Source organism: Kineosporia sp. NBRC 101731 (assembly GCF_030269305.1).
Classification (GTDB): domain Bacteria; phylum Actinomycetota; class Actinomycetes; order Actinomycetales; family Kineosporiaceae; genus Kineosporia.
The window spans coordinates 1-57,671 of record NZ_BSTC01000009.1 but is presented as its reverse complement, the minus strand read 5'-3'; the positions used below and the strand labels follow the sequence as shown (position 1 = coordinate 57,671).

The window sequence follows — 57,671 nt, the reverse complement described above, 5'->3', positions numbered from 1 at the left end:
GGGCCGTCGGCTGGACCAGTTGCATCGACTCCCGCAGACGCTCACGCGCCCGCTCGTCCACCGCCTCGTCCGGGGTCGCGGACGCGGGCAGCTCACGCAGCAGCACCCGCAGCTGGTCGCCGTCCTCGGGCTGCTCCACGTCGAGCACCACGAACTGGGTGCCGGGTGCGAAGAGCACCCGGGTGCCGCCGTCACCGCCCGGTCCGGTCACCCGGTCGGTGCGCCGCGCCGTACTCGACCAGATCGCGTACTCCACCGTGCTCTCGCCGGCGGACGAGGGAACCAGCCGGGCCTCGGTGAACGCCGGTTCCACCAGCCGCAGGCCGGACCGGTACCGCTTCAGCTGGGTGGTGTCCGGGTTGCCCGCCCGGAACACCGGTCCCACCACTGCCGGCAGCCGGCTCAGCCCGGAACGCGCACACCGCGCGAGCAAGGCCGCCCCGGCCGGGTCGATCTCCGCGAAACCGCCACCGGGCCGGATCTCCTCGCCGCGCAGTACGGCATCCACCACCGCGCTGGCCCCGGCCAGGTGGGCCCGGACCGCGACCAGACCGATCATCAGGTCTCCCCGGCCGGCGGACGCGCGCAGGCCCGGCTGCAGCGCCAGGACACCGGTGATCGCCCGCGAGTGCGCCTCGTAACGCCAGCCGAGCAGGGATCGCACCTGCTCCCGGTCGTCGCGTTGGGCGTCACCGCCGATCGGCATCCAGGAGGCGCGTTCCTCGATCGGGGAGGGTTCCTTCTCCGCAGGCTCCTGCGATTCCGCACCGGCGGCCTCGCTCTCCTCGTCCACCAGGAGTGCGGTGAGCTCTTCGGGCTCCTCGGTCGGGATCGCCGTGGCCTCGACGACCGGCGGGAACTCCAGCTCGGTCAGGATCTCCAGCACCGCGCCGACCGGCTCCACCGCTTCGGGGAGATGCTGGGGGACGTCTTCGGCGGCCGGGGTGCCCCGGGTCACCTGAGCCGCCTCGGGCTCCTGAGTCTTTACGGACGACCCGGTCGTCTCAGGTGCCGAGGTCGCCTCAGACTCCTGAGCCGACGCGGACGTCGTGGTCGCCCCGGACGACCGTTGCGCCCCGGACGGTTTCGTGGGCCGGTCGGTGCCGACGGGGTCCGGGTCCATCGGGACCGATCCGGGAACCTCCACGCCCGGAAGGGCTCCCCCGGGCAGGCCGGAGGTCCCGATCCCGAACGAGTCCAGGTCGATCTTCGAGGTCAGACTCGCCTGCGCGATCGCCTCGGCCTCTTCGACCACCTCGGCGTCGTCGCGTTCCTGGGCGATGCCCTCGCTCCGGGCGGAAATCTCTTCTTGCGAGGATGTTTCGGCCGTTGAAGGAGTTTCTGCGGCTGGGTTCGCCACCCGGTCCGGGACCGCCGGGCCGGAGACAGCTGGGCCAGCGCCGGCTGGGCCGGAAGCAATCGGGACGGCGGGATCCGGAGCAGCCGCCGGGCCGGAGGCAACCGGAGTAGCAGCCGGGTCGGCCCCACCCTGAGCAACCGTGCCCTGAGCCACCGTGCCCCGACCGACCATGTCGTGACCGACGACGTCCTGGGGGACAGCGTCCTGGGAGACTGCCCCACCCGCAGTCTTTTCCGCAGGACCACCCGCGGCGCCGGTCGGGGTCGCCACCTCGGAATGACCGGCCCTGAAAGCGGGGGCCGGGGCATCAGGGGGGACGGACCGGTCCGGAGTGTCAGCCGGGTCTACCGCACCGGCCGGATCGATCACCCCGGAACCGCCTGCTGGACGCCCTGCCTCGATCCGGGCCAAGGCCTCGGCGAGGCCGGAGAGCTCCAGGTCGTCCAAGTTCAGGATCCCGCTGCGACCGAAACGCGCACGATCGTCGGCAGACTCTTCGCCGGTCGTCGGTCGCCCGGCCGGAACTTCCGTCGGATTCGCGACCGGGCCCGGGTTCCCGGCCAGATTCGGGTTCACGATCTGCTGGGTGGCGAACGCGTCTGTTCCGAACGCCCCAGCCTCAGACGTTCTGGCTTCGAAAACAGCCGAATCGACGGGCTCGGCAGGCGCAGTCGACCCGGCAGGCGCGGTCGACGCGGTCGACTCGACGGCGCCCGGCCCCTGCTGCGCCTCGACCAGCCGCAGCATGTCCTCGAACGAGTCGGCCGCCCCGGCCACCATCCGGGCCGGCGTACTTCGATCGAGATCGGCCTTGCCCCAGACCGGATTCACCGGATCCGCAGCAACGCTTCCTGCGTCGGCCGCGACCGGGGACGTGCCCCAGAGCGGGGCATCCGGATCGGCTGCGGGAGTGGGGTCCTCCCCCGGAGCCCGGTCGGCGGGCTCGGCGCCGAACTTGGGCGACTCCGGCAGGGTTCCCCAGAGCGGAGTGGTCTCCTCGACCGGATCGCCGACCACGGCGTCCCTGCGTCCGGATTCTTCCTCGACGACCGCCGGAGGAGGCACCAACTGGGTGAGACCGGACAGGTCCGGCAGCGCGAGGTCGGGCGGCGGGAGCTCGAAGAGGTCGGCGGAAACGGCCTTGACCAGGGGCGGCTCGACGGCCCGGGGACGGTCGACGGCCCGGGGGGCCGGGGGTTCCACGGACCTGGCGATCACCGGGGGCGGGGGCGATCCGGCCGACGCACCGGCCGTGGGCAGGATCAGCGACGCCCGGGACGCGGGCGGCACCGGCGCGGCCCGGTTGACGTCCCGGATCGGGATGCGGGGGCGGCGCATGGCCGGCAGTACGCGGCCCAGCTGGGTCTGCTTCGTGCTGCCGGGGGCACGCGAGACGAAACCCTCCTCGGCCAGCATGATCCGGGGCCCCATCAGAATCGGCCCGGGGCTGCTGATGACCACCACCCCGAGGGTGGAGGAGAGGCTGGACATGACCGGGCCGAGGACGGCGGCGGTGACCCGCCCACCGGCCGCCAGGACGACCGGGCGACGGCCCCAGTCCGGGCTGCAACGGATGGCCTGGGCCAGCATGCGCACCGATACCGGCCGCCCGGAGACCCGGAACCCGCTGCGACCGAACGGGATGTGGACGACGAAGTGTGAGTCGGGAGCGGTCGGCAACTCTTCCAGCGAGACCGGCAGGGAGGAGAAGAACCAGCCGGCCCGGGTGGCGGTACCGGCGGCCAGGACCCGCTCGGTCGCGGCGTCCGGCGGGGTCTCCGGAACCTCCGCGCGCACCCGGCCGCGGGTGGAGGGCCGGCTGGAGGGCGCGATCTCCCATCCCTCGCCGGAGGGCAGCACGGACGGCACCCCGGACCGGTCGAAGCGCAGCTCCCCGCCACCGCGCAGCAGGGCCCAGCCGGGCCGGTTCAGCATCCAGGGACGGGTCCGGCGGCGCACCCTACGCATCGGGCCGTCCGCCGGGGACCGTGACTGCATCAGGCGCTCACCTGTGGCACGGTCCAGACCGGCTCACCCTCGTCGGGACGTTGCAGGAAGCTCAGCACCCGGTGCAGCGCGACATCGGACACCTCGGGACCGGCATCCTGCGCGAGGCGCAGGTAGGAGAGCAGTTCGGGCTCCGGCGCGAGACCGTAGCGCTCGAGGTAGTAGCTGATCGTGTCGGTCCAGACCCAGTGACCGTCGGTCCGGAACGTGAGCGGCACCACGTCGGGCTGGTCCGGGTCGAGGATGTCGCCCATCGTCGCCGAGGTGGTCAGCACCGGCAGGCCGTTACCGAGGTACTGCAACAGCCGGGTGAGCTCGTCGAGGTCCTCGATCAGTGGGTGGTCCTCGGCGAACATCGGGCCGTACTGCGGGTCGACCACGTCGAACACCCGGGCCATGCGCACCGGCACGGCCGGTTCGTCGGCCCAGACCAGGGCCGCGTGCGCGCAGGCACTGCTCTGGTAGCCGGGTACCGGCGTCCCCGGACCACAGATCTCGACCTGGGGATTCTTCTCCCCGGCCCCGGCCAGGGCGTCCTGCATGCGCCCGGTGATGGCGATCATGTACTCACCGGACACCTCCGTCCCCGCCTGCACGACGAACACGCGGCGCGGCGCGGGCCAGGGCGACCCGTCCGCCGGGGTGCGCCAGGCGCGCCAGACCGCGACCAGACCGTGCTCCTGACCGGCGGCCAGACGCATGGCGTGATCCACGTCGTCCAGCATCGGGCCGACGTCACCGCTGGTCAGATCGATCGGGCCGGGATGCGAACCCTGCTCCTGGCGGCGCGGGTCGGTCGGGGCGAACACCCAGGGCACGGGCAGGATGACGGACTCGTCGACCTGGTCCAGGGTCTCGACCAGCTCCGCGTCCTCCCCCGCCGACCGCAGCTCGGCCGCCATCAGCAGCGCGTCCTGCGCGAGCACGGGCACCCGCCCGGTCGCGGCGGCGAAGCCGACGGCCTGGGCGACGTCCACCGTCCCGCCCTCGGCCAGCCAGGCCCGGGCCTCGCTGATCAGATCGTCCGGCAGCGAACCGGCCAGGCGCAGCAGCATCGTGTGCCACGCCTCCGGACCGGTCGGCACCGGGATCGGATTGGTGGCGTCCTCGTCCATGACGGCATCACCGAAGGAAGGCGGCCCCCATGCCGCTGCGTCCATCTCCCGCCGGGACATCTCCGACTCGGGCACTGCCACCTCCGGTCACGCACCTGTTACCGGTGGCATCACGCACACCAGTACCTACACCCATGCACGGACGGACAGCCGGAAGGGTTCAGGTGAGGTTCAGGACGGCCGGTCGGATTCTTACGGGCGCCGCGCCGCCGCGACCAGCCCGCCGTACCGCTCGGACAGACGCTGGGCCCGCTCGGCCGAGTCGAAGGCCCTCTTGACCACCGCGAGCAGCACCTCCATCCCGCTGTCGGTCTGACTGAGCGTGCGCTGGTTGACGAGATGCGAACGGCCGTTCCGGCCGCGGATCGAGACCGGGAAGTGCCTCCACTCGAACACCAGCAGCTTCGGGCCGTCGGGCCAGCTCGGGGTCACGCCCACCGTGGTCATCTCCCCGAACGCGCCCTTCTGCGACACGGCCCGCTCCGGGTCGCGGGCCAGCGCGGCCTCCAGGTACTGGCGCAGCGTGACCTGGGAAGCGGCCAGGAGCCTCAGCGAGTCCTCGCGCCGCCCCTCCGCCCGCGCCCTCATCGCCTCATCGCTCTTCTCGGAGTCCTCCATCGTCTGGTCGATCCAGTTGCCGTCCTCGCTGTGACCGAGCGTCCGGGCCAGTCTCGGCTGACGGCGGACGAGGTGATCGGCCAGCCGATCGGTCAGGACCGCGGCATTGCGCTGCAGGTAGTCACGCACCGGCTCGGACATGCTCGCGAAGACGTCACCGAGCTGCTCGGCGCGGCTGAGCATGAACAGGTGGTTCTTGAACAGGTGGTCGTCGTGCAGCCCCTGGGCCAGTCCGACCGTGTGGGTGAACGCGGTGGCGAGCGCCGCCTCGAACTCCTTCGTCTCGGCGAAACCTCCCAGGTGATTCAGCCACTCCTGGCTCAGGGGCTCCCCGGCCACGCTCTCCAGGAAGCCCGGGGTCTCGGAGGCCGCGAAGTAATCCGCCTCCTTCACCATGTTCTGGGTCCAGCCGGCCAGCCCTGCGGCCGTGGTGGCCTCGGCCAGCCCACGATGCAGTTCCATCGACCCGGCCGCGGGAACCCCCGGGGTGAGCTGCGGGAAGTACCGGCGCGGCGAGGAGTTCGCGTGGTGGGCCAGCTTGGTCTCCCGGAAGAACTCGGGCACCTGCCCCCGGCGGGACAGCAGCGCCTTGCGCACCCGCCGGATCGCGTGCTTCTGCGCCGATGAAGCCCCCATCTCCTCGTGGGCCCAGTCGCTCACGAGCTTCCGGTGACCGGGCTGGTTGGGCCGGGTTGCCTGGTTCAGGTTCAGCCCGTGCCCGCCCGCGACCTCGAGCCACATCAGCATTGCCTTGGCGTTCTCGTGCTGGTCCCAGACGTTCTGCCACATCGGCCGGGTGCGGCCGTTCTCCTCGACGGTCGCCTGCTGTTCCTGCCGGACCGAGGCGCCCGGGCCGTAGACGGCCTCGATGTTGTACCGGCCCTCGTACCGCTCCGGGGAGCGGCCCGTGACCGCCCTCGCGATGTTGCTGCTGGCGTAGACCCGTCCGTCCACCCCGTGGGCGAACTCGCGTCGGTCCAGCTTCAGGGTCACTCCCAGATGGGGGAAGGCCGCCGTCTGCGCGCTCTGCCACCCCACGGGCGGCTCCTCCCCGTCCTTCGTGAGCAGGTACACGCCGCTCTCGATCTCACCGCCGACCAGACCGCCCTTGAGACCCTCGCGGTGCCAACCGGAGTCGTTGACGATCGCTGCCATGTCGGCGGTGAGGTCGGCAACCAGCGTGTCCGCGTCACGGCCGGGTCGCGGCCCCTCCAGGAGGGCCGCCGCCACCACCGGCACCAGAGTTTCCCGTACCGCCTGGACGTCGGCGCCACCGTTCTCGTTCCGGTTACCGGGCAGCAGGTGCTCCAGGGGGTGGCCGGACACCCGGGCTGCCAGGCTGTTCGCCATCCGCAGGGCCTGGCCCTCGGCCGGTTTCAGCGTGCGGTCGCGGGCCGCCCCGAGCAGCTCGACCGCCTTGTCCGCCACGCCGGGGTAACCCAGTTTCCCGGCCAGGTCACGCATCTGGGGCAGGTGCGGGGTTCCCGCCGACGGCGCGGGCTGCGGCTGGGCCACACGCAGCCCGTCCGGCGATTCCTGGCCGTCCTTCGTGCGCACGGGCACGCCGCTCGCGCTCTCACCGCCGACCAGACCGCCGGGCAGACCGCCGCGGTGCCAGCCCCGGTCCTCGACGACCGACCGCATCCAGCTGGTCAGGTCGTACGTGAAGGCGCGCGGGTCTCGCCGGGCCCGGGGGTCGGTCCGCATCGCGGCGGCCGCGATCGGCACGATGTAGTCGCGCACCGCACCGATGTTCGGGTCGACGGAGGGCTGGCTGGTTCCGGTCACCAGGTGTGCCCTCGAATACCCGGAGGCCCGTTCGGCCAGGATGCTCGCGCGCTCCAGGGCCTGGCGGTCGTGCCGCCGCAACCGGTGGTCCCGGGCCCCCTCGTAGATCTGCCGGGCCTTCCCGGCCGCGTCGGGCACCCCGATCTCGGCCGCCAGGTCGCGTAGTTCGACCACCCAGGGTGGGTCGATCGAACGCATCGCCGACGCGACCAGACCACCGTTGCGCTCGGAGAGATCCCGCGCGTGCTCGGCCGAGTCGAACGCCGACTGCACGGCCTTGAGCATCACGTCCAGGCCCTTGTCGGTCTCGTCGAGCGGACGCTGCGCGACCTCGTAGGTGCGGCCGTTACGACCCCGCATCGTGGTCGGGAAGTGCCTCAGCTCGTACACCAGCAGATCCGGGCCGCCTGGCCAGCTCGCTTCGATGTCCACCGTGGTCATGTCGCCGAACGCCCCCACCTGGGGCACGGCCCGCTTGCGGTCCTGGCCCACCGCGGCCTCCGCGTACTGGCGGAGCGTGACGACGGAGGCCCGGCCCGAACGGGTCGAGTCCTCGATCGTCTGGTCGATCCAGCTGCGCTTCGCGGTGTGGCCCAGGTCCGCGGCCATCGTCGGATGCTTCTCGGCGACGTAGTCGGCCAGATCCTGAACCAGTTCCGCGGCATTCACCTCGGCGTAGCCGCGCACCGTCTCGTCCAGCTTCTCGAAGACGTCGCCGAGCCGCTCGGCCCGGCTGAGGAGGAACATGTAGTTCTTCTGCAGCTCGTCACCGTGGATACCCCGGGCCAGGGCAACCGTGTGGGTGTACAGGGTGGCGAGCGCGGCCTCGAACTCCTTCGTCTCGGCGAAGCGGCGCAGGAACTTCACCTGCTTGCGGCTCAGCTGCCCCTCGCCCATGGCCTCCAGCATCTCCGGGGACGCACTGGCGGCGAACTCGGCCGCGTCCTGCGTGACGTTCTGCGTCCACCCGGCGAGCCCATGGGCCTTGATCGAGGAACTGACCAGGCGACGGGTCAGGTCGAGCGCTCCGGCCGCCGGGACCCCGGGGGTGAGCTGTGGGTAGTACCGGCGGCCGGAGGCCGGCTGGTCGTGCCCCAGCCGCATCTGCGGAAAGTCGTCGCCCACCTCGCCGATCCGGTCCAGCAGCGCGTCCCGGACCCGCTCGATCGCCCGCTGTTCGCGCGGCACCGCCTGCACCTCGGACCGGGCCCACCGTCGAACCAGCTTGCGGTGCCCGGCCTCGTCGGGCCGGAACGCCTCCTCGATCGTGAGCCCGTTCTCACCGGCCTTCTCCAGCCACCGCAGCATCGACTTGGCATTCTCGTGCTGGTCCCAGACGTTCTGCCACACCGGCGTCCGGCGGCCGTCCGCGCCCACCCGCATCGTCCGTCGCTCCGCCGGGACCGCGGCCCCCGGGCCGTAGACCACCTCGATGATGTTGCGGCGCTCGGTGCGTGCGGCGGAATGACCGGTGGCGATCTTCACGACCGCCGTGTTGGGGTAGAGCCGGCCGTCCGTGCCCCAGGCCACCGTGCGGCGGTCCATCGTCAGTTGCAGCCCCAGAGTGGGGAACTTGCCCACGTCCGCGCCGGACCACGACTCGGCGACGGTCTCCCCCTCCGCCGTGCGCAGGTACACGCCGCTCTCGATCTCACCGCCGATCAGACCACCCTTGAGGCCACCCCGGTGCCAGCCGAGGTCATTCACGACCGTGACCATCTGACGGACCAGGTCGTGCACGAACGTGTCCGGGTCGTGATGGGGCTGCGGACCGGCCAGCAGTGCGGCGGCCGCCACCGGCACCAGATGGTTACCGATCGCGATGGCGCTCTCGTCCCCTCCACTGTGCCGGCCGCCGGTCAGCAGCTGGTTCCGCGCGTAACCGGAAGCCCGCTCCGCCAGGACGCTCGCCATCTCGAGGGCATGCCCCTCCTTCGGCGACAGCGTGCGCTCGCGGGCGGCGACGCCCAGCTGAGCACCCCGCTCGGCCGCGCCGGGAAGATCGAGTATTCCAGCCAGGAGGTGCATCTCGGAGGCGGCACGAGGCTCCGCGGGCGGCGCCAGAGGAATCTGGCCGTCACTCTGCCCGGCCCGCACCGGACGTCCGTCCGGCGTGAACCCGACCGGGAACGGCCTGGTCCCCCGGGCCTCGAGACTCATGAAACCGTACTGGGGAGACCAGATACGCGGCCGTGGGGTGGTGGCTCCGGCGCCGGGGGTCGACCGGAGGGGAACCTTCCGGCTGTCCGGGCCACGCCAGGCTCCGGCGTTGCTCAGATGATCGGGGCCCTGGATGTTGGTCACCCGGGCCACGGCGGGGTTCAGCGCTTCGATCACCCGGTGCAGGGTCTCGCGCTGCGGCCTGGTGAGGTCACCGATCTGCGGCACCTGCACGGTGCGGGCCACCGGTTCCGGAATCGCCCGGCGGACGTCGAGACCCGGATCGGGCCGGGTGCCGTCGGCCGTCGGGAAGGTGATGAGCAGGCCGGAGGGGATGACCTCGATCCGGGCCTCGTTCAGGCGGAACACACCGGGCTCCTCCGTGGCCGACGGAATCCGCCGCCCCTGGGGCCCACCCGTGACGAACAGGTCCGGTCGCACACCACCCAGCTCCGGGCGTCCACCGTTCGGCCGGTACGTCACCGTGGAGGCCATCGGCACACCGGGCAGCACACCGTCCTGCTTCGCCGTGACGTTGGGCAGAGCCACGGTCACCGGACGGTTCAGCGCGTTGGTCAGACGGTCCATCAGGTCGGGGGTCACCGTCGGGGGCGTGAGCCGGTCGCCGACAGTGGACGCCTGCCCGCCTCCCGGGGATCCCGGGGAACCCGGGGGTGTCGGGGTGGGCACCAGCCGGAAGGATCCGCCCGGTTCACGCAGCAGGTGGCCGTGCCCGGGAACCGGGATTCTCACGTCGCCGCGATCGGAGCGCAGGCGTAGCGCCTGGTTCTCGGCCTCGGTGATCTCCTGCTTCAGGTGCGCGATCTCGTAGTCTGCCCGATGCCGTTCCGGCGATCCCGGGCCGGCCGACGAACGGTCGAGCTCGGCTGCGGGCAGCAGGTTCTCACGGACGCGGGAGGCCAGGGCCTCCCATTGACCGGCCCGGTCACCGTCGTTACCGGCCGAGAACACCTCCTGGTGGAGTTCCTCGTACCGGGTGAGCCGGTCCAGGGCGTCCGGATCGGGCCTGGTGCTCGGCGTGCTCTCGCCGTCGGTCCGGAAATCGACGACCCGGGCTTTGTAGGCCAACACCACGCGCAGCAGGTCCTGCGGCGCCGGGCGGGCCTTCACCCGGTGGTCACCGAGGTTCATCAGCGCCTTGTCGTGCTGGATACGCGAGGAGTCGCGCACCGGGCCGCCGGCGTTCTCGCGCACCTGGCCGCGCAGCGGGTCGGACGAGCCCCATCCCGGGGTCAGGGAGTTCCGGTAGTGATCGTCCGCCCCGAAGTTGTGTCCCCGCTCGTGGTTCTGGGCGGCGGGGAGGGTGCTGCTCTTGAGGTTGAACGCGTCGTCCCCGCCCCGCTCCACGCCGTCCTGCGTGACCGGCGACCAGACGTGACTGGTGTGGTCGACCGGGCCGCCGTCGGTGACCGGTTCGACCCGGGCCCGCACGTAGTAGATCTCCCCGTCGACCTCGATCGGGCCGGAGGAGTTCCAGAACTCCGCCTGCTCCCGGAGTTCCTGCTCCCGCAGATGCTCCAGGTCGGCCTCGGTCACCCGGTCGTGCCGGATCATCCGGTCGCGCAGACTGATCTCGAGCACCTTGACCTGCTCGACGTCACGGCGCGGAACCGGTTTGAGGCCCTGCGGCACGTCGACCGTGTACTCGCTCGCCTCGAACCGGCCCATCGGCGTCACGTGCAGCGCCTGCCCGAGGTTCTGCGCGAGCTGTGCCTGGGCCAGCAGGTGCTCACGCGGTATCCCGAACCGGCTCCAGCCGGTGTCCAGCGCCCGCCGTAGGTCGGCCCGCACGTTCGAGGTACGGGGGGCGCTCTCCAGATCGGCCCGGCCCGGTTCGGGCAGGCGGCGATCGAGGATCTGCAGCAGCGTCTCGATCCGGTCCAGGGCCGGGCGCAGCCTCGCGACCGGCTTTTCCGGATCGTTCAGGAGGGTCTGCAGGTCGGGTCCGGGGTTCGTCAGGTCACGCCGGACGACCGCCGAGGTGGTGATCCTCACCGGGGTCGCCCCCTGGCGCATGGCATCGGTGATCTCCGGCTTGAACCGGGAGTCGTCGTTCGACGAGAGACGCCAGACCAGGCCGTCTCCCGGCACCTGGGTGCCCGCCCGGCTGTAGCTCGGGATCGACGACGCCGAGGGCCCGTCGACGAAGTCGGCACCGTGGCGGAGCCAGGGGAACTTCTCGACGAGATGCTTCTTGCCCAGCACCAGGACCCGCTCGTCGTGCACGTCGAGCACGACCTTGGGCCGGTGCGGGTCGGCGGCGTAAGGGCCGGGCAGAGCGGGCTCGGTCAGGGCCGGGTCGAGGCCGGCGTCGATGGTCGCGCGGTCGGAGAGCACGATGCCGGCGGCGATCCGGCGCACGTGCAGCTGGTGCTGCATGCCCATCTGGTCGGTCACGGTGAACGGGCCGGACGCGACCAGGTCCGGCACTCCGACTTCCCACATGCCCGGCGGGAAGAGCACTTCCCCGTCCGCCCGGATCGCCGTCCCGTCCGGGTCGGCCGAGGTGGGCGGGGTGGGTCCGACCGTCAGCCAGCCCCGCAGGGTGTCGGTGCCGGGAACCGGGCCCACCTGGAGCTGGGCATCACCGGCAGCACGGATGTTCTCGGCACTGAAGGTGAAGGTCGCGCCGGTCCGCCGCGCCAGGTCGCGGGCCATCCCCTCGGGCAGGTCGGACACCAGCAGCCGGGCGTTCTGAAGGTCGGTTCCCCGGAAGGTGGCCCAGGTCGCAAGTTCTCGTTGCGTGTCGAGGTCCAGGCCGTCACGCACCACGGGGTTGCCGTCGTGGTCGACGGCGAACACCAGGTTCCGGCCGTCGGGCCCGGGCGCGGTGACGATTCGCCCGGCCGGCCCCGGCGGGACGGTCCAGTTCGCCGGCAGCAGGGCGCGGACGTCAGCCGGGGACGGCAGTGGTTCCAGCGGGAGCAGCGGACGGGACGCCGGGGGCAGCGCCACGGAGGTGGAGGCCGCCGTGTTCCAGTACCCGGTGGTGTCCTGTTCCCCTCGTTGGCTGATCAGGACCGCGACCGGGAACCCACCGGTCTCGGCCTGCCGGGCCGAGTACTCCAGCCGCACCAGGACCGAGTCCTCCACGCGTCCGCCCGGCGCGTCCAGCCGTATCTCCTCGGCGTGGTCGGTCCCCTCCGGTCCGCGAGCCCGGGCCGGGTCGGACAGGACGACGATCGGGTGGTCCGCCGGCATGTCCGCGACCCGGGTGCGGCTGTCCTGCTTCAGGTCCGGCAGGAACTCGGTCCAGCCGAGCCTCTCCAGCTGACGGCGCACGGTGCCGGCGATCACCTCGTGCGACTGCTCCCGGTGGTAGGCGTCGATCCAGGTCTTCTCGCCGTCGGTCTGCCCCAGGCGGTCGCCTTCGTCGACGAACCGGCTGATGCTCCGCAGGTTCCGCAGGGTCGGGTTCGACCCGAAGCTGTCCATCAGCGACGGCTCCGGATCGATTCCGCTGGGCTGGAAGTGTTTCGGCTCGCCGGAGATCCGGGTTTCCTCCGGGTGCAGCCGGCGGTAGCGGTAACGCAGCGGTTCGGGAGCGGTGCGGTCGGCCGCGTAGAAGTCGATCAGGCCGAGCAGGTGCCCGGCCTCGTGACTGAGCACCTGCGCCGGGGTGTCGACGAAGACCCGGCCCGCGTGCGCCCGGCCGGTACCCGTTTCGATCTCCACGACCGACGCACCCTCGGGCACGTCCGGCCCGGACGTGATCTCCGGCGCGACCCGGACGAACACAGTCGCCCCTCGCTCGGCGAAACCTTCGGTACCGTTCCAGCTCTCATCCATACCGGCCCGCATCCGGTCGGCCAGGTCCTGGGCCTGCGGGGCCGTCACACCGGCACCGGGCCGGAGGTGCACCCGTGGTTGCAGCTGGATCAGCCGCACCCCGTCCGGGAGATCGACCACCTTGGCCGGGATCCGGCCCGTCTCCCAGCGCGCGACGGTCGAGGCCCGCTCGAGCACGATCCGGTGCACGACGTCGGCCAGGACGTCCGGGCGGACGCCCGTCCGGGCCTGCTCCAGGTCTTCCAGCGTCCTGACCTGGTCGCGCATCCAGGCGGCCAGGTCGAGCGGGTGCGCCCCGGGCCTCGGGGCAGACCCGCCGGTACGGGAGGCGAGCGCGGGCGCGATCCGGTCGAGGGTGTGCCGGGCCTCGACGTCCGGGGCCCAGGTACCGTCCAGGTAACCGCGCAGGATCTTCAGGTCCGGCCCCCGGGGGGTCTCACCCGGTCGCAGCGGGCCCGGGCCGGGCAGCCGGCCCACCTCGTCCATCAGGGTCTCGAGGGCACGGTCCTGGCCGGAGTCCTTCAGCCAGGCGAGCTCGTCGTTGAGCCGGACCCGCAGGGCCCCCCGGGGCGCCGACCTCATGTCTTCCGGCATCAGCCTTCCGCGCCGGTGGTACGTCTGCTCGAAGATCCGCATCATCGAGGAGTACTCGCCGCTGGACGGCGGACCGGTCTCCTGGAGCGCCTTCTCCACCTCGGCGAGCGGGATCAGCGGCAGGGCGAAGGGGTCGTAGATCATGGGGAACTCGGTGGCGACGGTCGTCCGGCGGCCGGTGTCCGGATCGGCCAGCAGCTCGTCATACTCCGGTTTCCAGGTACTCCCGGCCGACCCGACGGACTGCACGGCCGTGAGGTCGACGCCCGGCAGAGTCTGCGGTGCGTGCAGCGGGGTCCGGTCGTCGTGCAGCACGACCTGGGTGATGTCCGGCATCAGGTGGCGCCAGTGGGTGAGCTTGTACTTGGCGGTCGTGGCGTCGCTCACCTGGGCCGCGGACAGGGTCGGGCGCTCCGGGTGCGAGGGCAGGCGCTGGGCCGGCAACCTGACCGACCGCACGTCGGAGACGAGCAGCCCGGAACCGGTCCGCAGCACGTGGACGTCGGCCTTGCGCCCGGCGAGCGGGATCGGGGTCTCCCCCGGGTAGGAGACCGTCACCTCGCCGTCGAACGAGAGCTCGACGCCGACCCGGTCCGGACGGTCCGGCGAGGTGACGGCGCGTTCCCAGCCACGGCGCGGGTACTGCGTCTCCCCCGTGCTCTCGATGAGCGCCCCGTCCACCTCGGTGTGGGTGCCGGGGACGTCGACGAGGGACGCGGGTCTCGGCTGTGCGTGCAGCCAGCCCCGGTAGGCGTCGGTGTCGGCGACCGGTCCGACCTCGGCCCGGAGACCACCGTCGGTGCGTAAGGTCACCGGGTCGGCCGAGAACAGGACGTGGTTGCCGTGTTTCGTCACCAGAGAGGCGGCGAAATCCGGGGAAACATTGCCCAGCACCAGGCGAATCCGTTCGCGCGCGGCCGGTTTCAGGCCCTGGGCCATGGCCGTGACGACCTTGCGCACCTCGGGTGAGGCGCCGTCACCGTCGACGATCAGGGCGGTGCTGCCCGACTCGGGCGTCGGAACCGGCACCGTCGAGACGTCGACGCCGGCGCGGGCAGCGTGCATCCAGCCCCGGCCGTAGCGGAACTGCCAGGGACCGGCACCCGGCACGGTCGCCGAGATCGGCTCGATCTCGGACAGGGTCCGGCCCGGTGTCCCGGGGGTCTCGGCGACGACCGGGACCGGGGTCGGATCAGTGCCGAGATGGTCGACCAGCCAGGCCTTCCCGCCGGCCGGCGCCGGGTACCGGCGCACCCGCGTCCAGCCCGGGGCCGGACCGCTGTCGGCCGGCGCCTGCGGATCGGTGACGCTGGACCAGCTGTCCGGCGGGATCGGGCCGGGCGAGAACACGATGTCGAGGTCGTACTGGTCGGCCAGGTCGCGCATCGCGGACGGGCTCAGGTTCCGGCCGTAGACGCGCCAGGCCTTCACCCCCTGCTGGGCGTGCCGTTCGATCGTTTCGCGGATCTTGTCGCTGACGGACCGCAGGAGGGCATCACCGATCGTGCTGCCCTCGGAGGGGGTGTCCACGAGCACCAGGGCCGTGCGGCCCGGCTCCGACAGCAGCGGCGGCAGACCCTGCGTGGGCGTTCCGTCCCAGGCGACGGTGATCGTGTCGCCGTCCTGCGTCTCCTCCCAGGTCGGGACCGGTTCGCCCGCGGGTGCCGGCTGCGCCGTGTCGTCCGGTGCCGTGGCGTCCGGTGCCGTGGCGTCCGGTGCCGTGGCGTCCGGTGCCGTGGCGTCCGGTGCCGGGCTCCCGTCGCCGTCCTCGCTGCGCGCCGACTGCACGGGGAACCGGGCCGACGGGCGGCCGGAGGAGTCGAACTGGATCCCGAGGCCGGTCAGACCCAGCCCGGTGACCCCACCCGGTGCGGGGCTCCCCGCATCCCCCGGGTTGCTCGGGCTGTTCGGGCCGCCCGGGCCGTTCGGGCTGTCGGGGATCGCGCCGAAGCCGGACGGACCGCCCGGAGGAGGACGCCGCCGCGTAGCCGACGGGTCGTGCAGCGGTGCGGTCCCGGGCGGCCGGACGGGATCCGCCCAAGCATCGGCCCGGCTGTGGTGGCCGGGGCTGTAAACGGTTGCGTGGTAGCGGAATGTCGGGTCGAGCAGGCGGGTCAACTCGCTGATCACGTCGAGCTGGACCGGGGTGAGCCGCTTGAGATCGGGCAGCACGATCTGGGCCAGATGCGGATCGACCGGTAGATGGTGCGGGTCGGACGTGAGCAGGTGATCGGTGTTCTTGCTCTCGGGAAACGACACTGCCAGCCCCGCCGACACGACCTCGATCCGGGCGCCCTTCAGACGGTAGACGTTGTCCTGACCGTTCCAGGAGGTCAGGAAACCCGGGAGGAAGAAGTCCTTCCGGGCCCCGATGAGCCGGGGCACCGGCTCGGCCTGGGGCCGCACCTGGATCCGGTCGGCCATCGCGAACTCACCGTCGGCGGCGCGCCCCGAGCCTTCGGTGAGGTTCATGGTCACCGGCGCCTGGACCGCGTTGACCATGATCCGCAGAACGTCCGGGGTGGGACGGTGTTCGGGTGAACCGTCCCAGGTGAATGCGTAGCCGCCGGTGCTGTCCGGGGTCAGGTAGCCACCGCCGGGCATGCGGATCGGGGTGTGCCCGGCCAGCACGGCGGCCCTGAGCGTCTCCTCCTGGGCGAGGGCGTACTCGATACCGAGCCGCTCCCGCTCGGCTCGAAGCGCTCTCAGGTCTCGCATCTGGGCATTCATCGGCATCTGATGCCGGTCGAGTTCCTCGGCCTTGCGGAAGATCTCCTTCGCGTGCCGAAGCCACGCATCATGCAGCTGGTCGGCAGCCTTCTGCCGGGTCGCCGGGTCGGTCGAAGGCACTGACTGACTGCGGTAGTCCGTCAGGGCGGGCACGACGACGGCGTCGTGGTGCTCCTTCAGATCCGCCAGCGACCCGATCGGTGACGTGTTCCCGTCCCGCACCATCTGGATGAGCGTGATCTGGTCGCGTGGAGTGAGGATCTCCGCGTCGCTGCGCATGAGACCACGCTGGTCGAGGAACGTGGGCGGCCGGGTCCCGGGGCGGGTCGGGCCCGCCGAGGCGGCCGGACGCAAGCGGATCTCCTGCCGGCGTAGCGGGTCGGTGGTCTGCTGGGTCCGCGAGCCGTAGCGGTCGGGCAGGCCCCAGTGGTGTCCCCGCTCGTGCTGGATGACCTCCCCGGACACGTTGCTGCGGACCATCTCGTCGTGCTGGCCCGGGTCTTTCAGTCCCTCGGGCACCTGGTCGGACCGGACTCCCAGAACCCGGTCGGCCGGACCGTTGTCGAGGACCCGTTCGACGTACCCACGCGTGTAGGTGAGCTCACCGTCGAAGAGCACCGGGTCCGAGTTGTTCCAGAACTGGTCGAACGTCTCCCGGTCACGCTTCCACGCGGCGTCGAGCTCGGCCCGGGTGGTGTAGTCACTGGTGCGGTACTTGATCGTCGAGCTCATCTCGACCACGGTCGTCCCGTTGTCGAACACATAGGTCCGGGCCTGGAACGAGGTCGGGTCGAAGGCGCCGAAGTGGTTGCGCAGGGCCCAGGTGCGGCTGATCTGGCCGGTCAGCGTCGACCGGTCCAGACCCAGCTCGGGATGGCCGTCGACGAAGGCCAGCCGGTTCTTGAGGTCTTCGACCGCCGCTCGGGACTCGGCGATCCGCTGCTGTTCCCGGACCTCGTCCGAGTCCTGGCCGAACTGGTCCTCGCGGGCCTGCGCCTGCTCCTGGCGGACCTGCGCCGTGGCCTCGTCGGCGGCCCTCAGGGTCGCGGCCAGGTCCGGGTCGACCCGTTCCACCATCGCGAGAACCGTGTCCACGACGTGCTGGGCGCTCGAGCGGTCCTGCGGACTCAGGTCACCGGCCAGGCTGTCGGGGGTGGAGATGATCCGGTCGATGATCGGGGTCCAGTCCATGACCGGCGCCCGGTCGTCCACCCGCATCGCCAGAGCGAGGCTGACGTCCACCGGCTGGGTCTTCGCCCGCAGTTCCGGGCTGATCATCGGGACGCGGGTGTCCTGGTACTTCCCCGCCGGGGACCGGTGCGCGACCCCCTCGGCGAAGGCCTGCCGCCCGGCCCGTGAATAGGCCGGGAAGAAGGGGGTGTTCAGGTGCTTGAGACCCGTGCCGGCGGGCCGGTCCAGGTGGAACTCGATCGTCTCCCGGGCGATCCGGTGCAGGGCCGGATCGGTGATGTCGTAACTGATCTTCACCGCGTCGGCGTCCGGGCGCACATAGTCCGCGGCCCGCGTTCCACCGGGGGTGCTCGAGACCTCGAGGCCGGCCGGCGTCCGGCGCACGAAGAAGGCGTGTTCCATCCGGTTCTCGTCGAGGATCCGCAGCTCGTGCGGGATCTGACCCTGATCGAAGCGTTGGTGGAGCCAGGACTCCCACTGCGGTGCCCGGTTCACGGCGCTGCCGACCGGGACGATGGACGCCGCGGTGTCCGGACCCTGCGGTGTCGCCCGCAGCCAGCCGCGCAGATGCGTGGTGCCCGCGACAGAGCCGACCGTGACCTGCCCGTCGGCAACCGCGGGCTGTCCCGGAACCGGGCGGGAGGTGGCGATCAGTGGGTCCGCGCTGAACGTGAAACCGGTCCCGGTGGTGCGGGCCAGCTGATCGGCGAAGAACGTGGGCAGGTTGGCGACCAGGAACCGGGCGCCGTCCAGCTGCCCGGCGTTGCTCTCGACGAAGGTCTCGAGAGCGTGCCGCACGGCGTACTGCGAGCCGTCCGGGATCACGGTGTGGCCCTGCCGGTCGACGTACACGACCTCCGCGGTCCCCGGCATCCGGGTGAAACCGGTGGTACCGGGAGCCGGCTGGGCACCGGGGAGGACCAGGGGGGACGCGCCGACCTCGGGATCGGGGACGGTTCCCGGACCGAACGTGGGCCGGTCGACGAGAACCCGGTCGTGTTCCGGCGTCAGCAGCACCCAGCCCTCGGCCTGGCCGTCACCGAGGTCGGTCAGCACCGTCACCTGCTCACCGGTGACGGCGACGACGTACTGGGCCATCGGCACGGCGTCGGGCAGCACCCTCTGCTCGTCCGGGGTGACGCCCGGGCTGCTCAGCACCGTGCCGTAGGTCTCGTCGAAGCGGAGCTGCCAGCGACTGTCCAGCACGACCGGGACGCCGTCCTCGTCCGGCGCGATGTCGCGTTCCTGTGCAGGCACCGGCACCTGCGTCTGACCGGCCAGCCCGGTCGCCCGGTCGACCATCTCGGTGCGGGCGTCCAGGACCGACCGGGCCTGGGCCACGGCCGAGTTCATCTGCCAGATCTGCGGAAGATCCGTCAGGCCGGGGAACTGCGCGGCCAGGTCGGCCCGAGCCCGCTGCCCGGCCAGGGCCCGGTCGAGCCGGTCCTGCGCATCCTGCCTGGCCTCGTGCAGGCCGGGCAGCAGCGAGGAGGCCACCGTCCCGGCGGCCCTGGCCGTCAGGACCGAGGTCGTGCCCGGGTCCGGCAACGACGCAAGATCCGATGCCATACGCGAGAAGTCCCGCGGCGTCGTAGCCCTCGGCAGGTTCGCGCGGAACTCCCGGTCCAGCCACGAGCTCAGGGGCTGCGGGCCGTTCTGCCCGTCGGCGACCCGGATGTCAGGGTGCCGGTCCGCCGGGAGCCGCGACAGGCCGTCGCGGATGTCGCCGAAGTCAGCACGCTTATAGTCCGTGCCGATCGGGATGTCCACCGCCTGCCCGGCGGGCGAACTCTGCACGATCGAGAGCCAGGCGTCGTTCCGTTTGCTCGTCAGCTCGTCGTGGACCACATCGAGGCCGGGATCGTCGTCACCCACCCGCTCGGCCCGCAGCTCCCCGATCGCGTCGCTGACCTTCGAGGCGTACGCCTCACGGGCCTCGCGCAGGGACTTCTTGGCGGCGGCCAGCTGCCCGTGGTCACGGTCGGCGCGGGCCTCGTCGAGAGCGGTGATGGCCCGGGCCACGTCCTGCGCCGCGTCCTGCTCGACCCGGCGGAAGTCGTCGGGTTCGAACGGCTCGCCATCACTGAAGATGTCGCTGCCGTCCAGATCATCGGCGTCATCGGCGTCATCGGCGTCATCAGGGTGGACCGGGCTGCCGTCGTCGTCCTGGCTGTCGTCGTCGTGGTGCTGCAGGGCCACCGGGTCGGCCCCCGGGTCGGCCTCGCGGTACGCCTGGAAGCGCGGTCCGGACTCCGGGCGGAAGACGGAGCCGGCCTGATCGCTGACGCCGTTACCCGCCGCGTCCCCCGGTGCGGCATAGGCCGGCGGAGGCATCTCCTGGGGAGCAATGGTCGCGTCGTCCTCGGGCAGTGCAGCGTCTACGTTCTCCTGCGGGGCATCTTCGTAGCGCGGCAGGGTCGCCGTGCTCTCACGGGCATTCTCGTCGCGCTCGGCGAGGTGGAGCCTGCGGGCCACGTCTTCGAGCGTTCCGGCCAGATAGTCGGGCTGACCCCACCGGACCAGGTCGCGGTAGAGCCCGTACAGGTCGAGATTTGCCTGCTGGAAGACGGCCCGGTCGATGCCGATGTCGAGCAAGGCCTCCTGGACCATCAGCCGCTCGCCGGTGCCGTCCAGGCCGGACCAGCTGATCTGTTCGTCCGACCAGCGCGGCCGCGGGCGGAACCGGCCGGCGACGACCCGGCCCGGCGTGCTGGTCAAAGTCAGATCGGTTCGGTAGTAACGGGTCCCGGCCCCTTCCACCGGAGTGACCGTCACCGTCGGCGTGTACCGGCGATGCCCCACGACGCGGGACGGCAGCGTGGACGTGACTGGGCCGGAGCTGCGCACCGCCTCCTGGCTGAGGGCCCAGAGCTTGGTCATCGATCCGTGCAGGAACTCAGCGGACAGCACGTTTCCGAGGCGGTCCGGCGCCGGTTCCAGGGACGTCGGGTACAGCGGGGGGCCGGACTGACGGAACCTCGCGTCGCCGTAACCGCCGAGCACGTCGTACCCGTGATCGTTCAGGCCCCGCAGCATGGTGTCCAGCACCTGCTGCTGCGGGGTGCCGTCGGCGATCTGGGTGGTGCCGTCCGGGTAGAACGCCATGCCCTCGACCATCCGCACCGGGCTCGGGTCGCCGGCCATCGGCACACCGTCCAGCGTGGAGCGGCTGACCACCCGGTTCTGCTGGTACCCCGGAAGAGGATCGGTGACGGGGCGGTCGTAGACCAGGTCGATACGGGTCTGCCGGGCCAGGCTCTGGGCCTCTTCGTACCGCATCTGGTGATGCATGGTGAGAGGCGGCCGGTGGCGGTTGAACTGCGCCTCCGTCACGTAGGGAGCCCTCATCCAGCGCTGGAACTGAGCCGAGGTGACCTCTTGGGAACCGCCGGTGCCGGCGTCCAGCTGCCAGCGGTTGCCGCCGTCCCAGGAGGAGGTGTCGAGAACGGACGTGTCCAGAGGACTCTCCGGCCGCCGCGCACCGAACAGGCCCGGAAGACCTGAGGTGTGGAAGGTCAGACCGGGACCGGTCGCCGCATCACCGGACGGGTCACCCAGGACGAGACCGAGTCCGGTCGGGTCGCCACCGGTCGAGGGCCCCTGCTCCGGTGAGCCGTCCGGCGAAAGGCTGCGGTCACCCTTCGGGGTGGGAACGGCAGCCCCGGTGGAGGACGGGGAGGCATCGTTCCTGGGGGTCGGGATCCCGGGTCCGGTCGAGGACGGCGAACCGGGGCCGGACGGGTCGGGAGCCGGGTTCCAGAAAGCCTTCTCGTTGGGCGGTACCGGTGCGAACGGATCGGTCTGGGCGGCCCAGGCCGATCCCGCTCCGGCGTAACCGTTTCCGTCGGCGTCGCTGCTGCGCACCGACGAGGCCACCCCGAAGGCCGGGGTGAGGCTCCGGACGATGTTGCGCACGGTTTCCCGCTGCGCGGAGGTGAGCAGGTCGACGCGGGGTACCCGGATCTGGACCGTACCGTCCTCGATCGGCCGCAGGTGCGGGTCGACGACGACGTCCGGGCTGTTCGGGAAGGTCACCGACAGACCGGCGCTGGTGACCTCGATCCGCGCGTCGTCCAGGGAGTAGACGGTGTTGCCGGCCGGGTCGGGAATCAGTGTTCCCGGGGTGTAGAAGTCATCGCGGACGCCGTTCAGCGTGCGGTGCGGGGTGCCTTCCGGCCGGACCAGCATGCCGTCGGCCATCGCCACGTCGCGACCGGGCCCGTCGACGGCCGGGTTGCCCGCCGGGTACCAGTCCACCTGTAGCGGGGTACCGAGAGTCTCCGCCAGCAGATCGACCACGATCGGCTCGGGCCGGCCCCTCCCGGTGCCGTCCCAGTTCAGCTTGTATCCGCCGGGTTCGACGGTGAAGGACAGGCCGCCACCCATCGGGATCGGGGAATGGCCGGCCAGGGCCGCCCACCGCATCATCTGGCGCGCGGCCAGCTGTCCCTCGGCGATCACGCGATGGTACTCACGACCCTTGGCCGCCTGCACCGACCGTGGTTCCCGGATGTCGTCTTTCTGTACGCCCAGGTCTTGCTGCAACTGGTTCAGCAGCAGGCTCTGCGACCGCCACTGCTCGAACACCGCCTGCGCCGCGGCCCTGCGGTCAGCAACACCGGCCCGGCCCAGGAGCGTCTGCTGCTCGACCGCGCGGTAGTTCGCTACCGCGGGCCGGACCTCAGCGAGGAAACGGCGTTCGGCCTGACGCAGCGCCGGGAACGGTTCCCGGCCGCCGAGGTCCCCGTCCTCCCCCGGTTTCGCCAGACGGCGGGCGGCTTCGTCGTACGCCATCTGGTCGTGAACCGTGTCGAGGATGGTGATCAGGTTGCGAGGCGTCGGCCTCCCGTCGTAACTGGCCATCAGGGCCCCCGGGCCCTCCAGGAAGGTGGGCATCCGCACCTGCGGCATCCCGGCACCGGCCTCACCCGGCGTCCGCAGCCGGATCTGGTCCTGGCTGAACGGGTCGGTCCCGGCACCCCGGGTGCGGGTGTAAGTGTCCGGCAGTCCCAGGAAGTGGCCACGTTCGTGCTGGATGACCCAGCCGGGCGTCTCCCGGTTGATGGCGTGCTCGTTCGCCCGGTGCGGCTGCCCGTCCGCGCCGACCTCGCTGCGCACCTCCAGGATCCGGTGCGCCGGTCCGTTGTCCGTGACCAGTTCGACGTGCATCCGCACCCAGTAGAGCTCGCCGTTGTAGAGCACCGGCCGGGTCTCGTTCCAGTTCCTGGTGAGACTTTCCTGGTCGCGCTGCCAGGCCTGCTGCAGCTCGGCCTGGGTGACGCCGTCGCGCTGGTGGTACTTGACCGTGGTGGTCAACTCCAGCACCGGCGGACTGTCCTCGAAGTGATAGATCCGCGCCTGGTAAGAGGTGGGAGTGGAGAAGGCGCTGTCTTGCTCCAGCCCTGCCTGCCGCTCGACCCGGTCGATCAGATCCTGCGCATCCAGATCCGGGTGAGCATCGATCTGCTGCATCAGGTCGAGCAATTCGTCGGACCAGTTCCGGACCGGAGCGTCCGGGTCGACGTTGGGAGCGGTCAGCTGCGGCGCCATGATCGGAAGGCCCGAGACGAGCGCCTTCAGAATCTTGGTCTCCTCCGGGGACGGGGAGGAGGGGTCCATGGCGGAGAGGTCGTCCCACCACTGCGGTGGCCGTGGACCTTCGTCCCGGCGGCCCGGCAGCCGCGTGCTGATCGTCACCGGTTTCGTGGTGTTCCGGTGATATTCGGTAATTTTCGGAGCCTCGCCGAGCTCGCGCTCCGCCTGCAGACGCATCGCGGGACCATCGGCGAAGGGCCGTCGCCCGGCCGAGGAGTACTGCGGTACGCGATCCTGGGCACCCACATGGATCAATTCCAGGCCGTCCGGCAGTTCCAGGGCGCTCCGGACGCTCGTGCGGGCCTTCTCAGCGATCACCGGGTCGTCGATGGCGTAGCTGATCTTCATCGAGTCGTTGTCGGGCCGAATCCGCCAGTCCGATTCCGGGTTCCCGCCCTGGTAGTCGGAAAGCTCAAGCCCGTAGGCCGTCTGGCGGACGTAGACGTGGTGTTCCACACCCAGCGGGTCGACCAGGGTGATGCGGCCGACGTCGTCCCGGCCGAGCATGGACCGCGCCCACAGGGGCGCCGGGAAGGCCGCGACGCCCACCGGCTCGATCGTCACCGGGCCGTCAGCGTCCGCAGGCAGCGTTTCCAGCCAGCCCCGGTTGACGTCGGTGCCCGGGACGTTCGCCACGGTCACCCAGCCGTCCGGGGTGGGGACGCCGCCCCAGCCGGTCGCCGGGGCCGTGGTCACCAACGGTTCGGCGCTGAACGTGAAGTGGAGGTCGTACTTCTCGGCCAGTCCGGCGGCGAAGTACGGGGACAGGTTGCTGACCAGGAAGACCGAGTCGCCACCGCGATGCACGTCCGGGTCGCTCGCCACGAAGGCCTCGAGGTCACGGCGCACCGACTGCCGCGAACCGTCCAGCACCTGGGGCTCGCCGCGCTCGTTCACCCACATCACATCACCGGAACCGTTGCGCACGAACCCCCGGCCCCCCGGGGCGACACTCCCGACGTCGGCGCGCAGGGGCGCGGGTCCGGTTTCCGGTTGCGGATCTCCCGGCCGGTCGGCGAGTTCGGGGCGCGAACCGTCCGGCGGGAACGTCAGCCAGTTCTGTCCGTACCCGTTCCCGGCGTCCACGAAAGCTGTCACGGGTGTGCCGGTGACCCGGGCGATCTCCTGCGCCACGGCCCGGGTGTCCGGCCTCGCCACCTGGTCGTCGAGGCCGCGGTCGGGTGCGGTCAGCAGCAGGTCGCCGCTGGCGTCCCGGCTGATCTGCCAGCGGTCGTCGAGCCGGGCCGGGGTGCCGTCGTCACCGGGCCGCAAGGTCTGCGGCGAGACGTTCTCCCCGGTGACGGACATCTGGGCGACCAGGCCCTCGGCCCGGTCCAGCAGCCGGTTCCGGGCGTCCAGAAGAGCTTGTGCCCGAGCCAGTTCCGGTCCGGCCCGCCAGGTCTGGGCAAGCCTGGTCAGACCGGGGAAGTCGCCCGCGATCCGGGCCCGTTCGGCATGACCGGCACGCACCGCGTCGAGCTGTACCTGTGCCGCGTCCCGCGCCGCGCGCAGGTCGGGCACCAGCGTCGTCGCTGCCTGCCCGAGGCCCCGGACCGTGATCGGCGACGCGTTCTCCGGCCGGGTCAGGGTGGCCGTCTCGAGGTCCGTCAGGGTGGAGCCGGGACCCGGCTCCGGGACGACCCGGCGGTCCCGGAGCCCGTCGTTCAGCCACTGTTCCAGCCGGACCGGTTCTGACGGCGCCCCACCGATCCTGTCGATCCGGATGCCCGTGTGCAGCCGGGACGGCATCCGGGCCAGCAGTCCGGTCACCGTCTCGAAATCGTCCTTCGAATACCACGGGCCCAGTGGCAGATCCGTCATCAGCCCGATCGGGTTCAGGCTCTGCAGGCCCTGCCAGCCGTCGAGAATCCGGTCCTGTAGGTCGCCCAGCGCGCTCTCGTGGTCGGCCCGCCCGCCCGGGGTCGTGGGCGTGGGCAGGTCCCGCAGTCCGCTGATCAAGCTGCCCACGTCGGCCAGGTAGGTGCCGTACGCGTCCCGCAGACCGTCGATCGCCGTGATGATCGCGGCCGTGTCACCGTCCTGGTAAGCGCGAGCCTGGTTGTCGAGCGCCGACTGCACCCGGCGCCCGTAGGCCTCATCGCCCGCCCGCCGGAAGTACGCAGCGTCGGCATCGGGCGGCGGGACGATATTGCTCTCACCGGGCCGGGATCCGGAGCCGAGGGCCGCATCGAGGACAGTGCTGTTGTCCGTGCTCGGGGTCGGGCCGGTGTCCGGGGTCGGGCCGGTCGACGGCAGCGCGGAGTAGCCCAGCAGTTCCGGCGAGGAGACCGTCGCGGGCCGGGGCAGCGGTGCCCGGTCCGATCCTCGATCCGGAGTCTGCGCCACGTCCGGCGCCGGCAACTGCACCAGCACGTCACCGTCCACCGGGGCACCGTGCCAGAGCAGATCCGGGTCACCGGCGGCGGACCGCGCCGTCGGCCGGCCCATCGCAGCCTGCATCAACGACTTCAGCCGCAGCCTGGTCGAGTGACGCTCGGCGTCCCCACCGCTGCGTGTGCGCGCCGGGGCCCCGCGACCGTCACCGCTCCCGGACGACCGGGCGACCGCGTCCCTCATCAGGGACTTCTTGTCGAGCTTGGTCGGGCGGCCCCGCACGCCACCATCGGTCTGCGAGGCCTGGTTCTCCTGGCGCAGCCGTTCCCGGCCGGCCTTCGACAGGTGGCTGTACTCGACCGACGACGTGAACCGGCTCGGCAACCGGAACTCGTTATGCGTCCCGTCACCGAAAGGCACCGTCTGCCGGAAGTAATCACTCCCGGCGTCGAGATCCGGCGTGGAGCGGATCGTCACCGTCGCCGTGCGACTCTGCCCGAGACGCGATCGGCCGGTCACGCTGAACTGCACACCCTCGCCGTGGGCCAGGCCGTGCAGCGAGCTCAGGGACTGCGCCGAGACGAACTGGTTCAGCTGTGCGACGTTCTGCACCCGGTCGTTGCTGGACAGGCGCATCCAGCCGCCCAGTATCCTCCGGCGTCCGTCCGGGCCGGCCGGGCTGCGGTGCGAGGACGGCCGGGCCGGGTCGGGCGGCAGGAACCCGCTGTGCGTCAGCTCCGTCGTCAGCTGGTCGTGGAGCGAGCGCGCGACCTCCGGCGCCACCACGGCCGGGGCGTGCCGGAGCCCGCCGCCCTCCAGGACCTCGGCCGGCAACTGCGGCCGCTGTTCCTGGACGACGTCGGGATCGGGCACGAACGAGATGTCATCGACACCGTCGCTCCGGGAGACGAAACGGCCTCCGGTGGAGTTCGATCCGAGCTCGGGCAGCCCGGCCGGGTCATCCCCACCCCGGGCCCACCGCGCCCGCTCCGGATCGGACGGGACGGCCTCGTCCTCCTGGACGTCATCCAGGTGGACGCTGTACTCGCTACCGGAATCGCCTGCCTCGTCGCGGGTCCCGTCACCGGTCTCGTCCAGGGTCGGTCCGCCGGGCTCGTCGTTCGGCTCCTCACGCAGCTGCCGGACGATCTCAGCCACCGAGGGCGAGGGCGTCTCGTCCCGGCCGGCTTCCTCGTCCCGCGTCTCGTCCCGCGTCTCGTCCCGCGTCTCGTCCCGCGTCTCGTCCCGCGTCTCGTCCCGCGTCTCGTCCCGCGTCTCGTCCCGCGTCTCGTCCCGCGTCTCGTCCCGCGTCTCGTCCCGCGTCTCGTCGCGGGACGATTCCGCGTCGGTGTCGGTCCCCGTGCCCAGGTCGTCGGCGATCGGCGGGGTGAACTGCACCTGCTGGTTCGCGGCGGCCGGGGAACCGATCGCGGTCAGCGCCTCGGCGAAGTCCGGGCCGACGTCGCGCGGCTCCGTCCCGGGACGGGGTGTGTACCACTGGAATGTCGGCTCGACCCTCGGTGCGGTCGGGGCGGTCGGGGCGGTCTGGGCGGTCTGGGCGGTCGGGGCGGATGGGGCAGACGAAGCCGGCACCGTACCGGGTGTTCCCGGGGTCGGCCGCGCGACCACCCGCATCCAGCCCGCCGGTTCCGGCGTCGTGGCCACAGCATCGTCCACCGTCGGCGCGCCGTCGTCGGGGGCGTCATCGGTGACGGGCGCGTCATCGGTAGTGGGCGCGTCCTCCCCGTCACCGATGACGAAGACGTCGCTGTCGTCCGGCAGGGCCGGATGATCCCGATCGTCCGGTGCGGGAAGGGCTTCGGGGGTCTCGGAGGGCGGGGGCGGGAGCAGGGCCACCTCGCCGGTCGGGGCGAGCACCTCGACCTGGGCGAGATCCCTGACCTGGCGGGGGAAGGACCGGTGAGCGGGCAGACCGTTGGGGTCACCGATGCCGTCCATCATCAGCATCAGACCCTGCTGGCCCCAGCCGGGCTGCTCGCTCATGAACTTCACGAAGTCTTCCGGGCCGACCATCCGGGACGACGTCCCCGAACCGATCTCGACCTGGTTGGTCGCCGCGTCGTACCGCCCGGTGACGTTCAGGAAGCCGGGAACCTTGGGGGCGGCGTTGCCGATCCGCAGCGACTCGGGTGTCGAGTTCAGCGAAATACCCGACCGGGTGCCGGAGGTCGTGACCCCGGGGAAGGCCGACGGCGGCTCGGTCGTGGCATTCGGGCCGAGCCGGTAGACCTTCGTCCGCTCGCCGTCCTCCCCGCGCACGTGGCCGGTCTCGATCAGGCCGAGGGCGAGGGCCTGCTCCTCGCTGAAGAGCACGTAACCGCCGTTGGCGACGGCCATCTGCTCCGGCGTGCCCGGTGAGTTCTCACCCTTCCAGGCCAGCCAGTGCGGCGTCTGCGAGTTCATCGCCGTGTGCACGGTGGTGGCGCGGAAGAAGAAGCCCTGGATGTCGAGCTCGGTGGTCTCCTCCGTGACCCGCCCGGCGTTGGCGGAGCGCCCCTGCGCCGTCACGTTCGCCTTGGCCAGACCGGGCTGCACGGAGAACGAGTTCGCCTCGCCCAGGCGGATCTGGTCCTCGTTCGCGCCGTCGCGCAGGAACGTGTAGATGTACGGCAGCACCCCGCCCTGGCCCTTGGACGTCTCGGCCGCCACACCCTGTTCGCGTTCCTGACCGGTCTCGCGGGTGTGCTCGGTGCCGATCGCGACCGGCTTGATCGTGCCCGCGTGATCGCCCGGCGGGTTCACCGACACCAGGTCGGCCAGGTCGAGCTTGAGGTTCTGCCGGTTGACCGTGTCGGTGATCCAGCCCCGCTCGGCCTCGCCCGGCAGGTTCAGCCCCTGGTCGCTGTACATCGCCGGGGAGTTGGCCGAAACCCCTTCCTCACTGCTGATCAGGTGCAGGCGCTGGTCGGTCGGGGTCCCCTGCCCCATCGCCCGGTGACCGGAAGCGGAATCGCCGATGAGGTTCCCGCGCAGGAACGTCGGCAGGAACTTGCTGCCGGCCAGCCAGGTCTGCTCCGGGACCTGGCCCTTCAGGTCGATCACATTGCTGACCGTGTTCGTGCGGTAAGGGTTGCGCGAGACCGTGGACGGCGACGTGGTCGCCAGGTCCATCGGCGTGCGCAGCGTCACCTTGTCCGGCACCGTGCTGTAGTAGGTCCAGTTGTCCAGCGACAGCTTGGCCCGGCCACCGGTGATCGAGTCCAAACCCTGGCCGGCCTCGTACGTGACCTGAACCTCCAGCCGCCACGCCATCGGGTGCCGGGTCTCCAGCGACTTCTTGTTCTTCGGCTTGATCCGGTAGTTGTCCTTGTGCGACTCGTTCTGCGACAAGGACTCCCCGGACTCGTTCGTCTGGCCGTGGCTTCCGCCGGGGCCGACCCGGTGGCGCACCTGCGTCGTGTTCGACTCGGTGAATCCGCCGCCGGTCGAGGACGACGTGCCGCTGCCCGATCCGGTGTCGTGCCGGGACCCGTGCTGCATGAAGTTGTCCAGGCCGACCGCAACCTCCGTGCCGGCCGCCTCGGCCTGCTCGTGGGTCTTGGTGACCTTCACCTGCACGATCTGACGCAGGGTGGGAGTCGGCACGTTGTTGATCGTCGGCACGTTGCTGGCCATCGACAGCGTGATGCCCGCACCGCCACCGGTTCCGAACCGGGCCCGGATGGCCTTCGGGCCGATGCCGTTCTCCAGCGTGAGCGTGGGTCCGGTCGGCACCTCACGCCAGCGCGGATCGGTGAAGCCGGCAATGTTGTTCTGCGCCAGGATGTCCTTGGCCGCCTCCAGCACCCGGCTGGGATCCTCGAAGCTGACCACCGACGACAGCCCGATCGTGTGCCCGTCGTTGACGAAAGCCGGCGGACGCAGAGCGTCCGCAGGCAGCGGCTCGGGCTTGACCTCGGGCTTGACCTCGGGTTCCGGCTCGACCTTCGTCTCGGGTGTCGTGCTCGACCCGGGGTCGGTCTCCGGAGTGTCCGTGGTGGTAGCAGAGGACGCATCGGTCACCTTCGGCAGGTCGAGTGCACTGGCGTTGGTGGCACCGAAGAGGAACTGGGAACCGCGCTCGATGATCAGGTGCCGCGGGGTCTCGACCAGGCTCATCTGGCCACCACCGAACTGGCGCCACTGATACCCGGTGATCTCCACCATCAGATCGGTCTCGTACAACCGGTGCGGATCCGCGTCACGACCCGTACGCCGCACCGCACCACCGATGTTGTCGCTCTCGGACCACTCCGAACGGCCACCACCACGACGCTGCCCACTCGGAGCCATCGTCACGTTCGACACCGGACTACCCTCCGGCGGCGACTTCCGCCAGATCGCCCCGAGACCGAGGCCCCACTCGCCGGCCACCGCCTGCTTGCCCTGGTAGTCCAGACGCACGGACGACTCGTTCACGTCGTCCGACGTACCGGCACTGGTCTCCAGAATCGCACTGGCGGGAGACTTGCGCAGGTAGAACTTCATCCGGCCCGCGCTGTGATCGTCCCAGAGCAGGCCCGGGTCGACCATTTCCGTCAGCGGCAGGCCGGTCCGGTCGAGCAGGAGCTCCATGTTGCCCTGCGTCGACTCCGGCGTCGCACCGGACTCCGCCACCTGGAAACGCTGGTCGGGATTACCGGTTCCCCCCAGATAGTTGAGAATTGCCGTCTCGACGGCCTTCAGTCCGAGCGTGCTGACCGGGATGACCTGGTTCGCGAGACCGCCGAAGCGGATGGCGTCGTTCTTGAACTCACTGACCTCGGTCTGCGTCGGGTTCGGATTGACCCGTCCCAGAGCGGCCGGGTCCTGGACCGGGGTCTTGGCCAGCATCTCCTCGGCCACCGCGAACCGGACCTTCGCATCGCCGATGCGCACCGCGTCCGCCGGCATGTTCGCCCCGGGCCGGACCGTCGACGGTGTCGAGTCCACGCTGACGCCGACCAGGTACGAGGTGTTGAACGTCAGCTGCTGCACCCGGCTCTTGGTGAACTTCCACCGCCGGTTCGACTTGATCGCCTGACCACCCGTCGAGACCATTTGCCGGTTGTGCGAAGCACTACCACTCACCACCGGCGTCATCGCACGCCAGAAACCCTTACCGAAACGCGGCCACAGGAAAGGAACGTCCAGCCCGCTCCGGATCACCGACCCGAGCGACTGCTTGACGTCGAGCTTCGAGCCGTTCTTCCACGACACGTCAACCGTGCCGTTGTTCTCGTCCGACTGCAGCGAGCTCTCCTCGAACCGCCCCAGGGTCGGGTCGACGGCGATCCGCACGGTCTTACCGCCCAGCGTGACGGTCAACGGCAGGCGCGTCGGCAGACCCCGCTGGAACCTCGTCAGCACAGCGTTCGCCGAGTAGACCTGGTTCACCTGACGCCAGAACGAGTTCCGCTCCACGACCGAGGCTTGGGTCAGCTCCGCCATGAGCTTGCCGCGGATCTGGCGTTCGATCTCCGGCATGATCTTCTCGGCGCCCGGCACCAGGTCGGCGCCACCGTGACCGATCGCCTCGCCCGCCACCAGACCGGAGGGCAGGTAACGGGTATCGCCCTTGCTGTCGGTGATCTTGACGTTCGCGTTGAACTCCCGCGTGGCCAGCGCCTGCGCGTCCAGTCCCGTCCCGCGGGAGCCGGTCTCGATGATGGACGCGGTGGACGACGTGGTCTCGTCGCGCGTCTCGTCGCGCGTCTCGGCTTCCGGGGACTCGATCTGGTCCCGCGTCTCCTGGTCCCGCGTTTCCTGGTCCCGCGTTTCCTGGCCCGACGTGGTGGTGTCCGGCTGGGCCGGGCCCGTGCCCCGGACGGGTGCCTTCCCCTTGCCGGTTTCGTCGTTCTGCTGCTCAGTACTCGGCTCGGTGCTCGGATCGGGCAGCGCGGGTTTGGCCAGTTCCCGCGGGCTGGCCACGAGCGCCTCGAACTTCGCGGCCTCGCCCTCGGGAATCCAGACATACTGCGTGATGTCGCCGCGCACCGGACGCTCGTCGCCCATCGGGTCGAGGTCGCCGTCGGGAATCTGCTCGGTGGTGTCCAGCGCGACCCGCGCCGGCATCCGCACCTGGTACAGACGCGCCGGTCCGGTGTACTCCAGCACCGACTTGAACCCGGCGTTGTTACCGCTCGAGGTCGAGATCGGCTTGGTCCGGCCGCCACTGAGCGGGACGAACGACATGGTCGCCGACGAGTACGTACCCAGACCGGTGCGCGGCGAATCCTCGTGGTCCATCTCCATCGTGCCCTGCCAGCCCAGGCTGGCATCGGCCGTCGACGAGATACCCCGCTTGGCCTCCTGCTTCACCGACGAACCGGCATCCTGCCGCAACGTCGTCTTCGGCACCGAGAGCACCTGCTGCACATGACTGATACCGGCCGTCATCTCCAGCGACAGACCCTTGAACGCCGGCATCACGTTCGACAGGAACTTCCCGCCGATCACCGAACCTGCGTTGAGTTGCAGGTTCTCGCCGTGCAGGAAGTCTTCCAGCTGCCGGTGGGTGGCCGCGTCGACATCGCCCAACCGCGCGCGCAGGGCTGCGGACAGTTCGTCGGCACGCATCGACTCGACGGTGTGGAACACGTCCATCAGCGGCGAGCGGATGTTCTCCCCCGGACGGGGCCGCCCGTGCCGCACCGGCTGGTCCGCACCCGGCACCGAGATCACCGGATAGACCTTGGATTCCTCGGGCCTGGGCCCTTCCGTCTCCGGCGTCGGCAAGCCCGGCGAGGCCGGGTCGGCGGGCGGCGGGAGCTGGATCGGCGTGTCCTGCGCCGGCATCCGCACGACCTCGTCGTTGAACTTCGCCCAGACCCGGCCCGAGCCGACGGTGCTGTCCAGCGGAGGGGCGTCCGCGCCGACGTCCTGCAGAACCACCTTGAGCCGGGCCGCGGCCAGGAACTCGGTGTTCCCGATCATGCCCTTCACATTGCGCGAGAACTCCGTACCCGAACCGTAGACCGGCTCCAGATTCTCCTGCTCGTTGATCTTCAGGTTCAGCGGCGCGCCGGTCGCCCGCAGGGCCCGGCCGGGCCCGAGCGCCACCGCATCGGTGAAACCGAAGTTCCCCGACCGCTGCGTCGTCAGACCGGACGTCTGATCGGCCTGCGACGTCGCGTACTTCACGTCGTACGCGATCTGCTTGTCCTCGGTGGTCTCGAACCCGTCCGCCTTCTTCAGCGGCACCCCACCGATGAAGTCCAGAGCCAGACGCACGTCGTACGAGCGGTTCCCGATCTGCACCCGGCCCGGCAGCGGGGCACCGCCCTGCATCATCAAGGTGGCGTCCCCGACCGACAGCCCGTCGTTCAGCAGCCGCTCCACCTCGGCGAGCTGTGACGGCGTCAGCGACTGGTTGAAGTCGCGGGTGAACTTCTTCGCCACGTCGTCCGGACGGGTGAAACCATCGGTCTCCAGGATCTTTCCGCTGCCGAGGTTGCCCTCCAGGGCGAAGGACGGCAGCACCGGGCGCCGCCGCGGGTTGATCTCCTGCCCCTCGGCCCGGTCCACGCCGTCCCAGCGGTCCAGGACGGTCCTGGCGGCCTTCTCGGCGCCCTCCCGGTAGGCGTCCAGCACGGACGACGCGTAGTTCTCCAGGACCGTCCGCTGTTCCGGGGTGACACCGGGAACGTTCACGGCCCGCCCTGCCGCCATCATCACCGGACCGGTCACCCGGTTACCGGCGAACCACGCGGCACCCCCGATCTTCCGGGTGATCCCGTCCAGTTCGGCGTCCCAGTCGCGCGGCGGGGTGGACGTCTCGGTGTCCGGCCCGTCCGGCTCGCCGGGTCGGGACGACGACTCCACCTGGATCTCGTCGGGCGATGTTTCGGTCGGGTCCGGCTCGGCAGGACGATCGCTGCGGCGCAGGGCCTCCAGAGCCGTCTGCCGGGCACGCTGCACCGCCTGCGGATCCGGAGCCGGCAGCGGGAGATCCACCGGCCCGCGCCGGTCGGTGAGGTCTGTGTCGGTCGTGTCCCGGCTGGTGTCACTACCGGTCTCACTGGCGTCGTCGTCACCGTCGTCGGAATCACCGGAGTCGTCGGCGTCTTCGGAGCCACTGGGATCGTTGGGGTCGTCGGGGTCCTCGGGAGCCACAATCTGCTCCTGGTCGTCCCGCCTCTCCCGGCCGTCCTCGTCGCTACGGACGACCTCCTCACCGGAGATCTCCTGGCTGTCCCGGGTCACGGTCTCGTCACCGGTCACGGTCTCGTCCCGGGTCACCGTCTCGTCCCGGGTCACGGTCTCGTCCCGGGTCACCGTCTCGTCCCGGGTCACCGTCTCGTCCCGGGTCACCGACTCGTCCCGGGACTCGACGGTGCGGGTCTCCTCCTCGCCCAGCCGCTCCGGCGGCCCGAGCCGGACCTCCACCTCGTCCCGGTCGTCGAGATCGTCGAGGTCGTCCCGGTCACCGGTCTCGTCGACGTCGCTGAGACCGTCCTCGCTGTCCCCCACTACGAAGAGGTCGGAGTCCTCGGGAAGGCGACCGCGATCGTCCCCCAACGGGTTCCGCGGGACCGGCGGAAGAGCGTTCAGGCCGTCAAGAGTGAACTCCTCGTGCATCGTCGGTTCCCGGCGGACGTCCCGGGCCCACGCACCCGACGAACCCGGCACCTCGCCGCGGCCACCCAGATTCCCGATCTCGTCCAGATCACCCAGATCACTGCGGATCTCGTCATCGTCAATCAGGCTGCCGAGCTCGTCCTGATCGAGCACCTCCTGATCCGAGGTCTCGTCGAGGTCCTCATCCGACTCGGGTCGGCGCCCACGACGGCCGCCGCGCGAGTCATCCCGTCGGTCGCCCTCCTCGTCACCCCGGTCCCGATCACGTTCCCGGTCCTCGTCGCCGCCGTCACCCTCACGATCCCGATCGTCGCCCTGGTCCCGTTCCTGGTCCCGTTCCTGGTCCCGTTCCTGATCCCGTTCCTGGTCCTGGTCCTGCTCCCGTTCCTGGTCCCGTTCCTGATCCCGTTCCTGGTCCTGCTCCTGCTCGCTACCCGAATCGCTGTCGCTGTCGCTGTCGACGGTCTCCTCCACGCCGATGGCCCCGGCCGGACGGGAGTCCGGGATCGGCGGCGTGTAGCGCACGTGCTGGTCACGGGCCGCTGCAGAACCCATGGCCTCCAGAGCCTCGGCGAAGTCCGGGCCCACGTCACGGGGCGCTGTTCCGTTGCGCGGGGTGTACCACTGGAAGGTGGCCGCCATCGGGCGGCCACCGGCAGCCGGGGCGACGGGTCCGCCGGCCATCGGGTTCGGCCGGGGCGTGACGACCCGCATCCAGGCGGCGGGTTCGACCGGCTCGGTCAGGTCGATGACGATGCTCTCGGTGCCGTCCGAGGAATCGTCGACCTCCTGCTGACGCACGAGGGTCAGGGCGCCGGTGTCCGCGGTCAGAGCCGCGTGATCCGCCCCGTCCTCCGAATCCTGCTCGGACGAATCCGCCGGTGAGTCGTCGTCGGAGTCGTCACCGATGACGAAGATGTCGCTGTCGTCCGGGAGCGGGGCCGCCTCGGGAGCGGGGGTCTCCGGCGCCGGCAGCCGGTCGGGGGTGGCCGAGGGCGGCGGCGGGATGAGCACCAGCTCGCCGGTCGGGACGAGCACCTCGACCCCCGCGATGTCGCGGACCTGTTGCGGGAAGGACATGTTCGCGGGGAGCCCGGCGGAGTCACCGATACCGTCGATCATCAGCATCAGCCCGCGCTGACCCCAGCCCGGCTGCTCACTCAGGTAGCGCACGAACTCGTCGGGGCCGACCAGCTTGCGCTGGGTGCCCGAACCGATCTCGACCTGGTTCGTCAGCGCGTCGTAGCGCCCGGTGACGGACATCAGGCCGGGAACCTCGGGCGTCGCGTTGCCGATCCGGATCGACTCGGGCGTCGAGTCCAGCGAGATGCCCGACCGGGTGGGTGTGCTCGTGACTCCCGGGAAGTTGGTCGGAGGTTCGGGGTTCGCGTTCGGGCCGAGCCGGTAGACCTTGGTCAGCTCACCGTCGTCCCCCCGCTCCTGCCCGGTCTCGATCAGTCCGAGGGCAACCGCCTGCTCCTCGCTGAACAACACGTAACCGCCGTTGGCGATGGCGGTCTGCTCCGGGGTGCCCACCTGCTGCTCACCGTTCCAGGCCAGCCACTGGGAGGTCTGGGTCTGGCTGACCGTGTGCACGGTGGTCGCGCGGAAGAAGAAGCCCTGGATGTCGAGCTCGGTGGTCTCCTCCACGACACGCCCGGAGTTGGCGGTGCGGCCCTGCGCCGAGACGTTGGCCTTGCCCGAAGCAGGCTGCAGCGAGAGCGAGTTCGCCTCACCCAGACGGATCAGGTCCTCGTTGGCCTGCGGGCGCAGGAACGTGTAGATGTACGGCAGCACGCCGCCCTGCCCGCTGGAGACCTCGCCGGCAACACCCTGTTCCCGCTCCTGGCCGGTCTCGGACGTGTGCTCGGTACCGATCGCGATCGGCTTGATGGTTCCGGGCCGGTCGCCCGCCGGGTTGACCGAGACCAGGTCGGCCAGGTCGAGCTTGAGGTTCTGCTTCTTGACGGTGTCGGTGATCCAGCCACGCTCGGGCTCGCCCGGAAGCTCCAGACCCTTGTCGCTGTACATCGCCGGGGCGTTGGCCGAAACCCCTTCCTCGCTGCTGATCAGGTGCAGGCGCTGGTCCACCGGCATACCCTGCGGGGTGCTCGCGTTGCCGTTCGGCGAACCGCCACTGAGGTTCCCGCGCAGGAACGAGGGCAGGAACTTGCTGCCGGCCAGCCAGGTCTGTTCCGGGATGTTCCCCTGCAGGTCGAGCACGTTGGTGACCGTGTTCGTGCGGTAGGGGTTGCGGGAGACGGTCGCCGGCGTCCGGGTGGCGAAATCCATCGGGGTGCGCAGCGTCACGATGTCCGGTGACGTGCCGTAGTAGGTCCACGAGTCCAGCGACAACCGTCCCCGACCGCCGGTCAGCGAGTCGAAGCCCTGCCCCACCTCGTACGTGACCTGGAGCTCCACGCGCCACGCCATCGGGTGCTCGGTCTCGAGCGACTTCTTGTTCTTGGGCTTGATCCGGAAGTTTTCCTTGTGGGACTCGTTCTGGGACAGCGACTGTCCCTCTTCACGGGTGCGGCCGTAGCTACCGCCCGGCCCGATCCGGTGACGTACGTCGGTGGTGTTCGACTCGGTGAAACCGCCACCGGTGGACGACGACGTGCCGCTTCCGCTGCCGGAGTCGTGCCGGGAACCGTGCTGCATGAAGTTATCCAGCGCGACGGCGACCTCCTTGCCGTCATGGCGCGCCGGACTCCGGGTCTGGGTGAGTTTCACCTGCACCGTCTGGCGGAGCGTCGGGGTCGGGATGTTCCCGATGTTCGTCACGTTCCGCGTCATCGTGAGCACGATGCCCGCACCGTCGGCCGTGCCGAACCGGGCCCGCACGGCCCGGGGGCCGAGACCGTTCTCCAGCGTGACCATCGGCCCGGTCGGCACGTCGCGCCAGCGCGGGTCGGTGTATCCGGCGATGTTGTGCCTGGCCAGCAGATCCTTGACCAGTTCCAGCGGCTTGCCCGGATCGCCGAACCCGACCACCTCGGACAGGCCGAGAATGTGCCCGTCGTTGACGAACGACGCGGGCCGCAGCGGCGGTTCCGGAGCCGGGTCGTCGCTGTGCACCGACTGGATCTCGAAGTCGTCCGTGGCCGTGTCGGTCTCGGGATCCGGTGCGGGCGTGTCCGGCTCGATCACCTCGTCCTCGTCGCCGACCTCCTCCAACCGGTTGATCGGGGTGCCGCTCGCGTCGAAGAGTTCGGCGTCCCGGTGCGGGGCGGGCGTGGATCCGGGGGCCGGGTCGCTCGATCCGGGAGTACTGGAGGACGTCGTGGCCGGTGCCGGGGGCACCTTCGGCAGATCGAGCGCGGTGGCGTTGGTCTCGCCGAAGAGGAACTGGGAACCGCGCTCGATGATCAGGTACTGCGGGGTCTCGACCAGACGCATCTGCCCGCCGCCGAACTGCACCCACTGATACCCGGTGATCTCCACCATCAGATCGGTCTCGTACAACCGGTGCGGATCCGCGTCACGACCCGTACGCCGCACCGCACCACCGATGTTGTCGCTCTGTGACCACTCCGAACGGCCACCACCACGACGCTGCCCACTCGGAGCCATCGTCACGTTCGACACCGGACTACCCTCCGGCGGCGACTTCCGCCAGATCGCCCCCAGACCGACCCCCCACTCGCCGGCCACCGCCTGCTTGCCCTGGTAGTCCAGACGCACGGACGACTCGTTCACGTCGTCCGACGTACCGGCACTGGTCTCCAGGAGCGCCTGCGCATCGGTGTTGCGCAGGTAGAACTTCATCCGGCCCGCGCTGTGATCGTCCCAGAACACACCCGGGTCGACCATTTCCGACAGTGGCAGGCCGGTCCGGTCGAGCAGGAGCTCCAGGTTGCCCTGCGTCGACTCCGGCGCGGAGCCCGACTCGGCCACCTGCAGACGCTGATCCACCGTGCCGGTCGTACCCAGGTGGTTGAGGATCGCCGTCTCGATGGCCCGGGTGCCGAGGGTGCTGACCGGGATCACCTGGTTCGCGAGGCCACCGAACCGGATGGCATCGCCCTTGAAGGCGTCGATCTCGGCCTGGGTGGGGTTCGGGTTGACCCGGCCCAGACTCGCGACGTCCCGGACGGGGGTCTTGGCCAGCATCTCCTCGGCCACCGCGAACCGGACCTTCGCATCGCCGATGCGCACCGCGTCCGCCGGCATCTGCACCCCGGCGCCCGGCGTCACCGGATTGTTGTCCACGCTGACGCCGACCAGGTACGAGGTGTTGAACGTCAGCTGCTGCACCCGGCTCTTGGTGAACTTCCACCGCCGGTTCGACTTGATCGCCTGACCACCCGTCGAAACCATCTGCCGGTTGTGCGAAGCACTACCACTCACCACCGGCGTCATCGCACGCCAGAAACCCTTACCGAAACGCGGCCACAGGAAAGGAATGTCCAGTGATGCGCGAGTGACCGCACCCAGCGTCTGCTTGACGTCGAGCTTCGAGCCGTTCTTCCACGACACGTCGATGGTGCCGTTGTTCTCGTCGGACTGCAGCGTGCTCCCGGTGAACCGGCCGAGCGTGGGATCAACGGCCACCCGCACCGTCTTCCCACCCAGCGACAGCGTCAGCGGCAGGCGCGTCGGCAGACCTCGCTGGAACCTCGTCAGCAGGGCATTCGCCGAGTAGACCTGGTTCACCTGACGCCAGAACGAGTTCCGTTCCACGACGGTGGCCTGGGCGAGCTCCTGGCCGAGCTTGCGCCGGATCTGGCGCTCGATCTCCGGCATCACCTTCTCGGCCCCCGGCACCAGGTCGGCGCCACCGTGACCGACCGCCTCACCCGCCACCAGACCGGAGGGCAGGTATCGCCGGTCGCCCTTGCTGTCGCGAATCTCGATCCGGGCGTTGAACTCACGGGTGGCGAGGGCGTCGACGTCGAGCTCGGGAACGCCCCGGGTCCCACCCCCGACGGGCGGACCCATCGTCATGTCGATCGGTGTGTCCGGCTGCACCGGAGGAACGTCCGTGCGCCAGGTCGTCACCTGCCGGTCGTCGCCCTCCCGATCGGGGGGAGCCGCCTCGTCCTGCTGGTCCTGCTGGCCGTCCCGCCCGTCGCCCTGGATGCCGGCGTCGGTGTCCGCATCACTCTCGGTCTGCGTATCGGACGAGGAATCGGACGAGGAATCGGTCGAGGCATCGGCCGGGGTGTCGGTGAGCGTGCCGCCCGGCGGGACCGGGCTTGTCGGCCGTCCGGCCAATTCGCGCGGGCTGGCCACGAGCTCCTCGAACTTCGCGGCCTCACCCTCGGGAATCCAGACGTACTGCGTGATGTCGCCCCGCACCGGACGTCGGCCACCGGGACCGTTCGTGCCACCGTCGGGAATCGGGTCCGTGGTGTCCAGCGCAACCTGCGCCGGCATCCGCACCTGGTACAGACGCGCCGGTCCGGTGTACTCCAGCACCGACTTGAAGCCGGCGTTGTTACCGCTGGAGGTAGAGATCGGCTTGGTCCGGCCCAGACTCAGCGGCGTGAACGAGAGTGTGGCCGAAGAGTAGGTGCCCAGGCCGCTCGTGTCGGAGTTCTCGTGGTCCATCTCCATCGTGCCCTGCCAGCCCAGGCTGCCGTCGGCCGTCGACGAGATACCCCGCTTGGCCTCCTGCTTCACCGACGAACCGGCATCCTGCCGCAACGTCGTCTTCGGCACCGAAAGCACCTGCTGCACATGACTGATACCGGCCGTCATCTCCAGCGACAGACCCTTGAACGCCGGCATCACGTTCGACAGGAACTTCCCGCCGATCACCGAACCTGCGTTGAGTTGCAGGTTCTCGCCGTGCAGGAAGTCTTCCAGCTGCTGCTGCGTGTCCGGGTCGACCTCGCCGAGCCGACCGCGCAGAGCCGCGGACAGCTCGTCGGCACGCATCGACTCGACGGTGTGGAACACATCGATCAACGGTGAACGGATACTCTCGCCCGGACGAGGCCTCCCCGGAACCACCGGCTGGTCCGCACCCGGCACCGAGATCACCGGATAGACCTTGGCCACCTCGGGTTTCGGTCCTTCGAGCACAGGTGCCGGCTGATCCTGACCGTCCTGGACCGGCCGCTGCCCCTGGTCGTCCCGGTTCGCGTCGTCCCGGTTCGCGTCGTCCCCGTCGATGCTGTCGTTCCCGGCCGGGGGCGGCATCTGGATCGGGGTGTCCTCCGCCGGCATGCGGACGACCTCGTCGTTGAACTTCGCCCAGATCCGGCCCGAGCCGACGGTCCTGTCCATGGGCGGGGTGTCCGCACCGATGTCCTGCAGAACCACCTTGAGCCGGGCCGCCGCCAGGAACTCGGTGTTCCCGATCATGCCCTTCACATTGCGCGAGAACTCCGTACCAGAACCGTAGACCGGCTCCAGATTCTCCTGCTCGTTCATCTTCAGGTTCAGCGGCGCGCCGGTCGCCCGCAGAACCCGGTTGGGCCCCAGAGCAACAGCATCGGTGAAACCGAAGTTCCCCGACCGCTGCGTCGTCAGACCGGAACTCTGATCGGCCTGCGACGTCGCGTACTTCACGTCGTACGCGATCTGCTTGTCCTCGGTGGTCTCGAACCCGTCTGCCTTCTTCAGCGGCACCCCACCGACGAGGTCCAGGGCCAGACGCACGTCGTACGAACGGTTCCCGATTCGCACCGGACCGGGCAGGGACACACCGCCCTGCATCATCCGGGTCGCGTCCTTCTGAGAGAGGCCGTTCTCCAGAAGTGTCTCCACCGCGGACACCTGTGACGGCGTCAGCGCCTGCCCGAGGTCGCGGGAGAACTTGGCCGCCACATCGTCGGGCCGGGTGAAATTCCCGGTCTCCATGATCTTGCCGCTGCCGAGGTTGCCCTCCAGCGCGAAGGACGGCAGCACCGGACGCCGCCGCGGGTTGACTTCCTGCCCCTCGGCCCGGTCCACGCCGTCCCAGCGGTCCAGGAAGTCCTTGGCCGCCTTCTCGGCGCCGTCGCGGTAAGCATCCAGCACGGAAGAGGCATAGTCGCTCAGCGCGGTCTTCTCGCCGGCGGTCAGCCCGGGGATGTCGGACGCGCGGCCCGCAGCCATCAGTACCGGTCCGGTCACCCGGTTGCCGGCTGTCAGGGCAGCGGCCCTGATCTGCTGGGTGATCGTGTCGAGCGTGGTGTTCCAGTTGCTCCCGGCCGGGGGCTGGAACCGCCGCAGGGCGGTTCGCGCCTCCTGCCGGGCCCGGGTGATCGCCGCCGGGTCGGGCGTCGGTAGCGGCAGATCCACCGGTCCGCGCGGCACCACGACCGGATCGCCGGCCTCGCTGTCACCCGCATCGTCCGTACTGTTCGTGTCGTCCGTGTCCCGGCCGTCGTCGGAGTCACCGGCGTCGGAGTCACCGGCGTCGGAGTCACCGGCGTCGGAGTCACCGGCGTCGGAGTCACCGGCGTCGGAGTCGCTGGAGTCGGAGTCGCTGGAGTCGGAGTCGCTGGAGTCGCCCGGATCGTTCGGGTCGGGCGCGGTCCCGGTGACCGCCTCCTCGTCGGGTTCCTCTGTCTCCTCAATGGTTTCGAGCGTCTCGTCGCCGCGGTGATCGCGAAACGTCGTCAGCTGGTGGGTCTCGGCGTCGCCGTCCAGCCCCGGGCCGTCGTCGGGCGGGGCAGAGGACGATCCGCCCGCCTGCGGCGCACTGCCGAAGTTGGGGTTACCCGCCACCAGACCGATCTGGTGCAGGCCCAGACCGCTGAGCATGCCGGCGCCACTCACCATCAGGGCCCGGAGCAAGGGCGCGGGGATGTCGTCGGGAGTCGCACCCGCCGGAGCATGATTCATGAGAATGGTCGTCAGCACCGGCACGACCTCTTGGCGGACCACGTTGTCGCCGCCGTCCCGGGGGAGCCTGCGTGCCATGTCCTCGGTGTACTGCCGGAACGGGCCGATCTCGGCGGCCGGCCGGCTCGCGGCGAAGGCCCGCGCCTCGGAGAGCTTTTGGCTCCACCAGGCGTCGAAGGGCTTTTCACCGTTGCGTCGGTCCCGGGGGCCGCGGTAGTTCGCCAGGTCGGAACTCACCAGCGCCCCGTACAGCCCGGGGGCGAACCGCTCCATATCCATGACGACGGCCGGCTGGTAGGGAGTGGGCTTCGGTAGGGAGGCCGCCCGCTCGTGCCGCTCGCGTTCGTCCCGCCTCTCCCGCTCGTCCCGGTCCCGCTCGTCCCGGTCCCGCTCGTCCCGGTTTCGCTCGTCCCGGTTCCGCTCCTGCGGGTCCCTCCGCGAGTCCGGGCTCTGCCGATCCTGGCTTCGCCTCCCCTGCCCCTCGTCCTGGCCGTTGCCCTGGCCTTGGTCGCCCTGGTCGCCCTGGTCGTCCCGGTCATCCCGGTCCGGCTGCTCCGGCTGGTCACGGGCCGGTGTGGAGCCCTGGGGTGCCTCGTCATCGGAGTCATCGCGGCGGTCGCGAGTCTCGGTCCGGCCGGGGCCATCGCCGGAATCCGACTCGCTGTCAGACCCCTCGCCGTCCGTCTCGTCCTCGGGATCCGGCTCGCCCTCGGAATCCGGCTGCCCGGTCTCCTGCTGCTGTTCCGGCCGGGGCGACCGCTCGGGTCCACCAGCGGGCCCGGGCCGTGCCGACGAAGGACGAGCAGCCGACTGCTCCCCCTCAGACTCAGACTCGCTGCTTCCGGACTCGCCGTCCTCGTCGTCGGAATTGTTCCGCCGGGCTTCATCGCCCGCCGCGGCCACTTGCGCCGGGGCGCCAACCGGCAACTGCGGCGGCGTTGACGAGGGACGCACCTCGTCACCGGTCGGTTCGGCTTCGCTCTCCTTGGTCTCCGAAAGGTCCTGCGGACCGCGGTCCGCCGGCTCCGTCACGCTCCCCGGATCCGGCGTCGTTTCCACCTGGGACGTCCCGGCCGGTGCGAGTACCGGCGTGGTGACCTGCGGCGCCGGCCCGGTGATGGGGGCCTGTTCCAGAGCATTGTCCGGATCACTGTCGGGGTCGCGTTCGGGATCGAGCTCAGGATCGGGTTCCGGCTGCGCCGCCGGTGCGGGACTCTCGTCGGACCGGACCACGGAATCGGCTGTGCCCTGCGATGTCTCACCGGCTGTGGACGGCGTGAGCGTCGGCGCAGCGACAGTCGGCTGCGACGGGGCCGTCGGCTGCTGCCCGGTTCCGGCCAGGGACGACGGCAAGGGCTCGAACGGGCTGACGTCACTGCCCTCGTCGCTCCGGGACGCTCCCCGCAAGGACGGGACGCTTCCGGCCCGGGGCAGACCCGACGGTGTGAACGACACCTGGCCCACCGGACGCGGCGTCGAGCCACGCACGACGCCACTGCCGTCGGTGGCGACCGAAGCCCGGCTGTCCGGCCGTGAGCCCAGCCCGGTCAGGGCCGGGCTGCGCCGAGGTGGCGGGTTCGCCGTGAGATTGCTGGTGAGGTTCCGGTCTGTGACATCCAGCTCATCGTCCGCGTCGTTCTCGGAATCGTCGTCGGAGCCGTTCTCCACCTCATCGTCAGAATCCTCGCGGCTGTCCTCCTCCGGCAGTGCCCCGTCCTCAGGCCGCGTCACCTGCCCAGAACGCGTGTCGTCCCCAGGCCGAGTCTCCTCCCCGGAACGTGTCACGCCCTCAGAACGCGTTTCGTCGGGAAGGGTCTCCGGCTGGGTCTGCGGAGCCGGTGCCGACTCGGCATCAAGCTGGGTGCCCGACAGAGACGGCCGAACCGGCGGCACGTCTTGGGCCCGGGTCTGCCCGGACACGGAATGCGAGCCGGCCGTGGGAGCGGGCTCGACGTCCTGTTCTGGACCGGGCGCGACCTCGCCCTCGGAGTCCGACGCGGAATCCGGCTCCGCGTCCGTCGTCCCGGGGACGCCCTCACGCTGCCGTTCGGCCTCGGTCCTCGACCCCGTTCCCAGAGCCGGCGTCGGCTCAGGCCGGTTCTCGACCTCAGGCTCGACCTCAGACTCGACGTCGGACTTCCGCTCGGGCTTGATCTCGGGCGTCGGTTCGGGGTCGGCCTCGGGCTTCCGCTCCGGTTCGACCTGCGGGCTCAGTTCCGGCTGCCGTTCGGGCCCGCCCTCGGGTGTCGTACTCCCCGGGTCCGGTCGGGTACCCGTCTCCGAAGCCGGAGGCGTTGCCGTGCGACGGGTTTCGCTGGGAGCGAGAGCATCCTGACGTACCGGTTCCCCGCCCGGCCGGCTGAGGTCGTCGACCGCCACGTCGTCCGTCGCCCACGATCCGCGACCGGCCGGGGACGAACCCGTCGTCCCCTGGCCCCGGGTCGGGTCAGGACGCGCCGGCGGCACCTCTCGGTCGGCACCGACCGTGTCGCCCGGCCGGCCGGACTCCGCCTCGGAGTCGTCGGACAGATCGGCCTCGGAGTCTGAGGGATCCGATCCGATGACGAATTCCGGTTCCTGATAACGATTTTCACTGTCTCGGGGAGCACGACGACGCATCGGCGGGGCCTCGGTCCCGGAGAGATCGGACTCTTCCGACTCCGAGAGTTCCGCCTCGTCCGGCGCCGTCCTGTCCCGGTCGCGTCCCCGGTCCGGCTTCTGGTCACGGTTCTGTACCTGTTCCCGGTCACCTTCCGGCTCAGCCTTCTGATCGCGCTCCTGGTCCCCGTCCTGACGCTGGTCCTGACGCTGGTCCTGACGCTGCCCCTGGTCGCCCTCGTCGTCCGTGACGTCGTACAGGTCATCGAAGCCGGGGCGCCGTTGTTCCTGCTGCTGTCCGGGGTCTTCGCCGGGACGGGAGTTGCCGGTGTCGACCGTCGCCCCGTCCCGCACCGGGCTCCAGTACATCGCCGGTTCGGGATTGCGCAGACCGACCGGGTCCTCGGTCCGGGCACCCTGCAGGTGCCACGGAACCTGGCCGGTGAGCACCAGATCCAGGTCGGGGCCGAAGGTCAGCGGGTCGCCGCCCTCCTTCGGGTACAGCGTGATCTCGCCGTCCGTGTCCGACGCCGGGCCGGAATCACCCGGCCGCACCGCCCGGATCTGCTGGTCCTGGCGCCAGGAGTCGGGCGTGCCCAGGACGTCACTACCGGTCGCGGTGCGCAGGGCCCCGGCGAAGGCCGGGTCGAGGCCACCCATCATCAGCAGGATCGGGCGCGGACCACTGCCGGTACCCGGGGTGAACCGATCCGTGGTCCGGCCCAGCCGCTCGGCCAGCTGTTCCGCGGTCAGGGCCTCCCGGATGACCGTCCCGTTCACGTTCGACGTGAGCAGGACCCGCCCGGGCCCACCGTTCGGATCCGGGGCGTAGTCGCCGATCACCGGCTGCCAGTCGCCCCAGCTGGGCATCGAGTAGGCCGCGCTCAGCCGGGCCTGCTCGGCCAGGTGCTGGTTCTGGCCGGCCACGGTCCGCAGGTCGGGCGGGGTCACGGTCAGGTTCGGCAGGTAGTGACCGTTGTTCGCCGTCGGGATGCCACGCTCGGGGTGCAGCAGACGATCGGAGACGACCTTCTCGACGCCTACGAGCACCTCGGCCGAATCCGGCATCAGGAAGGCCTGGATCGAGCCCTTCTGGCCGTACCGGACGAACCGGCCCTCTTGCACCGAGCCGAACTCCTGCAGGTCCAGCCGGCCGACCGGCACCCGCATGAAGGGGGCCGTACGGCGGAAGGAGTCCGGGACCGGCAGCCGCTCGTTGACGGTCTGGATCGTGTCCTTGCCGTGGTCGCCACCGGCGCCGGCCCCGAAGGTGAACGAGGTGAGCGGGTTTCCGGCCATCGGGGTGCTGACGGTGCCGCCCAGGTTGCCGGCCAGGTTGTCGCCGAAGATCTTCACGTCGGCCTGCTCGCGCATACCGACGGTCTCGGCCAGGGAGGAGGCGGGAATCCAGTCCAGCGGCTTGGGATCGTAGAAGCGGGATGTCACCTTGAGCGTGGTCAGTCCGTCGGTCAGGACCCCGCTGCCGCGACTGAAGGGCGGGTAGGTGTGCCCGGCGCCCAGCGTCAGGTGCGTGCTGCTGAGTACCTGGGCCGGTGTGGTGGTGAGCGAGTATGCCTCACGGGCGGCGCTGGTCCTCGCCATCGGCCCGCCCTGCTGACCGATACTGCTCGCGTCCAGCGCGTTCAGCGTCTGATCGTGCATCGAGCGCAGGGCCGGCTTGCTGATACCCAGGTGGATCACCGAGCGGTCCAGCGCCTCGCCCGGGGTGACGTGCAGTTCGTCCAGACCGTGGCCCTGCAGAATCTGTGAGGCGCCGAGCTGTCGGCCGGAGGCATCGGTGGTGGGCACCGGGACAGCGATCGCGCCGGGCTTGCCGCCCGGGCTGCGGAGCACGGCCTCGGGCACGGACACGGTCTCGGGCACGTAGACGTTCTCGGTCACCGAGGTGGCCGACCTCGATCCCGGCCCCAGCGTGGAATGAGCCAGGTTCAGGCCCTTCTCGCCGACCGGGCCGAGCACCTGCATCGGCCTGGAGGGATCGTAGTTGCGGTGGGCCGTCACCGAGATCCGGTACATACCGTTGTAGTGGTGCACCGGCCCGCCCAGTCGCACCACGTCCCGCAGACGGTGCACCCGGCCCCGGTGGCGCACGTCCGCGGTGTACGGGTTGTTGCTCAGTCCACCCGAAACACTTCCGCCGGTCGTGCCCTTCAGGACCGGGAAGCCCTGGTAGGTGCCTCCGGCCGAGGTCGACCGAACGGTGAACGTGACCGTGCGGTCGGTGTCCCTCTGGGTGTTGAGCTTGTAGGTGTACTGGTCGGCGTCCTCGGTGAAGTCGTAGAGGTAACTACCGTCCGCGCCGATCAGGCCCGCGTCCACCCAGGCCTGGTCGATCTCACCGGGCGGGATCTCCTCGGCCCGGATCTCCAGGGTCACGTCGTCGACGCCACCGGCCGTGCTGCGGCTCTGGTGCAGGAACAGGCCCGGGCCCGCCATCGTGGCGCGGTGGCCGAGCAGCGACCCGTCGTCGAGCATTGCACTCAGACTGACCGGGACACCGGTGTTCCCGATCTCGCCGCGGCGGTTGTCGCCGATGTGGAACTCGACGTCGGGCAGGTCGGGATCGATCTGCCGCAGCACGTTCTGAACGCTCTCGGTGACCGAGTTGTACGTACCGGACCCCGGCATCGACGGGTCGTGGAACAGCGTCCCGGACAGCAGGGGGATCTCCGAGGGCGGCATCGAGATCGGGATTCCGGTGGGCTGCGGCTGAGGCAGGTCGGCCTCGGGCCGCAGCACCGAGAGACCACCCAGGACGGCCAGACGCGCACCGCCGTGCTTCGCGGCGCTCTGCCCCAACGGGTTCGCGTCCCAGCTCTCCACCTTGATGTCCCAGACCATTCCGGAACGCACCGGGACCTGGTCGCGCTTGGCCGAGTAGAGCCACTGCCCGGCGATCGGCTCGTTCGACTCCAGACGGCGGGTCTCGACGTCGTTGACACTCACACTGGTGCCGGCCGAGAAACCGCCCTTCGCCGTTCCGATGTTGTCCGCCCCGACGGCGGCGGTCTCGTTGTAGCGGTGGCGTTCCTGGGACTGCGTGGTGGGCTCGGACTCCACGATGGAGCTCTGCTGGAAAGTGCCGTGCCCCGGCTCGGTCGTCTCGGAGTACGGCCGGGCGACCATGGTGACCCGGGCATGACGGTTCGAGAGCTTTCCGGGACTGAAGTAGTGGCTGGCCGAGACCACGTCACGGTTGAACATCAGCCGCCGGATGAACTGGTCCTCGTTGATCCAGCTCTGGAGCATCGGCCCGAAGTCGGCCTCCGGGATCCCGGCGTCCACCAGCAGCTTCTTGGTGGTGGCGACGATCTCGGGCACACCGAGAACCTCGTGCGGCTGGTCGTTGCGGCGCAGGCGCCAGCCCTCCGGCACCTCGCCGTCGGTGAGGGCGGCCGGGTCGAACGGCGGCAGCACCGGCGGCATCCCCGGGCCACCCACGGTCGGCGGGATGATCTCCACGACCCGGCCCAGGTCGGGGTTCGGGGTGCCCTGGCCGCCGGGACCGGCTTCCGGGGCCAGCCCCTCCGGCACCTGGTAGCGGATGATGCTCGGGATGTTCTTGGTGTCGGATGCCGAGTACCAGTCGCGCCGACTGCTGTCGGCCGGGTTCTCCGGGGGCCGGCCCGAGCGCCGGTCGGACAGCGCCTGGGCGGCCGGGCGCCAGCCCTTGGTGCCCGCGGCGGCGACCGTCGCCCCGGTGCTGGTGTCCGGCTCGAACGTGACCTTGGTGTCGACCTGGTACGAGGTCGGGAAGGTGAACCCGCGGAACGGACCGCTCTGCAGGTATCCCTGTGAGATCCAGGAGGCGTTCCTGGCCGTCGTCTCGACCTGCTCGCGCTGCCGCCAGGTGACACCCGTGCTGCCCGGTGCCTCGCTCAGGTCGAGGCTCGGGTTGGCGGTGTCACCGATCGGTTTCGGCTTACCGCCCAGGCTGCCCGACCAGGTGCCGGAGAGGTCGTCCTGCAGCCGGTCGGTGTTCGCGAGATCGGTGTAGCCGATCGGGTAGTGGTCCATCGAGCCGTCGCCCGACTTCGTGCCCACCCAGGTGGAACCCTGGTTGGACGCGACCGCCACGTCCACCCGCAACCGGCCGCCAGGGGCATTCAGATAGGTGGTGTGGCCCACCTGGTGGCTGATCAGCTGACTACTGAACGGGAGCATCGTCTGGGTGGAGAAGTTCTGCATGATCCAGCGTTCGAGATCGTGCGCATCTCTCGGCGAGAGCCCCTGCGAGCCCAATAGTTTCGGATCCCGAACGGCGTTCTTGATCATGTTGGTGGCGTCGCCGGCCACCTGGTAGAAGGTGCCGAGGTTGTCGACGATGCCCGGCCCACGGCTCTTTCCGGCCAGGATGGCCGGGGGCGGCTGGCGGTCGGTGGCCACGTTCTGGTCCTGCGGCAGCCGGTCGGCCGGGCGCACGGTGCTGTCGTTCGTGCTGTTCTGCACGTCCCGCAGCTCCTGCTCGAAGCGCTGCACCTCCTGGTCGGTGAGCCGGACGTAACGGGTCACCTTGGTGGTGACGGGCGTCCGGGCACCGCCGGCATCCGTGCGCACCTCGGTCACCAGATCGACGTCCATGCGGTACGTGCGGGTGTCCGACTCGAAGTTGCGGTAGCGCCAGTTGCCAGCACCGAACGAGACGTTCTCCTCGCGGGTCCTCCCGCGCTGCTGACCGCCCGAGGGGGCCAGACCGGCCCGGAGCTGCGACTTGGTCGGCCAGAGCTTGACCGATTTGCCTCCTACGCGGCTGCTTCCGCCCAGGCTGCTGGTGTACCCCTTGGTCTCACCGCCCCAGAACAGACTCCGGGTGTCCTGCTGGAGCGGGGTCTTGGCCACGCCCACCGCCTGGATGGACGACACCCGGCCCTTGAGGTTCAGCCCGACCCAGCCCCCGGTGTCGTTCGTCTTCATCGTCGGCGTGGTGTACCCCGAGCCGAAGATGTCCATCCGGTGCCGGAACAGCGAGCTGTCGTCGAAGAGATCGTCGAGCTGTCGCTTGAGATCGTCGCCACCGTCGGGGAAGCGGTCGTGGATCTGCTTGACCGGATCGGTTTTCCGGCCGGTCCCGGCCTCGGCGGCCGAGATCGACTCGTCCGCGGTGAAGACCCGCCAGGTGACGTCGTGGAAGGCATCCTTCTTCGCCTGCGACGCGTTCGCCGGCAACGAGAAGAGCTCACCGAGTTCGCCCTGCTCGGGATGCGGCTCGGGCGGACCGTCGCCCGTCGTGTCATTCTGGATCTCGTCCTGGCTCTGCGGATCCGGCTGCGGGGTATCGGTCTTCACCTCCGGCGACTCGTTGTCGGCGAAGGCGAGCATCACGTCCTCCGACACCTGAACGGTCTGCGAGGTACCCGAGGCATCGGTGTACGTGATGCGCCACTGGCTCCCGTCGGGAGCGGTCGCGCCAGGGGCGGTCGCGGTGGACGGTCCGGGGGTGCCCACCGGGGCCGCGGCCGGCGAACTCGCCGGCCGGGTGCTGAAGTAGGCGAACTGGCTGTGGGCGGCTCCCGGTTCGCTGGTGAAGACACCACCCTCGTACTGCCCCTGCAACCGCTGGCCACGCACGTTCACCTTGCCGCCGAAACCGATGCTCGCGGCACGCGGCAGGGTGAAGTCGAAGCTGGTGTTGAAGTTCGCGTAGGTCGCGCCGTAGTAGTCCTGGAACAGACCCGGTGCCTGGTACTGCGGCGGGTCGACGGACTGGGTCGGCTTCGCTCCCAGCGGCAGCTTCTGCACGTCTTCGGGGCGGTGGTAAGTGGTGCTGCCCGGTTGGTGCAGCGGCCCGAGATCGAGGAACAGCCGGGCCCCGTCCCCGAGGTCGAGCCCCTGGTCGGCGAACAGGCGCCGGGCCGGGTCCCAGGCCGGCATCCGGTCCTGGTAGACGTCGGGTGTGGGCTCGGCCGTCACCTGGTTCGGCCGCGGCGCCTGGTTGATCTGCCCGAGCCTCGGGATCTCCCGCAGGATCGATGCCTTCAGGGTGGCCGGGATCTTGCCGTCGAACTGGTCCGCGGCCCGCTGCGCGACCGCGTCGAGGGACTGCACCGGGCGGCCACCGATGCTGACAGGGTGCCCGAACTCGCCCCACGGTATCTTGCGCCCGGCCCGCGACTCCACGATGACCCGGGCCGGCAGACGACGGTCGGGCTTCGGGGGCGTCCCCGTGGTCGTCTCGCCGGCGGGCGGGGGTACGGAGTGCCCGATCGGCTGCTTCCCCTTGCCCACGGGCTCGTGCTGGGACTCGAAGTCGTCCGACAGCTTGTCGAGCGCTTCCCGGGCGTCGTTCAACCGGTCGACCAGGGTCGCGTCGATACCGACACGGTCGGCCCGGCCCACCAGATCGCTCACCGAACGCTGGATCTCGTGCAGCGTTTGACGCTGGGTGGCCAGTTCCGCCGCGCTGAGCGGACCTGGTGCGCTCGTGTGTACCGTGCCGGCCGGTCCGTAGATGCTGTTGAATCGGTCGCCGAGATCGTTGAGACGCTGTTCGATGCCGGGGTGCATCTCGGTGAAGACGTCGTCGTACAACGCGGAGAGCTGGGTCTCCACCCGGTGCAGGGCTGCCTCCAGCTCACCCGGCCGGACCGGTTCACTCCGGGGCTTCCCGCTGGACAGGTCGCTGACGGCCTTCAGCGAGTCGGTCAGCTCCTGCCCACGCTGCTTCCGGCGGTCACCCGCCTCACCGGAATCCGGCGTGTCCTGGAGCAGTTCGATCGCCCGGTTGGCCTGGATCACCTTGAGCGGGAGCTGGCTGACCTCCCAGGATCGCTGCACCGCGATCCGGGCGGGCTGGTCCACCAGCCCTTGCTGCAGCGTGGCGATCGTGGTCTCGGCCTGGGAACCGGCCACCACGGCCAGCTTCTGAATCTTCTCCCGCAGGGAGAGCGAACCACCGGGCAGGACGGTGTTCGCCAGGGCCTGCAGGTGCCCCCGGGACACGGGCTGCCCCAGGAGAGGCGGCACGTTCGCCCTCAGCGTCGGGGTCGTCTCGACCAGACGGCGCAGCCGCTCGATCCCTCCCAGGTGATGCACACCGTAGCCGTCGGGGTAGAAGTAGCCGGCCAGCACGGCGTCGTTCAGCAGGTCCTGACGCCGGGCGCCGACCTGCTGGGCCAGCCGCTCGGCACCGCCCTGCGTAGTCGCGCCGAGTTCGCGCAGCCGCTGGAACGCATCCCGCTGCTCCTTGTACCACCGGGTGTCCGTGCCCGGGGTGATGCCGAGGAGGTCCTGCCCAGCACCGGGAACGTCCTTGGGCGCCAGGGGTGCCGGTGGCACGTGACGGTTCTGGGCGTCCCGGGTGACACCGTTCTGGTTCCCGCCGCCGGCCGGGTCGCGGGAGGTCCCGGCACCCGGATCCGGGCGCGTGCCAAGGGAGGACGGCTCGAGTTTCGGGTTACCGCCCGGCAAGGTCTGCGGACGCAGGCCCAGTCCCCGGATGATCTCGAGAGCGGCTCCCCTCACCTGGGAACTGATCTCGGGGGACGGCGGGTTCGCCGTCACCAGGGCCGTCATCACCGGGACGACTTCCGCCGTGACCCGGGCCCGGCTGGTCGTGGGGAGTTTACCCACGAGTTCCTGGGCCAGACGCTGCAGCTGAAGCACTTCGTCCTGCGGCCGGGTCGCGAGGAAGTCGCGCGCCTGCTGCACCTGGTCGTCCCACCAGGCATCGAACCGGTCGCCGCGGTCGTTCTGACCGTCCGGATCCCGTAGCTGCGATCGAGAGCCCAAGGCGGCATTACGCAGCGTGTCAACCAACGCGGGTGTGAACTCCCCCAGCGCGAAACCAGAATCGGGGAAAGGACTCTCCCAGACCGGCGGGGGCACCTGGCTCTGGTGGAGCAAGGTGTCACCCTGGAACGTCTGCAGGGCCTCGCCGCCCATCTCGTACACATAGGCACCCAGAGGCTCACCCGTGTAGTCATTCTCGATGAACCGCGCGTGATCCGCACCCATCCCGATGTACCGCACCCCACGGTCCATCGCCGCGCGCGTCACCTCGGCCATCGACGCATCACGCCAGTGCTGGAACATCACCTGCGGATCGTCGTGCGCGGCCAGCTCCTCGCGCACATGCTGCGGCAGAGTGGCGTCTTCCAGCGCCCGCACCCGCATCAGGTGCAGGTAGGAATTCGTGAACGCCCTTAACTGAGGCATGAATTCGCTGTCGAACCGGGGTCCGAGGTGGTTGCGGAACTGGTTGAGCCCTTGGCCCATCGCCGCCCGGGGCGGCATCGCGGCCACGAAGTCCCGCACCAGTGGCGCGTCTCGCACGGCCGCGCCGACAGCGGCCTCGAGCTGCGCCAGCACCGGCCCCGGAGCATCGGATCCGCGGCCGCTGGCCAGGTCCACCCCGTGCGCGAAGGCCAGCCGCAGTGACTCCGACCCCCGGTGTGCCCATCCACCGTTCGAGAGTTCGGCAAAGGTCGGGTCGTTCAGGAGCGGGCCCCAGCCCGACAGCGACTCCGCCAGGCGCGGGAAGATCGACTCCCCACCGTGAGCCGGGATGTCGGCGGCCGGGTTGTTCAGACCGTACATCGCCGCGATCGGGGCGTAGGTCTGCGTCACGATCCGCTGCAGGGAGGGGCTTCCCGACAGGTTGTCCACCGGGAAGATCTCGTCGGTGAATGAGGGCCACCGCGACCGGTCACCCCCGGAAACCGTGTTCAGAACATCGATCAAGGTGAGCTTTTCGTGATGCTCACCGATGATGTTGCTCTCGTCCTCCATGAACCGCGCCCAGACACCCCGGCCGTGCTCGCCCGGGAGGTTGCCCAGATGGTCGGTCTGGCCGTTCAGGTACGCACCCAGCTCGTCCGGGTTCTCGAAAAGATGGACCTGGCCGTCGCTCATCAACCGTGACAACCGCGGATCCGCACCCGCGGGATGGTTCGGCGTCATCCACTGTTCATCGACCCAGACGCCGCCCCGATCGGGGCCGCCACCCAACGGGCCGAACCCGAGCAGACCCAACCCGCCCAGTGCCCCGGCGACGGACTGTCGTACCTGCTGACGGACCACCTCGGGCACCAGGTCCGGCGTCACCCCGTCCGGCGAGTTGGCCATCAGCAGCGCCGCGATCACCGGCACCGCTTCATCGTTCACCCGTCGGCGTGAGGCGCTGTCGACCGGCACGCCCCTCAGTACTTCCTCCGCCGCAGCCACCCGGAACTGCCCGGCCCGGGGCCCCGCCGCATCCAGGAAGGCCCGGGCCTGGCCGACCTGATCGGTCCACCATCCGTCCAGCGGCCGCTGTCCGGGGTCCGGACGCGGCCCCCGCCACCCCCGCACCTGCGAGGAATCCAGCACACCGTTGAGATCGGGCGTGAACTGCGCGAGCGTGAGCGCAGGCGGAACCGCGCCGGGAACCGGCTGGTTGAGCAGATCCTGGGTCTCCTGCTCGAAGGTCTCCAGACCTTCGCCGTCCATCTCGTACACGTAAGCACCCAGAGGCTCACCCGTGTAGTCATTCTCGATGAACCGCGCGTGATCGGCGCCCATCCCGATGTACCGCACCTCACGGTCCATCGCCGCGCGCGTCACCTCAGCCATCGACGCATCACGCCAATGCTGGAACAACACCCGCGGATCGTCGTGCTCGCCCAGTTCCTCCCGCACGTTCTCCGGCAGGCTCGCATCACCCAGGGCCCGCACCTGCATCATCTGCAGATACGAACGCGTGAAATTCGCCAGCTGCGGCATGAACTGCGCATCGAACTGCGGGCCCAGACGCGCGCGGAAATCATTCAGCGCCTCGTGCAGAGGCTGACGCGGCTGAATCCCCTGAACGAACTGAAGCACCCGAGGCGCCTGACGAACGGCATTCCCGACCGCGCCCTCCTGCTGGCCCAAGGGCGATCCCGGCTGCCCGCTACCACTCCCGTTCGCCAGATCAATGGCATGCGCGAAAGCCAGCCGGATCGACTCCGACCCCCGATGCCCCCAACCCGCATCCGCCAGTGACTGGAAGGTCGGATCATTCAGATACTGCGACCAACCCGACACCGTTTCAGCCAGACGCGGATAAATCGACTCCCCACCGTGACTCGGGAAATCCACCACCGGGTTCATCAACCCGTACATCGCCGCCACCGGCGCATACGTGGAATGCACCATCTGCCGCAGCATCGGGCTGCCCGACAGATCATCCATCGGAATGAGCTCATCGGTGAACGACGGCCACTTCCCCGGATCCGGGCCGCCGACCGCATTCAGCACATCCAGCAACGTCACCCGATCATGGTTCTCACCAATGACGTTGCTCTGATCGTCCATGAACCGCACCCACGTACCCGTGCTGTGGGGACCCGGGAGATTACCCAGATGGTCGGTTCGTCCCTGAACGAAAGACCGTAGTTCGTCCGGACTCTCGAACGCATGAGCGAGACCGTCGTGCATCAGGCTCGCCACGGCGTCATTCGAGGCGAACGGATGGTTCTCCGACAGCCGGACCCCGTCGATCCACACCCCGCCCACACCCGGCGCCCCACCCGGCAGACCGATCGGGAGCAGTCCCAGCCCTCTCACCAGATCCTGGCCCTGCTGCCGCACCTGGGCGAAAACCGGTTCCGGGATCCGGTCCGGCGACGCGCCCTCCGGCGAGTTCGCCATCAACAACGAGGTGACGACCGGCACGACGTCCTGGTCCAGCCGGTGCACCCCACCGTCACGGCGCAGACCACGGACGATTTCCTGGGCCACCGTCTGGAACTGGCCTGCCCGCTCAGGCGTCTGGCTCCTCAGGAATGCCCGGGCCTCGTTCGACTGCTCCCGCAGCCAGGCATCGAAGTTGCGGGTGCGGTTGTCGCCCTTGACCTCGGGCCGGCGTCGCCCCCCGCCCATTCCCGACGATGTCAAGGTGGACGACAGAGCCGGGCCGAATGTGCCCAGGGTGAAGGTTCCTGCGGGAGAGACCGTCTCAGGAGCGCGAGGAGTCGGGACGGACTGGTCGCCGGTGATCGGTTCCGGACGATCGGCCGGCTGGTCGCCACGATCGTTCTGTCCGCGATCGTCTGCCTGATCGTCTTGCGTCGGCCGGTCGGCTCCGTCCGGTCGGAGGTCCGGCGCCGACTGGTCGGGCCGTTCCGGCCGGTTCTGCTGGTCTAGCTGGCTCTGCTGGTCCGGACGACTCTGCAGGCTCTGCTGGTTCAGTTGACCCTGCTGGTTCGGCTGGCTCGGCTCGCTCTGCTGGTCCGGCTGGCCCTGCTGGTTCGGCCGCGCGGTGCGGTCGGTCGGTGCTGTCGGGCCGTCGCCGTCGGTCGCGCCGAATGTCTGCTCACCGGTGACAGTTCCGGGAACGTCCAGACCGTCGATCGACGAACGGGGGACGTCGGTGTCGGGTGGCGAGGACGGCTGCGGGGACGTCTGGTTCGGCTGGGCGGCCGGGGCCGGACCGGCCTGCTGGGGCTGCACGACCTGAGGAATCGGCGTGGGGGTGGATCCCGTCACGCCGGGCGATGTCACCGTGGACGGAGCCGGACCGGCCTGCACCGCCCCGGAATTGCCCACCACGATCATCTGCGCGCCCGGCGGCGGCGCCTGCGGCAGAGCGCTCAGGGACTGGATCCAACCGTTGCTCGGCTGCCCGGACCCCACCGTCTCGGACGCCGGCAGATCCAGCAGCACCGCTTGTCCCTGCCAGTTCACCACGGCCAGGTTCTGCTGCGGCTGTCCCGCCGGCTGGGTGTTGATGAAGACTGTGGTGCCGTGGCCACCGTCCTGAACCGCCTGGGTGACACCACTCCAGGAATCTCCGACAGGAACCCAATGCGTCGGTGACAGCGGCGTCGCCGCGACCGTGGCCGGCGACGGCGGAGACGGCACGAACGAGGACGACGACGCCGGATACATCAGCATCTGCAACTGCTGAATGTTCACCGAGCTGTCGCTCAGGCGGACACGCTGCTCCAGCCCTCTCGCCATCTGCTCACGCTGCTCGGCGATGAATTGAGCGAACTGGTCGCGGGCCACCGAGACATTCGGCAGCGGAGCGCCACCATAGGCGGGAAGAGCGGCACCCTGGGTCTGCCGTTGGTACCAGGCGGAGTAGTCGCTGACCGACGCCCCGGCAAGACCACCCGAGCGCAGCAGATCCTGGGCATCCGCGCCCGGCTGCTGACGTGCCTCCGCCATGTACCGATCCAGACCGGCCCGCATCTGCTCCGGCGTCACCAAGGAGGCGAACGTCGCCGCGGGAGTCGGAACCGGACCTGGAAGAACCGTATTCGGCCCCGAAACCATCGACACCGGAGCCGGGCCCGAAGACACGTTCGTCAGCGGCAGCGCCGCGCCGAGCAGCGGAACCTGGCCCGGCGTCGACTGACCCGGCACGGTCTGACCCGGCACCGTCTGACCCGACGTCGACTGGCCCGGCACCGTCTGACCCGGCACCGTCTGACCCGACGTCGACTGGCCCGTCACGGTCTGAACCGGTGCGGTCTGGTCCGGCGCGGCCTGGGTCTGGTTGCCCGTCGCCCAGGAACCGGCCGAATTTGCCTGAGCAACAGACTGATCGGAAGTGACCGGGTCGGGGATCAGGGCCGGGGGAAGGGTGCTGCGAACGTTGTCCGGGATGACCCCGAACAGATCGACCGACTGATTCACCGTCGCTTTCGATCCGATGGAATCCGGGATCAGCGGTGCCGGCAGCGTGTGACGAACGGCGTCGGGGATCGTCCCGAAGAGATCGTCCGCCTGGTTCCGGGCCGCGTCCGGCGTACCGCTACGCCCCCCGGTTCCGTTCTGACCGCCCGTGCCGTTCTGACCGGTCGTGCCGTTCAGACCCACCACCGGGATGGGAAGACCAGTGTTCGTCTTTCCGTCATTCGTTTTACCAGAACCATTTTGGCCTAGGAACACCTGGTTCTGGGCAATGTTCTCCAGCGTCTGGCGCAGCGCAGTGTAATCCGTACTGCTGACCTCGCTGCCCGGCGTCGAAACACCCGAACCCGGCTCCGAGAAGACACTGTCCTGCGAACCGTTGGACACCACGGTGCTGTCGGTGTTCGTCCGGCTCGGTCCACCGAACTCCGAGTTCGACGACGTTCCGGACCCATTGACGTTGATCGTGCCGTTGACGTTGACCGTCGTCGGCCCGCCCCCCAGGCCATTGACCACCGGAGGTACCGTCACACCCGGCAGACCCGGGGGTGGAGCGACCGCACCGTTGCCGTTGCTGCCGTACCCGCCCTTGAGATCTTCCGTCTCCGGACCGGAACCATCTCCGGCAGAGGAATTTTCAGAACCATTGGGAGAGTTCGTGGTGGAGGTGCCCGAGCCCCCGCCTGTCATCTTCGTGTACCAGCCCGGTTTGTTGAAACCATTGGGCTTGTTCATCAAGGCCAGCGCGCCCAGACCCGCAGCACCCGCACCCGCCGTACCAATGGTCTCCACACCCGCCGAAGCAGCCGCCGACC

3 protein-coding genes (1 of these 3 running past the window's edge) are annotated in these 57,671 nt (G+C 70.2%); all 3 read right to left on the bottom strand.

Annotated elements, in window-relative coordinates; genetic code table 11:
• Window positions 1-3,358: the 5' portion of a hypothetical protein gene (locus tag QSK05_RS23295; RefSeq protein ID WP_285599422.1), read on the bottom strand. Its footprint begins 104 nt before the window's first position; 3,358 of the gene's 3,462 nt are visible here — the first part of the coding sequence; its start codon is at window positions 3,356-3,358; the stop codon falls past the left edge of the window.
• Window positions 3,358-4,482, bottom strand: coding sequence for a hypothetical protein (locus tag QSK05_RS23290; RefSeq protein ID WP_285599421.1), 1,125 nt, complete (start codon window positions 4,480-4,482; stop codon window positions 3,358-3,360). Before QSK05_RS23290 ends, QSK05_RS23295 begins: the two co-directional genes overlap by 1 nt.
• A 192-nt stretch (window positions 4,483-4,674) precedes the next feature.
• Window positions 4,675-57,648, bottom strand: a complete 52,974-nt coding sequence (locus QSK05_RS23285; RefSeq protein WP_285599420.1) for a hypothetical protein — start codon at window positions 57,646-57,648, stop codon at window positions 4,675-4,677.
• Window positions 57,649-57,671 lie beyond the last annotated feature (23 nt).

Excerpts from the sequence above, each read along its gene's own strand:
- QSK05_RS23290 (WP_285599421.1), bottom strand. The coding sequence starts at position 4,482 with ATGGACGAGGACGCCACCAATCCGATCCCGGTGCCGACCGGTCCGGAG.